This window comes from Kitasatospora sp. NPDC086801 (assembly GCF_044745805.1).
Taxonomy (GTDB): domain Bacteria; phylum Actinomycetota; class Actinomycetes; order Streptomycetales; family Streptomycetaceae; genus Kitasatospora.
The window spans coordinates 1-57,671 of the sequence record NZ_JBIVAX010000027.1 but is presented as its reverse complement, the minus strand read 5'-3'; the positions used below and the strand labels follow the sequence as shown (position 1 = coordinate 57,671).

Below are 57,671 nucleotides of genomic sequence, written 5' to 3'. Positions count from 1 at the left end.
GCGGTGAGGCGGCCGAGCGCGGCCGGCAGCGCGGTCAGCGCGTTGTCGTGCAGGTAGAGGAAGTCGCCGAGCCCGGTGAGCTCGCCCAGTTCGGCGGGCACGCCGGTGAGCCGGTTGTGTCCGAGGTCGAGGGTGCGCAGCCGCCGCAACCTGCCCACCTCGGGCGGCAGTTCGGTCAGGTCGGTCTCGGCGAGGATGAGCACGGTCAGGTCGGTCCGGTTCCACACCTCGGCTGGCACCGCGCCGAGGGGCCGGCGCCAGAGGTTCAGCGTCACGTCTGTCACGCCCGTCATCCTCTCGCCCGCACGCCCGCACGCCCGCACGCCCGCTCCCGACGGGCGGTCGGGGCGACTCCGCCGTCGGAACCGGGGCCGGGTCCGTCGGAGAACGGCGGGGCCCGCCCCGGAGGTCGGGCGGGCCCCGCCGCCATGCGGTGTGCGTCACATGTTGATCATGTGGCCGGCGAGGCCGTGGATGGCCTCCTTGACCGCCTCGCCGAGGGTGGGGTGGGCGTGCACGTTGCGGGCGACCTCGTGGACGGTGAGGTCCCACTGCTGGGCCAGGGTCAGCTCGGGCAGCAACTCGGTGACCTCGGGGCCGATCAGGTGGGCGCCGAGCAGCTCGCCGTACTCGGCGTCGCTGATGACCTTGACGAAGCCGACCGGGTGGCCGAGGCCGTGCGCCTTGCCGTTGGCGGTGAACGGGAACTTGGCGACCTTGACGTCGTGGCCCAGCTCGCGGGCCTGCGCCTCGGTGTAGCCGAAGGAGGCGATCTGCGGCTGGCAGAAGGTGGCGCGCGGGACCATGGCGAAGTCGACCTCCATGGTCTCCGCCCCGCCGATGGTCTCGGCGGCGATCACGGCCATCGTCTCGGCGGCGTGGGCGAGCATCAGTTTGGCCGTCACGTCGCCGATCGCGAAGATGTGCCCGGCGCTGGTGCGGCCGCGGCCGTCCACCGCGATGGCGCCGCGGTCGGTCAGCTTCACGCCGGTGTTCTCCAGGCCGTAGCCGTTGACGCGCGGCGCGAAGCCGATCGCCTGGAGCACCTTGTCGGCCTCCAGCACCTGCTGCCGGCCGTCCCTGGTGACGGTGACCTTGACCTTGGCGTTCGGGTCGCTGTCGTCGATCGACTCGACCCGGGTGGAGGTGAGCACCTCGATGCCGAGCTTGCGGTACTGCTTGGCCAGTTCGGTGGAGACCTCGACGTCCTCCAGCGGCACCATGCGGTCCAGGAACTCGACGATGGTGACCTTCACGCCGTAGTTGTGCAGCACGTACGCGAACTCGACGCCGATCGCGCCGGCGCCCGCGATGATGATGCTCTCCGGCAGCTGCTCGGTGAGGATCTGCTCCTCGTAGGTGACCACGCGGTCGCTCAGGCTGGTGCCGGGCAGCAGCCGGGTGGTGGCGCCGGCGGCGATGACGCAGTGGTCGAAGGTGACGACGTCGAAGCCGCCGCCGCTGAGCGCGACCTGGAGGGTGCGGTCGTCGACGAAGGTGCCCCAGCCGTCGTACTCGGTGATGCCGTTCTTCTTCATCAGGTAGTGGACGCCCTTGACCCGGCCGTCGGCCACCGAGCGGCTGCGGCGGAAGGCCTCGCCGAAGTCGAAGGTCACCTGGCCCTCGACCTTGATGCCGAAGGTCTTGGCCTCCTTGGTGAAGATGTGGGCGAGCTCGGCGTTGCGCAGCAGGGCCTTGGAGGGGATGCAGCCGACGTTCAGGCAGACGCCGCCCCAGTACTTGGCCTCGATGACGGCGGTCTTCAGGCCGAGCTGAGCGGAGCGGACGGCGGCGGTGTAGCCGCCGGGGCCGGCGCCGAGGACGACGACGTCGTAGTGCGTGCTCATCTTGCTGACTCCTCCGGGGGTGTCACGGTCTCGTGATCTCGGTCCCATGGTGTCAGGACCGGGTTCGACGCACCCACCGGGTCTCGGCGGATGCGCTCCGCGCGGCACCGTACCGGGCTCGGGGCCGGGTCCGGGGATCCGGGGTGGGGTCCGGGGATCCGGGGTGGGGTCCGCGGGTGCGACCGGGAGGGAGGCGCCGGATGGCGGACGAGCGCGGCGGAGCCGGTGGTCGGGGCGGGTGGGCCCGCCGCCCGAGGACGGCAGCGGGCCCACCCGGGCGTCAGGCCGTCACCTCGTGGGCATGGCCCCCGCTCATACCGCCGCCACCACCCGCCTGGCCGGCGGGGTGCTGCGGCGGCACGGGCCGCTTCAGCGAGGAGAGGTCCCAGGCGTAGGTGCCGACGGCATGGGCGATCACGTCGATGTTGACGTCGAAGGCGTCCATGTCGATGTTCTTCAGGCCGTCGCAGGCCTTGTGGTAGCAGGCGTCGAAGGCCACGCCCGCCGTGCCGCCGTAACGGTCCTCCTGCGCCGGTGACTTGATCACCTCGGCGCCGGTGTCGGTGCCGCCGGCCGGGATGCCCGCGTCGATGAACGGGCCGTAGTCGGAGCGGCCGTCGAAGGCCGTCGGCTCGTGCGGCAGGCCCCGGCCGTCCAGGTAGCCGGTGAGGTCCCGCTCGATCTGCGCCGAGCCCTCGGGGCCGGCGCCGCCGCCGGTGCTGCCCGAGCCGTCGTAGACGAACTGCGCGTAGTTGGGAGAGGCGATCATGTCGAAGTTGAGGTAGAGCCTGACCTTCGCCCGGTCCGCCTCGGAGAGCGACTTCACGTACGCCTCCGAGCCCTTGAGGCCGAACTCCTCGGCGGACCACCAGGCGAACCTGACCTTGTTCTTCACCGGGTGGACGCTCAGGTTGCGCGCGACCTCCAGGATGCCCGCCGCACCGGAGCCGTTGTCGTTGATGCCGGGCCCGGCCGCGACCGAGTCCAGGTGCGCCCCGACCATCACGGTGTCGGCCGGGTCGCCGCCCCGGGTCTCGGCGATGACGTTCCAGGTCTTGCGCGGCTCCATGAAGGTGCGGATGTCGAGGTTCAGCCGGACCTGGCCGGCGGCGGCCTTCGCGGCCAGCGCCTCCCCGGCGGCCCGGGTGATCCCGCCGACGGGGATCCTTCCGGCCGCAGGGTCCCCGAGGGTGCCGTTGAGGTCACCGTCGGTGTTGTTGTAGATGATCGCGCCCACCGCGCCGGCCGTCGCGGCCGCGGCCTGCTTGGCGGCGAAGCCGCAGCCGCCGCGCTGGATCAGCGCGATCCGGCCGGTGAACACACCGGCCGGGTAGTCGGTGGGCGCGCACCCGGTGGTGGCTCCGACCGGAAGGACCCCCAGGTCCGCGTCCAGGCCGGCGTCCGGGCCGCCGGGCGAGTACGTCATGGCGATCAGCGGGACGGTCTCGGCCTGCGGGGACAGCACCTGTAGCCGCGCCGAACGGGCCTCGAAGAAGGTGTACTCGAAGTCCTGCCGGGACACCTTCAGCCCGGCCCGACGGGCCTGCTCGTAGACGTAGCGCGCGGACTCGTCGTGCCCCTTCGAACCGGCCACCCGGGTACCGCCGTTGCGGTCGGCGATCCGCTGGAGCACGGCCAGGGTGTCGTGGGCGCTCTCGGCGTCGGCGGCCTCGACCAGTCTCGCGGCGAGTTTCTCGCCTCTGCGCGCCGGGTCCGGGTCGGCGGCCGCACCGCCGGCCCCGGCCAGCAGCAGCGGGGCGACCAGGGCGGCGACGGTCAGTGCGGCGCCCGCGCTCCGGACGGTGGCGGTGCGCGGACGCTGGTCCCGGTGCTGGTGCTGGTGCTGGTGCGGTATCGGGATGGAACGGTCGAGCAGGCTGGTCGGGCGGAGGGACTGGGAGATCAGGCGGCGGGCTCGTGGCTTCAAGGCGACTCCTTCCGGCGGTCCGTGAACTCCCGATTTGACATGACCGGCATCACGTTGCCAAGCCCGCCGCGCGGCCGCGGGATGCGGACGGCGGCGGAGACGGTGATCCTGGAGGGGTGGGGCCGTCTCTTCCAGGAGCGTGACCAGATGTCCATGTTGGATAAGCTCAAGGGCCTGCTGAAGGGCCACGAGGACCAGGCCGAGAAGGCCGTCGACAAGGCGGGGGACGCCGTCGACGAGCGCACCCAGGGCAAGTACAGCAGCCAGGTGGACTCCGCCCAGGAGCAGGTGAAGAACCAGTTCCGCGACCAGCCGCCGCAGCAGTAGCAGCCCGAACCCCGCCGTACGCCTGCGGCCCCGGTCCGGCCCGCCCGGCCGGACCGGGGCCCGGCTGTTCCGGGCCGGGGCCGGGCTGCTCCAGGCCGGGGCCGGGCTGCTCCAGGCCGGGGCCGCTCCGGGGCGCAGCCCAGTGGCACGCCTGGGGCAGCCTTCGGCTGATCACCGGCGGCGAGGACGTCGAACCGCTGCTGCGCGCCGCTCCGGACGCCCACCTCGGCCCGGGGCTCTCCCCCAGGGGGCCGTCACACGCCCGTGAGGCCGTCGATGCTCTCCCGGAGCAGGTCCGCGTGGCCGTTGTGGCGGGCGTACTCCTCGATCAGGTGCACCAGGATCCAGCGCAGCGAGACGGTCTCCGAACCGAACACGGCCGCCGCCCGCTCGGAGAGGCGCCCGGTGTCCTCCAGCGCCGCCGCGACGGTCAGTTCGCGCCCCTGCTCGACCTCGGCCCGCCAGTCGGCCAGCGCCTCGGGCATCCCCCGGTCCGGGGTGAGCGCGTAGCCGCCCTCGCCGTCCGCGCCGTACAGCGGCGACGCGTCCCGGCCCGCCAACACCCGCTGGTACCAGTTGCGTTCGACCTCGGCGAGGTGCTGGACCAGGCCGAGCAGCGTCATCGTCGACGGCGGGACGGCCGCCAGCCGGACCTGCCGGTCGTCGAGCCCGCTGACCTTCTGCACGAGAGTCGTCCGGTGGAACTCCAACCAGCCTTCCAGCATGGCGCGTTCGTCTGCGTGCGGGGGCGGGAGCGGCCGCCCGTCAAGTGTCGGTCCCATGGCCTCCACTGTGACACAGTCAGGCGATCGGAGTCGATCATCCGACCGGTTTCAGGGCCCGGTCGCCCCGAGCGGCCCCGACAGGGCTGCGGAGGCGGCGAGTTGGGCGCCCGGGCCGAACAGCACGGAGAGCACCAGCGGTCGGCAAGCCCGCGACCAGGGTGATCCGCGTCGGGGTGATGCGTGGGCGTGCCCCGCGGACGCGCCCGGACCGGCCCCGCGTCGAGTCCCACGGCAAGCCTCGAATAGAGATGCCTCTTATCGAGGCACCTCGACAAGAGGTAGCATGGGCGCGCCACAGGGCGCACTCCGACGAAAGGGCTTCGACCGTGTTGACCCTCGCGATCCTCGGCTTCCTGTACGACCAGCCGCTGCACGGCTACCAGCTCAAGTCCCGGATCACCGGCCTCACCGGCCACGTCCGGCCGGTCAGCGACGGCGCGCTCTACCCCGCCATCGCCCGGCTGGAGAAGGCCGGACTGCTGCGCCGCCGCGCCGAACCGGGCATCGGGGCCGCACCGCGCCAGACGCTGGAGCTCACCGAGGAGGGCCGGGCCGAGCTGCGGCGCCGGCTGGCCGACCCGGAGCAGGCCGAGATCACGGACCAGATCCGGTTCTTCGCACACGCCGCCTTCCTGCACCACCTCGCCGACCCGCCCGGACAGGCGGCCGTACTCCGACGCCGGCTGGCGTTCCTGGACGAGCCGAGCAGCTTCTTCCACGACGGCGAGGGCCGCCCGGTCACCGCCGAGCTGGAGCCGAACCCCTTCCGGCGCGGCATGCTGCTGGTCGCCCGGGCCGCCACGGCGGCCGAGCGGGCCTGGCTGGTGGAGACCATCGCCGAGCTGGACGGCTAGGTCCCGGTCGATCTCGGCGGGCCGAGATCGGGCGGACAGGACCGGGCGCGCGTCTTCCCGCAGCAGCCTCAACGCGCGCAACGGCGCCGTCCCGAACCGGCTCCCAGCCGGCTCCCGCGTCGCTATGATGATCGGCCTCACGTCCACGGCGTCCCCTCCGCGGCGTGAACCCGCCACCGCGCCCCGCCCGCCCTCCTGGAGGCCGCCGTGCCCACCGCCGAGACCGCAGCCGCCCGCCCCGCGCCACTGACCCGGGACGACATCCCCGGCTGGTTCTTCCGTCTCGACCGGGCGGCCTTCGGCCACCTGCTGGCGGCCCAGACCACGGCGGGCGACACCGGCGACATCCTCGAACTCGGCAGCTACCTCGGTCGCAGCGCCGTCCTGCTCGGCGACCACCTCCAGACCGGCGAGCGACTGACCGTCTGCGACCTGTTCGACTCCGAGGCGGGCGACGCGGACAACGCCGCCGAGATGGCGATGTCCTACCGCAAGACCCTCACCCGGAGCGCCTTCGAGGCCAACTACCTCGCCTTCCACAGTGAGTTGCCGGAGATCGTGCAGGCGCCCACCTCGGTGCTGGCCGACGGCCGGATCCCGGCCGGGAGCTGCCGGTTCGTCCACGTCGACGCCTCCCACCTGTACGAGCAGGTCGCCGGGGACATCGCGGTGACCAAGGCGGCGCTGACCGAGAACGGCGTCGTCGCGCTGGACGACTACCGCTCGGAGCACACCCCCGGCGTGTCGGCGGCGGTCTGGGAGGCGGTCTTCACCGGCGGCCTGCGGCCGGTGCTGCTCACCCCGATGAAGTTCTACGGCACCTGGGGCGACGCCGCGGCCGTCCGCCAGGTCCTGCTCGGCCGCGACTGGCGGGCCGAGGGCTACACGGCGGACGACGACACCATCGCCGGGGAGCAGGTGCTTCGGCTCAACTACCAGGTCAAGGCCCCCGTGCAGCAGTCCACCTCGCGCCGGCTGGCCCTGGACCTGCTGCCGCCGGTCGCCACCCGGGCGACCCGCCGGGTGCTCCGGACGCTGCGCGAGCGCCGCGCCGTCCGCCCGGTTCCGGCGTCCTGACACACCGACGCCCGCCCGCACTCCCCCACGGTCGGCCCCGCCCGCCTCCTCGCCACTGGGGGCCGACCTTCTTCGGTCCACCGCTCCGGAGGCCGAGCGCCGCCCGGGCAGCACGCTTCGCACCGTCGGAGCCTCGCATGACCGTCCGCCAGAACACCTTCACCGCCCCAGCCCTGGACTGGTCCGCCCCCCTCCACCCCGAGTCCCACGGCCACGACCGAGCCCACGAGGTCGCCGACACCGCGGCGGCCGCCGAACGGCTGCGCGGCGGCGCGCCACTGCTCGCCGCACCGGTGTTCGCCGTACCGGTGTTCGCCGTACCGGTGTTCGCCGTACCGGTGTTCGCCGTACCGGTGTTCGCCGTACCGGTGTTCGCCGCACCCCGCGGCCCCTCGGACCCGATCCGGGCGGCCGTGCACCTGCTGACGCCCGACGGTCCGACGGACCGGCCGGCTGCCGGGCGCGGGTGACGGTGCGCCGGGCCCGCACACCGGTCGCCGGCGGCTGAACCACTGGGCCCCGGACCCGGGACCCAGCCCTCGGGCCCGACCGGGTCGCGGCGGTGGCGTGGATTGCCCACGCCACCACCCTTTTCATATGACTGGCATATTTTCAATTCCTTGCCTCACTCGAATGAGTGAATCTCCTTTAAAGATTTGCCCACGGAACGTTAAAGGCCACATAGTGATGACACCTCAGTTAGGTCTAGGGAAGACCAAGATCAGGCAAAGTCATCGCGAGTGAGGAGAAGGCCTTGTTCCACGGAATCACGGCGTCTGGCCACGGGCAGCGGCTCCGCGAGGAGATCGCGAGCCCGGGGGCCACGCCCCTCATCGGCGTCTACGACATGTACTCGGCCTCCATCGCGGCCGAGCACTACAACGGCATGTTCGTCTCCGGATTCGGCTTCGCCGCCTCCTACTACGGCCTGCCCGACATCGGGTTCATCGCCTGGCCGGACATGGTGGGCTTCGTCGAACGGCTGCGCGGCGCCTTCCCCCAGCACCATCTCCTGGTCGACATCGACGACGGCTACGTCGATCCGGAGGTCGCCTGCCACGTCGTGCGCAGGCTCGAACGCATCGGCGCGTCCGGCGTCATCCTGGAGGACCAGAAACGGCCGCGCCGCTGCGGCCACGCCGACGGCAAGCAGGTCCTCCCGCTGGAGGAGTACCTGGAGAAGCTGGAGCTCGTCCTCGCCAACCGGACGGATCTCCTGGTGGTCGCCCGCACCGACGCCACCGAGGAGGAGGACATCCTGCGCCGCGCCCGGGCGCTCGCCGCCACCGACGCCGACGTGGTGCTGGTCGACGGGGTGCGCAGCGAGGAGTGGATCCGGCGGATCCGAGGGGTCGTCGGCGACAAGCCGCTGCTGTTCAACCAGATCGCGGGCGGCAAGTCCCCCCGGCTGTCGCTCTCCGAGCTGACCGAGCTGGGGGTGGACGTCGCGATCTACAGCACGCCCTGCCTGTTCGCGGCCCACCGGGCGATGGACGAGGCGCTGGCCGGGCTGAAGGTGGCCGACGGGCGGCTGCCGGCCGGCGCCGGGGAGAGCCGGCAGATCGGCGTGCGGGAGTCCACCGAACTGCTGGAGCGGAACATCGCACGCTCCCGCCCGCTCGCGGGGGTGACGGTGTGACGGCCGGGCTGCGCGGTCCCGCCCCGCCCTCGGCGGCGGCCGTCCTGCGGGCCACCGCGCTGGGGCTGGCCGGGGCCTGTGGCCTGCTCGCGGGCGCGGCGGCGCCCGCGGCGGCGGGCGGGGGGCTGGTCACGCTCGTCGACAACTCCAACGCCGACTCCTGGGTGGAGATCGACCGCACGGCCAACGTCCAGAACGGCAGCGGCTCGGCGGGCAGCGACCACGACGGCGCCGGGTCCCTGGTGGGCGGCCTGCTCGGGTCCGGCCCGGGCGGGGCGGCGGTCGGGGGTGGCCGATGACCGACGGCACCGCCCGCCGGGGCCGGTGGCGCGGGCTGTGGCCGCGCCGGCTCGACCCGTACCTGGCCGCGCTCGCCGGGGCGGTCGGCCTGGCCGCCCTGTTCCCGGCCTCCGGGGGCTCGGCGCGGGTGGCCTCAGTGGCCTGCAACCTGGCGGTGGCGCTGCTGTTCTTCCTCTACGGCGCCCGGCTCTCCGCCCGCGAGACGCTGGCCGGGCTGCGCCACCTGCGACTGCACGGGCTGGTGCTGGCCGCCACCTTCGGCCTCTTCCCGTTGCTCGGGGTGGCCACCGCGTTGCTCACACCCGTCCCACTCAACGGGCAGTTGCAGACCGGGGTGCTGTTCCTCTGTCTGCTCCCGTCGACGGTGCAGTCCTCGGTGGCGCTGACCGGCGCCGCCGGGGGCAACGTCCCGGCGGCGATCTGCGCCGGGACGTACTCCAGCCTGGCCGGGCTGCTGCTGACCCCACTGCTGGCGGCCTGGCTCCTGGACGTACGCACCGCGCTGTCGGCCGAGGGGCTGCTGCGGATCGGGGCCCAGTTGCTCGCGCCGTTCCTGCTCGGACAGGTGCTGCGGCCGTGGATAGGCGCCTTCCTCACCCGGCACAAACGGGTGCTGACACCGGTGGACCGGGGCTCGATCCTGCTCGTCGTCTACACCGCGTTCAGCGCGGCGATGGCCCAGGGCAGTTGGGGCCTGGTCACCCCGGGCGCCCTGCTCGGCCTGCTCGCGGTGCTGCTCGCCCTGCTGGCCGCCGCGCTCGCGGCCACCGGGATCGGCGCACGGTTGCTGGGGCTCGACCGGTCGGCCACCATCGCGGCGGTGCTGTGCGGCTCACAGAAGAGCCTGGCGAACGGCCTGCCGATGGCCACCGTGCTCTTCGGACCCCAGGCCGGGCTACTGGTCCTGCCGTTGATGGCCTATCACCAGCTCCAGCTGGTGGCCGGCACCGTGCTCGCCGGCCGCTGGGCCCGCGCACCGGCCGCCACGGCCGCCGGGCAGGCCCCGTCCGCCGACCGGGTACCGGCCGCGCTCACGGGGCCGGGCGGGCCGCCCGTTCCCGGGTGACCCAGCGCCTGGGGCCGGGCGGCGGCACCCGGCCGCGGTGTCCCGCCGGACACCGGGGCCGGCGGCCGCTACCCGTTCCCGTAGGTCCGCACCGCGGCGGCGCGGGCGTAGTAGTCGGCCGCGTCGGCGGTGAAGCCGTCCTGTTCCGCGAGCCGGCCCGCGCGATCGAAGTGGTGCCACGCCTCACCGTTGCGGTCCAGGGTCGACAGGGCCCTCCCGCAGATGTCCAGGAGCATCGCGCGGCGCGCGACGACCTGGTCCTCCGGGGCGAGGTCGAGCGCGTTCCGCGCGAGGGCGAGCGCCTCCGCCGGGCGCTCGTTCAGCAGGTGGTACCGGGCCAGGTGGTAGGTCGTCAGCATCTCGGTCTGCGGGCTGCCGGCCCTGCGGGCGAGCTGCGCGGCCCGCTCGTAGCCGAGGCCGGCCAGGTTCGTGTCGCCGAGTGCCTCCCGGGCCTGGGCCAGGTTGGCGGTGGCGATCGCCTCGCCCTCGGTGTCGTCGGCGCACCGCGCCAGCACGGGTGCACGCAGCAGGTGCGGCATGGCCTCCTCGTACCGGCCGTTCTGTCCGAGGACCCAGCCGAGCAGGTTCCTGACACGGGACTCCGCGTCGGCGTCGGCCAGTTCGACGGCGGAGCCGAGGGCGTGGCCGAGCGGAGCCTCCCAGTCGGCTCCGGGCTGCTGGACGACCAGGGGCCACAACAGCAGGGCGAGTCGCCACGCCCGGTCGTGGTGACGGCCGGCGGCGGCCACCGCGGTGGCGGCGACGAGGTTGCGCCGTTCCCTGGCGTACCAGGCCATGGCCTCCTCCCGGTCGGCGAAGGCGGGCGTCGACACCGGTGTCCGGAAGTCCTCCGGGAGCCGGCAGCAGGGTTGGCTGCCCGCCACCGCCGCGGTCGCGGCGGCCAGCGCGGCGTACAGGTAGTGGTCGAGGAGCGGGAGGAGGCGGTCGCCCCCGGGGGCGGGGCCGAGCGAGCGGGCGAACAGCCGGATGAGTCCGTGCAGGGCGTAGCGGTCGTGTCCCCGTTCCTCCACCAGGTTGGCGGCGACGAGGCGTTCCAGCACCGCGCGGCTGTCGGCGGGGCTGTCGCCCGCCAGCGCGGCGACCGCCGCCACGTCGATGTCGGGGCCGAAGTGGTGGGCCAGCAGCCGGAGGACGGCGACCGCGTCCGGCGGGAGGTGGTCGACGCTGACCCGCAGGACGGAGGCGAAGTCGATGCCGTCCACCGCGAGGAACGAGATCCGCCGCTGCCCGTCGCGGAGTTCCTCGACCGCGTCGCCGAGCGAGCGCTCGGGCCGCACCGCCAGCCGGGCCGCCGCCAGCCGCAGGGCCAGCGGCAGCCCGTCGCACAGCCGCACCAGGTGCCCGGCGGCGTCCGGCTCCGCCCCGACCCGGTCCGGGCCGAGGATGCGGGCGAACAGCGCCTCGCCCTCCCCCGGCCCGAGCCGGTCCAGCAGCAGCGGGCGGGCGCAGTCGCCGGCGATCAGGCTCTCCAGGCGGTTGCGGCTGGTGACGACCGTGGCGCAGCCGGGGGCTCCGGGCAGCAGCGGGCGCACCTGGTCGTAACTCAGCGCGTCGTCGAGGATGACCAGGAGGCGGCGGTTCCGGAGCAGCGAGCGGTAGAGCGCCTCGGCTGCGGCGGTGTTCTGCGGGATGTCGTCGGGCTGGATGCCGAGCGCGCCGAGGAAGTCCCGGATGACGAAGGCCGGGTCGGCGGCCGGGGCGGTGTCGATGAAGCCGCCGAGCCGGGCGAAGAGCACGCCGTCCGGGAAGTCGGCCGCGGTCTGTTGGGCCCAGTGAGCCACCAGCGCGCTCTTGCCGATCCCGGCGGGCCCGGTGACCAGGCAGATGGGCGAGTCGTGTGCGGTGTACCGCACGGCCGCGTGGAGGGCGGCGAGTTCGCGCGCCCGGCCGGTGAAGCCGGCCGGTCGGCGGGGCAGGAGGAGCGGTCGCCGCAGGTCGTTCGCGCCCGGCTGCCCCGCGCCGCGGTACGCGTCCGTCTGGCGGTGCGCGTCCTTCTGGCGGTGGCTACCGTCCCTGCGGTGCGCGCCCTCCTGTCCATGAGCGTCCCCGGGCCGGTGAGCGTCCCCGGGCCGGAGCGTTTCCTCCCATCGGCGTGCGGCGCGTGCGGCGCGTACGACACGCGGCGGGCTGAGGATCCGGTCGTAGGCCTCGACCATCGCGGGGCCGGGGTCGACGCCCAGTTCGTCACCGAGCAGTCGGGCCGTTCGGTGGTAGAGCTCGATGGCCTCGGCCTGCCGGTTCGTCGCCAGCAGGGCGTCGAGCAGGAGCGCCACCAGGGATTCGCGCAGCGGATGCCGGTCCGCCGGGCCGCGCAGCACCGCGACGGCCTCCTCGGCGCGCCGGCCGACGGTCAGCGCGAGGCCGAGTTCCTCCACCGCGCCGAGCCTCGTCTCCTCCAACTCCGCTGCTGCGGCGGCGACCAGGGGCGTGTCGCAGAGTCCGGCGAGCGCCGGGCCGCGCCAGAGCGCGAGGGCCTTGCGCAGCGACGGGATCCCGCTCGGTGCGCCGTCGCCGGTGCGCGCTTCGGCGACGGCGGCGCGGAACCGCTCGCCGTCGATGCGGTCGGCCGGCGCCTGGAGGAGGTAGCCGTCGCAGGCGGTGGCGATGGTGATCGGCTCCTCGGGGGGCAGCAGCCGGCGAAGTTGGGAGACGTGGCCCTGGATCACGGTCTTGGCGTGCCTGGGCGGCTGCTGGCCCCACAGGGCGTGGGTGAGGCGGTCATTCGTGACCAGCGCGTCGTTGGCGAGGAGCAGCATCGCCAGCAAGGTACGACGCTTCGGTGGCCCGATCTCGACACACTGCCCGTTGCACCGGACTTCGACGGGTCCGAGCAGCCGGAATTCCAACAAGGGTGCCTCCCCACTGCAGATCACCTGCGCAGTGAGCAAGGCTACCCTTGTCAGTGAACACTCACGCACACGCCCCCGACCGCGCCGGGGCGGTCGGGGGTACACGGAGGATGGCGCCGCCGGTTCGGTGAACCCGCCTACCCGCGCGTGGGCGTCACCGGACGTAGTAGGCGCGGTTGTGAGCGGCGACCGGCGGGGACTGGTAGGTCCAGACCCCGGCGGCCGGGGCGTCGGCGAGCAGGTGGGCGAGGTCGCGGGCGGACTCCTCGGCGGGGTTGCCGAGGTCCAGCCGGACGCGGTCGGCGGTGCGGTCGTCCAGGGCGTAGTAGCGGTACGGGTGGTAGACGTTGAGCGGGCCGGCGAGCAGCTTGCCCTCGTCGTCGGTGCCGTAGCCGGTGATCGGGGTGTTGTTGACGGATTCGGCGGTGAGGCCGATCAAGTTCACGTCGAGGGCCAGGAGCTGCTCGTCGTGGCGGCGCAGCCCGTCCGGCCCGATCGTGGCCCGGCGGCAGGAGACCGACCAGCGCTCGCGCACGGCGGGGGCGTTGAGCGAGGGCAGCGCGGTCTCGAACCAGCCGGGGTGCTTGGGCTCGGCGTACAGGCGGCGCCCGGCGTCGATGGCGAGCGGGTTGTCGCACAGGACGTGCAGACGGGCGATGCCGAGCAGCTTGGTCTGATCGTAACCCCGGGCGTACTGGCCGTAGTTGAGGACCGGCAGGCGGTCCCCGGCGAACACCGGGTGGGCGACCAGATTGATCTCCAGCTCCTCGGTGATGCCACCGCCGTTCGGGTACTGGGCGAAGTACAGCTGGTAGTTGAGGGACACGCAGGCCCCGCCGTCGAACACGGCCGCGGTCAGGCCGGGGTGGCGTTTGCCGAGCAGCTCGCGCGCCCGCTCGGGCTGGACCAGGTAGTCGACGCCGATGTTGTGCAGCGCGCCGTAGTGGAAGGGCAGGTGGTACGGCTCCGGTACGGGCGGGAGCGGCAGGCCGGTCATGGTGTCTCCGGGAGGACGGGCGAAGGGGAGGCGGACGAACTGGGGGCGGACGAACTGGGGGCGGACGAACTGGGGGCGGACGAACTGGCTTCGGGCGAAGGGGAGGCAGGCGAACGGGGGGCAGCAGGGGACGGCAGCCGGGTGCCGGCGGGCAGCGGGTGGCGCAGGTCCAGCAGGTCCTGGTGGATCCGGTCGGCGCTGCGCAGGGCGAGGGCCGCCATGGTGAGCGAGGGGTTGGAGGTGCCGAGCGAGGGCATCGAGCCGCAGCCGACGGCGTACAGGTTCGGGTGGTCCCAGCAGCGCTGCCAGTGGTCGACGACGGAGGTGGCGGGCGAGTCGCCCATGACGTGGGTACCGCCGGCGTGGCCCGCGCCCCGGTAGCCGTAGGCGACTCCCCGGTGCTCGAGGCGGCCCGGCCACTGCGGACCGGCCGGGTAGGCGGTGTGGTCCTCGGCGCCGAGCAGCACGAACAACTGGTCGGAGACGGCCCGGGCCGAGACCATGCCCGCGCGGACGTACTCGTCGAGGTCGTAGCGGATGGCCGGGCCGGGGAGGCCGAGCGGATCGCGCCGGTCCGGGTCGAGGGTGACCCGGTTGGCCGGGTCGGCGGGCTGCTCCAGTTCGAACTGGAACGAGAACTGACGGCCGAGCCGGTCGCCGAGGCGTGCCCGCAGTTCCTTGCCGCGCAGCCCGGCGGCCAGCAGTGCGGCGGTCTCCGCCTCGGGGGCGCCGCCGGCCCAGGACCAGCCCCAGTTGCCGATCTCGATCCGGAACGGGGCCCGGCGGGCGCGGGCCGGGCCGAAGCGGAAGGCCTCCAGGCCGCTGGTGGAGCCGGGCCCCCGGTAGGGGCCGACCTGGCCCGGCATGAGCCCCCAGGTGAGCAGCGCCGGGTGGTCCATCAGGTTGCGGCCCACCTGGTCGCTGCGGTTGGCCAGGCCGGACAGGAGCAGCAGCCGGGCGTTCTCGACGGCGTGCGCGGCGAGGACGACCAGGTCCGCGTCCACCCGGTGGGCCGTGCCGCCGGCCAGGTACTCCACCCCGGTGGCGCGCCCGGTCACCGGGTCGGCGAGCACCCGGGCGACCACGGCCCCGGTCCGCAGTTCGACGCAGGGCGCCCAGCGGGCCTGGGTGCGCAGCGGCGTGTACTTGGCGCCGGTCGGGCAGACCGGGACGCAACTGGCGCTGCCCGCGCAGGGCGGACCGAAGGTGTCGCCGGGCCGGGTGGGCAGGCCGTTGCGGGCGTGCGGGGTGCCGGTGACGGCGAGCCGGGCGGGGTCGGACATGGCGGGGTCGTGGACGGTCCGGCCGTCGAGGGCGTGGGCGAGCTTGCGGTCCAGGTGACTGGCCGGGATGGACCGCATGGGGAAGGCGTAGTCGTCCGGGATCGGCAGGCCGACGGCGCGGCGCTGCTCCCCGGCGTCGGCGGCGACACCGAGTTCGTGTTCGGCGGCGCGGTAGTACGGCTCCAGGTCGTGGTAGCCGATCGGCCAGTTGCGGCCGCGGCCGAGGTCGCCGGTGCGGAAGTCCTCGGGGTGCATGCGCGGGGTGAGGCCGGTCCAGAGCAGTCCGGTGCCGCCGTTGGCCCGCAGGTAGCCGCTGGCGTAGGGCAGCGGGCCGTACTGCCGGAGGTGTCCGGTGGCGGTGAAGCCGCCGCCGGGGAGCCCGGCGAGGTCGGTGACGTCGGGGGACGGGGCGTCGGGGTTGTGCGGGTAGGGCGAGGTGGGCGGGCCGCCGCCGGCCGCGCGGAAGGCGGCGGCGGTCTCGGGCCCGGTGGGTGCGGCCCGGCCGGCTTCGAGGACGAGGACCCGCCAGCCCTGCGCGCCGAGGCGGTGGGCGACCAGTGTCCCGGCGAAGCCGGCGCCGACCACGACGGCGTCCCAGCGGGCGGTCACTGGTCCTCGCCGCCTCGGGGCGCCTCGGCCCAGCTGCCGTGGCCGGGGGCGGCGGTGCCGGGCGGGTCGGCACGGAAGGTCCGCCAGGCCAGGCCCTGGTCGTAGGCGTGGGCGGAACTGGGGGTCTCGCCCGGCCAGGCGCCGACGTACCAGAGGTGGACCAGGGCGTGGTCGTCCCGGACCCGGTGGGCCAGGGTGGTGCGGTGGTGCTCGTGCGCCATGCCGGTGGCGCGCAGCTCGGATTCGTCGAAGCCGGTCAGTTCGGCGCAGACGCGCAGGAACTCGTCGAAGTCGGCGAGGTCGTCGGACGCCCCGAACTCGGCGAGGCAGTCAACGGCAGGATGGTCGTCTGGCACGGACACGCGGGCACCCCCATGGTCGTCGAAGGGTGGCCAAGACATGACAGACCGTGGGACGGATGGAGTCGGCGGCCCGTCACGGTCAGCCAGCGCGATCCTGCCGCCCGCCGTCACCACCGGGAACCCGTTGCCCGAATCTGCCCGGACTTGACTGCCTCATGCCCGATTGATCACCTACCACGTTCGATCGGCGGCCGCTTCCGGTCGGACGCGCGGCGGGACGAAAGGGCTCGGGAGGGCACGGGAGGGCACAGGAGGGCACGGGAGGGCACAGGAGGGCACAGGAGGGCACGGGAGGGCACAGGAGGGCACGGGAGGGCAGACGGCGGGGTCGGGTGACGACCGGTGAGGCCGCCACCGGTCAGCCGAGTGCGCGGACGGCCTCCAGGACGTCGAGGCCCAGCTCCGGGTCCGCCTCCTCCGGCAGGCTCACGGACAGCCGTGTGACCAGGCCCGCGTACCGGCGGGTCAGCTCGCGGGCGACGTCCTCGACCGGGCCGGACACCGCGAAGGCGTCGAACACCTCGTCGTCGATCAGCGCGGCCATCTCCGCCCAGCGGCCGCGCACCGAGTGGGTGTGCAGTTCCTCCTGGAGCCCCTCCCACCCGTGCTGGGCCAGCACCGGGCGGTAGGCCGAGGTGGAGGCGTAGAACGCCAGCCGCTCCCGCACCCCGGCCCGGTTGGCCGCCAGCTCCTCCTCGGTCCGGCCGGTGGCGGTCAGCACGCTGCCGGCGATCTCGAACGGCCGCGCCGTCCACGGGGCACCCTCGGCCTCGGCCTGCGCCCGGGCCCCGGCCAGGGCGGGCAGCACCTGCTCGGCCAGGTAGGCGGGCGACGAGAACGGGTGACTGAGGAACCCGTCGGCCACCGCCCCGGCCGTACGGGTCATCAGCGGCCCGACGCCGGCCAGCAGGATCCTCGGCACCCCGGCGGGGACGGGGTCGGGCGAGAAGACCGGCGTCATCACCGTGTGGGTGTAGAACTCGCCCCGGAAGCGCAGCCGTTCGCCGGTCTGCCAGCTGTGCCAGATCGCCCGCACCGCGTGCACGTACTCGCGCATCCGCGCGGCCGGCCGGTCCCAGGGCATCCCGAAGCGCTTCTCGATGTGCGGCTTGACCTGCGAGCCCAGCCCGATGACGGCCCGTCCGCCGGAGGCCGCGTGCAGCCCCCAGGCCTGGTAGGCGAGCGTCATCGGAGTACGGGCGAAGGCCACCGCGATGCCGGTGGCCAGCTCGATCCGCTCGGTCCGGTCGGCGGCGCGGGCCAGCTGGAGGAACGGGTCGTACGCGGTCTCGGCGACCACCAGGCGGTCCATGCCCCGGCGTTCGGCCCGCTCGGCGGCGTCGAGGATCCCCGCCGGGTGCCCGGAGGCGGTGGCGTCGAGACGGAAGGCGGGGGGTCGGTGCATGGCGGTGCTCCTGGGCGCGGGCTGCGGCGGTACCCGGGTAGCCTCCCACGCCGGCACCCGGGTCCGACCCTCCCCTCCGGGTCACGCCGGCTCGGCGCCCGGCGTGACCCGGAGGACAGGACCGACCTGCGCAGCCCGCCGGTCAGCGTTTGAAGAACTCCACCTCGGCCAGCGCGATCGAGGTTCCGGGCCCCGTCCCGGCGGCGGCGCGGACGACCAGCGTCACCTTCACGACGTCGCTGACGCCGGTCAGCACGGTCTGCGGGCCCGATTTGTCGTTCAGGGTCACCTTCTGCTCGTGCACCTTTCCGTCCGAGGTCGTCATCTGGAGGTCCAGGGCGGTGGGCCGTGCCTGCTTCAGGAACTGCTGCTGGTCGGTGGAGGCGCCGGTGTGGACGATGACGTCCACCAGCCGGAACGGGCGGGCGAAGGGGAAGCTGATCGAGTCCCCGACGTTCGGCGCCCCCCAGTAGGTGTTGCTCAGCCCGTCGACGGCCAGTTTCGCGGGATGGCCCTCGACCTCCGCACTCGCCGACGCCCCGGTGGGGGTGATCGCCGAGGCGTTGCGGAGCTTGTCCAGCACGTCCTCGTAGAGGTTCCGGCCCTCCGGGTAGAACAGCACCCCCGCGACCACCAGCGCCGCCAGCACGAGCAGCGCGATCATCCGGCGCAGGGTGTTGCCGGAGCCGCCGATGCGCACGCGGCGCCGGAACGGCCAGCGGGTGCGCCACCACGGCAGGGCCGCCACGGGTTCGGCGGGGGTCAGCGGCTCCGCGCAGCGCCGGCAGAACTTCCGGTCGGGCCGGTTGGGCGTGCCGCACCGGGGGCAGGGCGGGCCGACCTGGGCCTCGTCGGCCGCTGCCGGGCGGACGATCGGGCGGGGCGCGACGGGCTTCGCGGGCTGCACCGCCACCGGGTCCGCCACCGGCGGCCGGGCGGCCTCGGGCTGCTGCGGCGGCACCGCCCGGGGGCGGACCGGCGGCACCTCGGGGGCGGGGGCAGCTGCGGGGGTAGGCGCGGGCACCGCGGCGGGCGCGGCGGCGGACGGCCTCGCCGGCTCGGCTGGCCGTGCGGCGGGCGGCTCGGCTGGCCGTGCGGCGGGCCGTGCGGCGGGCGCCGAGGACGGCCGCGCGGGCGGTTCCGCGCGGGCAGCGGCGGCGGGCGGGGCAGCAGCAGGCTGGGCAGCGGCGGCAGGCGGGGCGGCGGCAGAGGTGGGAGCCGCGGAGGCGGGAGCCGCAGAGGTGGCGGCAGCCGTCCCCGACCAGCCGAGGTAGGCACCGCAGTTGCCGCAGAAGTCGTCCCCGTCCTCGTTGGCCACTCCGCACTCGGGACACGTACGCATCGCTCAGCTCTCTTCCGCACCGAGTGGACCGAGTGGACCAGGTGAAGCAGGTGGATCAGGTGGACCGGATGGACCAGGTGGACCGGGCAGGACCTCCACCCGGCAGGTGAGGTGGACCGGGCAGGACGCCCGGACGACCGCCAGCACCTGCTCCTCGTCCACCGTCGGGGTGCGCTCGGGCCAGACCCGCACCAGCAGTTCCCCGGAGGGCGCGGGCGGCAACTCCGCGCCCGGGGTGGTGGACCAGGCCACCCCGCCGCCGTCCACGATCTGCGCGCCGACGCCGAGGATCAGCCGCAGCCGTTCCCGGAGCCCCCGCCGGGTGCCCCGCCACCGGTGCAGTTCGACCGCGCGGCCGACCACGGCGCGGCGGACCTCCTCCGGCCAGGCCTGGTCGGCCTCGACGGCGACCCAGTCCGCCAGCCAGCCGACGAAGTCGGCCGGGGCCAGGCGTGGTTGGAAGTAGGCGGGCAGGTTGTCCAGGGTGGCGAAGACCGGGGCGAGGACGGTGTCCAGGCCGGCGGTGAACCGCTGGGCGAAGTCGTCCTCGGCGTAGAGCGCGGGCAGGAGCTCGCCGATCGGATGCGGGCTGGGCAGCCCGGGGACGGCCGCTCTGCTCATCGCGGACCGTCCGCCGGGAGCGCGGCGACCACGACCTGGTGCTGGTGGGAGAAGACCAGCGCGTCCGGGGCGACGTCGACCCGTTCGGCGGGTGCGCCCCGGCGCCCGGTGATCGGGTCCGCCGGGAAGAGCCGCAGCTCCTCGACCGCCGTGACCCCGGCCACCTGCTGGAGCACCGCGAACACCTCCCCGTACTGCACGGCCCGGCCGAACGGCCAGCCCCTTCCGTCGGCGCCGCCGCGCAGCGGGTTGAGGTGCCGGAACAGGGCCGCGAGCGCCGCCTCCCGGACCCGGTCGCCGTCCGGGGAGCGGGTCGCGAGCCGGGCGACCACCGTCACCCCCTGGTAGTCGGGGGGTTGGACGACGAGCCGGGTGCCGACGAGCCGTCGCTCGTCCAGGGCCGCCGCGATGGCCGACAGCACCTGCTCGCCGGGGATCAGCTGCTCGAACCGCAGGCGGTCGCCCTCGTCCGCGACCGCGTCGGGGACCACCAGCACCCGCACCGCGCCCGCCTCCCCGGCGACGGCCGGCGCGCAGCGCACCCGGGCCGCCGAGGGGGCGGCCTGCCGGGCGATCAGCTCGAAGTCCCCGGCGGTGACGGCCCGTTCCTGGAGGCGCAGCAGGTGGGGGGCGCGCACCTTGGCGTTCTCCACCGTCTCGCCGTCGACCCCGCCCCGGGCCGCCTCGCGGTTGTCGACCCTGGCCACGTACGGGACGGAGCTGCGCAGCACCGTGATCGTCGCCCGGGCGACGTTCCCGGCGGTGCCGCCGCCCGTGCGGTAGTGCGGTACCCGCAGGTGCGCCCCCTTGGGCGGCACCGCGCCGAAGGCGCGCAGGCCGCCGTCGGGTTCCCGGACGGCGGGCGGGAACGCGAACTCGCCCGTGGTCGCGTCGATCACCACGTGCCGGTCGGTCGGCGCCGAGTCGCCGAAGTGCTCGACGGCCGTCCACCGCTCCCAGCCCTCGCCGGCCGCGACCTCGACCACCGGGGGCCCGCCGTCGAGCAGGACGGGCGGCCTGGCGAGCCGGAAGCGCTGGCCCGCGACGCCCTCCGAGGTGCCGAGCGGTGCGTCGGTCACGGTCTGGGCGTGCACGACGGTCGCGGTGCCGCCGACCGTGAACACCTCCGCGCGGCGGATCGTCGGGGACTCCGCGTAGAACGGCTGGCCCGGCTCCGGCGCGGCCACCCGGCAGCGCAGCCAGCCCGCCCGGCGCCCGGCGACCACCGAGGCGACCTGCCCGGCGGGCACGAACACCACCACCTCGCCGGGCCGGTTGAGGCCGCCGGTGGTGTCGGAGCCGGTCTCGCAGGCGATCCACCGCGCGCCGTCCCACACCTCCCAGGCCAGCGGGGGCTGGCGCGGGTCGACGCCGACGCCCTCGACCCGGCTGTCCAGCCGGACGACGAGGATGCAGCGCGGCACGACGGCCGGCAGCGCGAACAGCATGGCGTCCCCGACCTGGGGGCGCGGCTGGAAGCACGGCACGTCCACGCCGTCGGCCAGCCGCGCCGTGGCGTCGGTCTGCTCCCCCGCGGCGGAGACGGTGACCAGCCGGTCGAGGGAGCTGGGGACGACGGGCAGGTCCTCGACGGTGGAGAACACCACCGCCTCCTCGGTCTCGGTCCGCAGCGTGGACACCTCGGTGCCCGCCCGCAGCAGAACCGTTTCGGGCTGCGGGGCCGACAGCCAGAAGTCGACCTCCGCGGTCGCCGCGGCCGGCGGGAAGAGCCGCACGCCCAGCAGGTCGAGGAAGGCGGAGTAGTTCTTCTCCGGCACCCGGTTCAGCCGGTAGAGCAGTTGGTCCACCATGTACGCGAAGGTCTCGATCAGGGTGACCCCGGGGTCGGACACGTTGTGGTCGGTCCACTCCGGGGCCCGCTGCTGGACGAACCGCTTGGCCTCGTCGACGAGTTGCTGGAACCGGCGGTCGTCCAGGTTCGGGGAGGGCAGCGCCATCAGCTCACTCCCCCGGTCACGGCGCCCAGGGCGCCCGGGGTGTCCTGGACCTCCGGGGCGTCCGGCGAGCTCGGGATGGTGTAGAAGGGGAAGACCAGGTTGCGGCGGTCGTTGGTGGACCGCACGGTGTAGTGGACGTCGATGTAGAGCGTGCCGTCGTCGACGGTGTCGAAGGCGATCACGACGTCGTCCACCTCGATGCGGGGCTCCCAGCGGTCCAGTGCGGTGCGCACCTCGCGCGCGATCCGGCCCGCGGTGCCGCCGTCGCTCGGCGCGAACACGTACTCGTGGATGCCGCAGCCGAACTCCGGGCGCATCGGCCGTTCCCCGGGGGCGGTGCCGAGGATCAGCCGGATGGCCTCCTCGATCTCCCGGTCCCGGTCCACCATGCCGATGCCGCCGGTGGCGTTCACCCGCAGCGGGAAGGCCCAACCACGGCCGATGAAGCCGCTCACGCGACCCCTCCGATCAGCACGTTGAACGCGCCGGTCACGATCTTCGCGCCGCAGGCCGTCTGGTCCCCCACCCGCGCCGCGGGCAGCCCCCCGATCAGGACCAGGCCGCCGGCCGCCGCCTTGGGGCTGGGCATGACGACGTTGCCGGGCCCGAGTTCCACGTGCGGCACGCACACGTGCAGGCTGCCGGTGACGGCGGCCGGGCGGCCTCCGATCAGCACGGTCTCCGCCGCGAGGGCGCCTGGTGGCGGGGTGGTGATGGCACCGCCGTCGCTGGTGGTGTCACCCATCCGGGCTGCGGGGGGCATCTGCGTTCTCCTATCGGGTGGTTCGAGGGGGCCGGAGGGGCAGTGTCGATGACGGCGAGTCAGTTGATGCGCACGAGGGCCGCCTTGAGCACCGCCAGCGCGCCGCCGTCCACGGTGACCTCGGTGCGGCCGGTGACGTTCACCGATCCGCCGCGCAGGTTCACCGCCCCGGCGCCGGCGTCGATGGTGATGCCGGTGGAGGACAGCCGCACCGAACTCGCCGCCGCCGCACCGGCCGCGCCGAAGACGGTCAGGACGATCTCACCGCGCTGCTCGTCCAGCCGCACCTCCAGCTTCCGGTCCCCGCTGGCCAGCCGGACGCCGGACTGGCCGCCCGGCACGTCCAGCAGCTCCAGACGGTGGCCCGAACGGGAGACCAGCGAACGGCGGTTGACCTTCCCGCCGGCCGGGTCGACCAGCGGCACCTCGTGCGGCGAGGGCTTGTCGACGCCGTTGTAGAGGCCGCCCAGCACGTACGGGCTGTCCAGGCAGCCCTGTTCGAAGCCGACCAGCACCTCATCGTTCACCTCGGGGCTGAACACTCCGCCGCCGCCCTGCCCGCCCCACTGGACGGTACGCACCCAGTCGGAGACGTAGGTGTCGTCCAGCCACGGGAACTTCAGCCGCACCCAGCCGCGTTGCGCGCCCCCGGGCTCCCGGACGTCGGTGACCACGGCGATGGCCAGACCGGGCATCCGCGGCCCGCGCGGGACCGCGTTGCCCCCGGTGACCAGCCCCGCGAGGGAGCGGTCCGGCGCCGCGCTGACCACGACGGTGGTCCGGTAGCCGCGGTAGGGCTCCAGCAGGTGGCGCACCGCGGTGGCCGTGTAGCGGCCGGAGAAGGCGGCGCCGACGTTGCCCAGGGCGACCGGAACGCCCGCCCGCAGCTTCGGGTTGCCCTCGACGACCGCCTCCAACTCGCCGAACCCGGCGGCCACCGAGGCGGCCACCGACCCGGCCGCGGCCGCCGTCTCCGCCTGCGTGCGGTACGGGGTGTCGGTGACGGTCATCCGCGCCCGTCCGGCGAAGGCGGCGGCCACCGTCGACGGGCTCATCCCGGGCCGCACCGTCTCGCTGGCCACCGACGGCTCCGTGGCGACCAGGGCCTTCTTGGTGAGAACGTTCCAGCCGCGCACCTCGACCGTGTCCGCCCCGCCGCCACCCGTCAGCACGCCGCGCAGCTCCAGCAGGTTGCGGCCGTACTCCAGGACCATCGGGTTCTGCGGAGCGGGCGTCGAGGGGGCCGGGGCCGAGGAGGCCTGCTCGGGCTTGACGAACTCCAGCAGCCCCTCGTCGTCCGCCCGCACCTGCGCGCCGCTCTCCTGCGCCAGGTACTGGAGGAACTCCCAGTCCGAGACGTTGGCCTGCGACAGCTGCTCGTGGACCACGGGGAACGCGTCGACCCGGCCGCAGCCGAGCCCGGCGCCCGCGGCGACCTGGCGGACGACGTCCGCCGTCGACATGTTGCGGAACGCCTTCACCCGGCGCCCGCGCATCAGCCGGTGGGTGATGGCGGACGCCCGCACCACGGTGAACGAGCCGGTGGTGTCCACGTCCAGCTCCAGCGCCGTCACCTCGCCGGTGAACAGCCGCACCTGCGCGTTGCCCTGCACCGTCATCACGGAGACCCGCAGCCGGGTGCCGATGGTGACCCCGGTCGCGGAGAGGAAGGTGTGGTCCGCGTCGCGGAACATCAGCACGGCGGTGTCGGGCAGGCCCACGCTCTCCTCGATGTCGCAGGAGACCAGCTGGGCCGCCCAGACCGGCGGCAGCGGGCCGGGCGCCTCGACGATCGGATCCGCGGCGAAGGAACGGCCGCCGCGCGCCTCGGGAGTGGTCATGACCGCCCGCCTCGGGTGGGCTCGTCGATCCCCGGCACGATCAGTTCCACCCCGGGGACGAGCACCATCGGATCGTCGATGTCGTTGGCCTCCGCGATGGTGCGCCACGCCGTCGCGTCGCCGTACTCGCGCCAGGCGAGCAGCGGCAGGCTGTCGCCCGCGATCACCCGGTGGGTGCTGCGCGCCTCCATCGAGCCGGAGGTCGGGTTCTGGCCCGGCGTGTCGACACTGGCCTCGTCGATGGTGAACGAGCAGGTGGCCCGCAGCGGCTTGCCGTCGACGTCGAAGAGCGAGTAGGTGACCTGAAGACCGGTCAGCACCCCGTTGAACGAGGTCGTCGACGACGTGCCCCAGTCCAGCCGGATCCACGGGCTCGCCGGCTTCTTGCGCGCCAGGCTGGCCGGAGTCGGGACACAGGCCGTCATCAGTTGCTCCACCGCCTTCTCCACGGAGTCGTCATGGGTCGCCGTCGCATCGAGGAACACCTCCATGGACAGCGAGCGGGGCCCGCTGCCGACGAACTCGGGCAACGCGGACTCGGCGGCCATCCGGGACGGGGTGCGGCGCCACTCCGAGGACTTCCGCAGCACCAGGCTCGACGGGTTGAACTGGAGCGGGAGCCGCGCGATCACCCCGCCGGGCTGCGCTCCGACCGTCGCCGGGGGCTCCATGATGGCCAGTTGGGCCCGGGTGACACTCGCGGGGACCACTGAGGACATCCCGCACCTCCTTCCGTTCGTCGTCCGATGGGTGGCCTGCGCCGGGTGCGACGCGCCGTCACGATGACGGGCGCAGACCGACGTGGGCGATCTCCAGGGACTCCATCGCCACCTGCGAGCTCGCCGGGTCGAACGACGGGCCCTGCCAGCGGACGGGCACGATACCGAGCACCTGCCACCTGACGATGGGGCTCAAATCGGGCCGCAGGGCCACGATTTCGCCGTTCTTGGGCTGGACCCGCCGTACGGTCTCGTCCAGCCAGCGCGCGATCTTGGCGGTGTCCGCGGTGACCGCGCGGGTGAGCGTGATGTTCGACCAGGTGATGCGGCCCGGCAGTTGCCAGGAGAAGCCGTTGTTGCCGCCCTCGGCGTACTGATGGATCTCGACCTCGGCACCCAGCCCCGAGCACGTCGTGAACTCCCCCAGGTCGTTGCCGCCGATCGTGAGCCTGAAGAACACGCTCGTCGCGAAGATGTTGTCGGTCATTCCTGCCTCCGTCGCCTGCCCGCCTACCGCTGCCCGTCTGCCCGCCGCGCCCTGAGCGCTCAGCGGCGGCCGTCGTACGGCCGCCCGGCGCGCTCCCTTCCCCTGCGCAGTTCGGCGCGCAGCAGCCGTCCGACGGGCTCGATCAGGCGCCGGGCCAGTTCGTCGAGGTCGGCCCCCGACGGGGACCCGGTCGACGACCCGCCGCCCGGCTGCGGGGGCGGGGCCGCGGTCGGCGGCGGGGACGAGGCGGTCTGGACGGTCACCGGGGTGCGGGCCGGTACGGCGGTCAACGGCACCCCGGACAGACCCGCCTGCTCCGCCACCCGTTGCAGCACCCGTGCCGTCTCCGCCGACGGCCGCGACGGCGTGGACGGCCCGGTCGGCCCGGTCGGCCCGGTCGGCGCGGAAGACGATCCCGCGCCGCCCAGGGACGGCGCGGTCCACGACCACGAACCGGTGCGCAGCGGCGAATCGCCGCCCGCCCCCGGCCCACCGAGGCCGCCGTCCGCGACGCCCGGCACCCGGGTGCCGCCGCTCGGCAGCGGCGGCGTCGCGGACGCGGGCACGGCGGGGCCAACGTGACCGGCGCGACCGGCGACCGGCAGCCGCTGGATCACCCCCGGGACCGCCGGGGACGCCAGGGCCCTCGGCGGCGTGAGGCGCACCAGCGGCACGCTCGGAGCACGGCCACCGGAGGAGGCCGGCACCGACGCAGGACGGCCCCCGCGACCGGCGGGGACTGTGGCAGGCGCCGACGCACCTTCGGAGGACGCCGGTCGAACGGACGGTTCGGCCGGGCCAGGGGTAGGACCAGGGCCGGCGGCAGCCACAGCGGCAGCGGCAGCGGCAGCGGCAAGGCCAGCGGCCGGGCCGGCGACAACGGGGCCGGCGGACGCCGACCGCTGCACGCTCACAGCGCGCCCGGCACGGGAGGCGCCCACAGCCGCCGGGCCGCCATCGACCACGCCGGCCGGGGGTGCTGGACGCTCCCCGCGCCGCACCCGACCAACGGGAGCCACGATCGGCACCGCAGCGCCTCGCGGCTCCGCCGACCGGACGCCCGGTTCGACGGAGCTCGGGCCGCCGGCGACGGAACGCCGCACCGCCGGACCGTGACCGCCACGCTCCACGACCACCGGCGGCACGGGAGTCTCCCCGCGCCGCACCCGCCCGGCAGGGGCGAAGGCGGGCACCACAGGTCGCCCGGCCGACGCCTCCGCACGAGGGCCCCCGGCCGTCGTCGAATGTTGCACACCCGCCCGCCCCGCAGGAGGACCGCCGTGCTCCGACGACCGCGTATCCGCCTTCACCGAGCGGCCGGTGCCAGGACCGGCGGCCACCGGACCAGAGCCATCGGATGCCGAACGCTGCACGCTCGGACGCCCCGCAGCGGCACCACCGCGCCCTGACGGCCGCAACGTCCGCGCCACCGAGCCGACCGGCTCCGACGGCCGCGCATCCGGCTCCGACGGCCCGGCGCCGCCGGTCACCGAACGCTGCACACTCGAACGCCTCACAGCAGCGGAACGCCCGACCGCACCAGAACCGGCAGACCCGGCAGACCCGCCGACCGCCGAACCCCGCGCACCCCGCACCGCCGGTCCGGTGCCGTCCGGGTCCGCCGCTGCCGCCGGGCGCGCGGCCTCGGGCCGACTCGTCTGTGCACGTCGGGGGAGCCGCAGAACGGCGGCGGCCCGGTGCCGCCAGCTCACGGGTGTCGCCGGTTCCGGGGCCGAGGGACCTTCGGCGCGCGCGGGCGGCTCCTGCGGCCAGGCGGCCCTGACGACAGGTGGGGCGGGCGCAGGCACGGGGCCGGGCCCCGGTGTGGGCACCGCCGCCGGTGCGGCGAGCGTGGACGCCAGGCGGCGCTCGCCGAGCAGGCCGAGCGTGCGGTGGCCGGGCGCGGCCACCGGACGTACGGCGGTGCCGCCGATCGGCGAGCGGGCCACGACCAGCGGGCCGTGCTCGCCCAGCGAAGCGGCCGACCGCACGTTCCGGGCGCCACCCGTGCCACTCGTGCCACTGCTACCACCGGTACTACCGGCGCCTCGGGTGCGGCGGGCCGCGTCCTGCGGTGCCGTCCCGGAGGACGGCTGCGGCCCTACGGCGGGACCAGGCGCGGTGGGGCCGACCTGTCCGCTCGTGTCAGCGCTCTGCCCGCCGGGCGCAGTCGCACGCTGGACTGCCGTGGCACCCGGCTCGGCGGCGGCAGTGGCCGCCGCCCGAGGGGCGCCTTCCCGGCTCGGGGTCACCGTACTTCGGCCGGCCGACTGCGACGGCGCGGACGGAGCGGGGGAGCCGGGAGTCGCAGGGGTGTCGGGAGTCGCGGGGGCGCCGTGGCCCGGGGTCATGACCCGCCGGACGGGGCCGCGCCGACCGTCGGCCGCGCGGGCGGCCCGTGCTCCGGGTGCCGCACCCGCCGTCGGCGGCAGCGCGGTCAGCGGCGCGCCCAGGCCCCCGTGCGTACGCGCGTTGGAGGATTCGGCGCGCGGCTGTGCGCCGCGCTGCGCGGCGGTCGGGCCGCCGCCGGTCTGAGCGGCGCGCTGCACGGGGGTGTCCCCGCGCCGACCGGTGTCGGGGCGGGCCGGGTGCACCGGGCTGCCCGGTGCGGACGGCTCCGCGCCGGCCGGCCCGCTCCCCGCCGGAGCGGCCGGGTGCGCGGGCGGGTGCGCGGGCGGGGAGACGATCGGCATCGGCCCGTGCCCGTGCCCGGGTCCGTGCCCAGGGCCGGGGCCTGCCGCGCCGTCGGCGTTGAGCCGTGGCGAGGCGCTGGCGGGCAGCGAGGTCAGCGGGGCCCCGAGGACGGGTCGGCGCGGTGCGGCGCCTCCCGTCGCGGAGCGCTGCACGGCGTTGCCGGCGCGCGGGGTCGGGGTACTGGCCGGCCGCACCGGCGCCGGCTCGGAGGTCCCGGCCGGCTGCACGCTGACACCCGGCTCCGCCACGGGCGGCACGACGGCGGCGGAACGTTCTGCCGGCTTCGCGCCCCCGGGCCGATCCACCGGCGCCGCGCCCTCGGAACGCTCCACCGGCTTCGCGCCCTCGGGCCGATCCACCGGCGCCGCGCTTTCGGAACGCTCCGCCAGCCTCGCGCCCTCGGAACGTTGCACGGGCCGGGGCGGGATCACGGCCACCGCGCGCGACGGCAGCGACCGGGGGCGCGGTGCGACGGTCAGCGGCTTTCCGATGCGGCGCGGCGGGACCGGCCGGGTCGGCCCGGCAGACGGCGTCTCGGAGCCGTGGGCGGCCTCCGGGGCAGCCGGGACGGCGCCGCCCTCGGCGGTCACCGCCCGTACGGGCAGCCGTCGCACCACGGCGCCGGACCTCTGCACCTGCCGCGCCTGCCCGGGCCCACCCGCCTCGCTCGGCCCGTCCTCCATCGAAGCCGGAGCCGAAGCCGAAACCGGAGCCGGAGCCGACGACGCCACCGCCGGTGCGGCGTACGACAGCGCGGGCCCGTCCGCCCCGGCGGAAGCCGCCGGGCCGAGGGGCCGAGCCACCGCCCGCAGGATGCCCGCCGGGGCGGACGGCAGGACCGCGTGCCCGAGCGCACCGGTCAGCGAGGGGTTCTGCCAGGAGGCGAGCCGGGACCGGAACCGCAGGCCGTCGCTGACCCCGGCCGCCGCCCCCGCGAGGGTCGGGGCCAGGGGCGCGACCGCGCGCCAGCCGCCGTCCGCAGTGGGCACGTCGGCCCGGGGCGCCGGGGCCGCGTCACGCGTGCCGCCCGAGACACCCGGGGCGCCCGAAGCACCGGGAGCGCCCACCTCGCCCGGACGGCCGGCCTTCCGGCGTCCGAACCGGTCCCGGATCCCCATCCCGTTCACCCGCCTTCGTTGACGCGGGTGTTGATCCGCGCGATCTCCCGCACCCACGCACGGCGTTCGTGGTGGGAGAGGTCGAGGATGTCCTCCCGCTGCCAGTGGAAGTGGTAGGCGATGTACGCGATCTCCTCGTACAGCCGGGTGGTCGCGTACGTCACGATTCCCCCAGGCGCCCACCAGCGAGGTCGACTTCGAAGGAGCCGTCGCAGTGCGGGCAGGTCACCGCGGCGCGGGTGTGGCCCTCGCTGTTGATCCGCTGGTAGAAGTCCTGGAGGAACGCGACGTCGGTGGCGTACATCTGCTCGACGACGCCGGCGTGCACGTCGGTGACGGTGCCGAGCCGGGTGATCACGTGGCTGAGCAGCACCACGCTCAGGTACGCCGGATTCTCCTTGACCCGCAGGTCGATCTGGGGCATCAGTTCGTCCCGCGCGGTGGCCAGGCGCATGGCGCCGTGGCGGTGCAGGGTGCCCTCGTCGTCGAGGTACCCGCGCGGGAGCTCGAACTCGAACTCCGTGTGCAGTCCGTGCCCCTGGGGGCCCCGTCCCCGCTGCGGCGCGGCGGCCTGCGGGGCCGGGGTCGCAGCGGGGGACGGTGCCGGGGCCTGCTCCAGGAGTTCGTCAAGGCTGATCCGTCGCCTCATTCGACGTGGATCTCCTCGAACACGATGGTCACCGTCTCGGACGCGGCGCTGGATTCACCGGCGGTGAGGGTGGGGCCCTCCCACCGGCTGGCCCAGGCGTTCATCAGCTGGATCCGCCGGAGGGTGGCGCCGGTGGTGTCCTTGACCTCGATGGTGAGGTTCTGCCGCGCGGTGTTGATCGCGCCGTTGTTGAGCGTCTCGTTGATCCACTTGGTGAACGCCCCGCTCTTGTCGAGCCCGCGGGTGATCGTCACCTCGCCCGGCAGCCGCGCGCCGGGCTGCTTGCGAACGATCAGCTTGCCCTGCTGGGTCACCTGCTTGTACTCGACGACGTCCTGGTCGACGGTCAGGTTGCTGACCTCCTTGACCGACTCGACGTTGTAGCCGCCGAGCTGGACGCCGAATATGTGTGTGGAGAGCGGATCGCCTTCTGCCATGACTTCCTGTCACCTTCCGGTCTGTGCTGGCCTGCTGGTCACTCGTTGACGAGGCTCGTGCTGTCGGAGAACTGGGACAGCCGGAACACCACGAACTCGGCGGGCTTCACCGGAGCGACCCCGATCTCGCACACCACCTGCCCGAGGTCGATGGACTCCTGCGGATTGTTCTCGCGGTCGCACTTGACGTAGAAGGCCTCCGCGGCCGTGGCGCCGAACAGTGCCCCGCGTCGCCACTCCTCGGTCAGGAACGCCGTGATGTTGCGGCGGATGCTGGACCACAGCCGGTCGTCGTTGGGCTCGAACACCACCCACTGGGTCCCCAGGAGGATGGACTCCTCCAGGTAGTTGAAGAGCCGCCGCACGTTGAGGTAGCGCCACGCCGGGTCCGAGGAGAGGGTCCGGGCGCCCCAGATCCGGATGCCGCGCCCGGGGAAGGCCCGCACGCAGTTGACGCCGATGGGGTTCAGCAGGTCCTGCTCGCCCTTGCTGAGGCGGATCTCCAGGTCCACCGCGCCGCGGATGACCTCGTTGGCCGGCGCCTTGTGCACGCCGCGTTCGGCGTCGCTGCGCGCCCACACCCCGGCGGCGTGACCGCTCGGGGGGACCATCGTGTTGCGGCCGGTCGCCGGGTCGAACACCTTGATCCACGGGTAGTACAGGGCCGCGTAGCGGGAGTCGAAGCCCGCCTCGTTGTTGCGCCAGTTGCGCACCTGCTGGGCGCTCAGCCCGGGCGGGGCGTCCAGGACGGCGATCCGGTCGCCCATCTGCTCGCAGTGCGACATCACCGCGAGTTGGACGGTCCGGACGCCCTCGGCGTCGATGTCCCCGCGCTGGAAGGCGCTCATCAGGTCGGGCACCGCGACCATGGTGATCTCGTCGATCGCCTCCAGGCCGGAGAACCCGGTCCTGGCCGCGGCGTCACCGACGTACTCGGCGGGGCTCAGCCGGGTGCCGGCGGGCGCGATCGGCCCGGTCGCGGGGGCGGCGAGGGCGAGCGTCTGGCGCTCCGGGCGGCTCGGCGCGGTGCCCGGCTGCTCGCTGACCGCGACGAGCTTGGACTCGCGCAGCTGGGTGACGACGTAGCCCTTGGTGTTCTTGCGGGTCGAGACCTCGTACGTCTCGACGACCTCGGCGCCCTTGCGGACCACCAGCCGGAACCGGTCGTCGGGGACGTTCTCCCCCTCGACGTCGGCGATCTCGACGGACAGGTCGCCGCCCGCGCCGGGCAGGGCCGAGAACAGGAAGCCGGCGTGGGCGGTGGGCGCGGGCACCGGTCGGACGGCCTCCGGCCTGCCGCCGGCCGCCGCACCGCCGGGCTGGCCGATCCGGACGACGTAGACGGCGCCGCCGCCGTTGGCGAAGAAGCCGTACACGGCGTGGGGCAGATAGGTGCCTTCGGAGAAGCCGCCGAACTGCTGGACGTACTGGTCCCAGTTGGTCACCAGGGTGGGCTCGTGGAAGGGGCCGGTCTCGGCGAAGCCGACCAGAGCGGCGACGGCTGTGCCGACGCCCTCGATCGGCCGGGCACCGGACTGGACCTCCTCCACGTACACGCCCGGGGTGAGGTACGACGGCATGCTCGCTCCTTCGGGGTGGCCGATCAGTCGCCACCGAGTCTGCTGCCGGGCCGCCTCCCGCGACATGTCCCCAGGTCCCGGACCAGGGGCAAAGCCGCTGCCCCGGCGGGCACCCCGGCAGGGGCCCACTGGTCGCCGGTCGGTCGCCGGTCGGTCGCCGGTCGGTCGCCGGCCGCCGTCGGCCGGTGGTCGCCGGTCCGCGGCGCAGTGGTCGCCCGCCCGCGCGCTCAGGCCCGCCCGGCGTCCCCGGCGGCGCGCGACCACGGCCCGAACTCGCTCTCCAGGACCAGCCGGCCGAGCTTGCGGTACTCCCGCTCGACCGCGAACACCAGCTCCGCCATGCCCAGCGGCCGGCCCGTCTCGGCGGCCAGGTAGGCCGCCGTCACCGCGCAGGCCCGGATGGAGCCGCCGGCGAGTTCGAAGTGCCGTGCGCAGAAGGCCAGGTCGAGGTCGTCACCGCGGGGGATCCGCGGGCCCAGGCAGCGCTCCCACAGGGCGTGCCGCTGTTCCTCGTCCGGCACCGGGAACTCCGCGATGACGTCCAGCCTTCGGGTGAACGCCTCGTCGAGGTTGGCGCGCAGGTTGGTCGTCAGCACGGCGATCCCGTCGAAGGACTCCATCCGCTGCAACAGGTACGCCGACTCCACGTTGGCGTGGCGGTCGTGGGCGTCCTTGACCTGCGACCGCTTGCCGAAGATGGCGTCGGCCTCGTCGAACAGCAGGACGCCGTTCACCTGCGAGGCCTCGGTGAAGATCCGCTCCAGGTTCTTCTCGGTCTCGCCGATGTACTTGTCCACGACGGTGGACAGGTCCACGACGTACAGCTCCATGCCTAGTTCCGCGGCGACCACCTCGGCCGACATGGTCTTGCCGGTGCCGGACTCCCCCGCGAACAGCGCGATCACCCCGCGCCCGCGCCCGCCGCCCGGCCGCATCCGCCACTGGCCGAGCACCTGGTCGCGGTGCCTGGCGCGCAGCGCGAGCTCGTGCAGCTGGCGCGCGGTGGGCTCGGGCAGCACCAGGTCGTCCCACCCGACGGCGGGCTCGATCCGGCGGGCGAGGCGGGCGAGCCCCGCCCCGTTCTGCGCCCGTACGGCGGCCCGCAGGTCGTCGGCGGTCACCGGGCGGTGTTCGGCGGCGGCCGTCCTGGTCGCGACCCCGGCGGCCCGGGTCACCTGGTCCTCGTCCAACTGGTACGGGGCGACGGCCTCGGCCAACCCGGGGCCGAGCACGCCCTCGTGCGGGCCTTCCGAAGGCTCGCCCGCAGGATCGCCCGAAGCCCCGCCCAGCGCGTGCGCCCAGCGCTCTGCGCGCTGCGCCGGGTCCAGCGGCGGGGCCACGAGCACCACCGGGCTCTCCTGCGCCCAGGTCGGATCCCACGGGCGCGACCCGTGCACGAGCAGCGGCACCTCGGCGAGTTCCGCGCACAGCTCGCGCAACAGCCCGGCCCGCTCCGGGCGTTCGGGTTCGAGCCGCTCCAGCGGGCCCAGCACCACACCGCTGCCGCTCAACCGCGCCTCCCGGGCGAGCGCCCGCACCACGGCGTCCGGGGGGCGGGCGGCGAGCACGGCGACGTCGACGACCAGGGCCCGGCGGCCGAGGCCCGCGAGGGCGTCGACCGCGAGCCGTCCGGCGTTGCCGCCCCGGTCCAGCAGGTGCACCAGTCCGCCGCCGTTGGCCACGGTGGCGCGCAGGCGGCGCGCGGCCTGCGGCGGGGTGCCGGCGCCGGCCCGGCCGACCCGGACCAGTCCGCGCAGCGCGCCGTCGGGTTCGTCCGAGCCGAGCAGATGGGCCGTCACCCGGTCGGGCAGGCGCAGGCCCCGGGAGAGCAGCGGACGCTCCGGTTCGGTGATCTCCAGGAGGCCGCCGGCGATCAGTGGGGCCTGGGTGGAGAAGCGGAACCGGCCCGCGCCCGCCCCGGACCGGCCGCACAGTTCGAGCGCGAGCCCGATCGTCGGCCGGCGCAGGGTCAGGTCGTCGTTGAGGTAGCCGTAGAGCCGTTCGAAGCGGGTGTCGAGGTCGGGGGCGAGTGCCACCAGCAGGAGTTCGAGGTCCACCGGGAGCAGTCCGAAGCCGTCGACGAGCCGTTCGGTCCTCGATCCGGGCGGTGGCGGCGGCGGTTCCCCGAGGGCGGCACCGGCCCGGCCCGAGGCGGCGGGCGCCGCGAGGATCCGCTCCGCCGCCTCCGGGGTGAGGTACTGGCCCCGGTACGGGTCGTCCGGGTCCGGGTCGTCGGCCCGGCGCTCGCGGACGGCGGACCGGATCCGCTCTTCGAGGCGGCGCAGCCGCTCCCACAGGTCGTCCAGGTCGGCGGCGGGCCCGATGGCGGCCGCCGGCTCCAGGTCGAGGGTCATCGCGGCGCGCCGCCGCGCCGACGGCGGCCGGGCGGCAGCCGGCGTTCCCGGGGCGCCGCGAAGCCGTCCGCACCGGGGTCCGTGGCGCCCTCGTAGCGCAGTCGGCGGCCCAGCTCGCCCGAGGCGCCCGTGCCATCCGGGTCGTCCGTGCCGTCCGGGTCGTCCAGGTCGTCCGGGCCGTCCAGGCCGTCCGGGTTGCCCTTGTCACCCTTGTCGACGGCCCGCAGCACGAGCCCGTCGGTGACCGGGGGCCCCGCCGGGGCGCGCTGGCCGGACAACGGGGCGAGCACCCTGAGGTCGATCGAGGGTTTCAGCTCACCGCCGAGGGCCGACCACACGTCGGACACCGACGGCATGCCCTCGCCGCGCCCGGCGGTCTCCAGGCCGACGGTGAGCCCGAGTTCGGCGAGCGTGCCGGTGAGCAGGCGGGCGGGCAGCGCGTCCGTGGCCGTCAGGCAGCGGAGCACCTCCGACAGCAGCCGGTGCTCGTCCTGGGCCCGGTTGGTCCACGCCGTCACCAGGTAGGCCAGCTCGAACCAGCGGGGTGCGCTGCGCCAGGCCACCACCACGCCGTCGGCGTCGTGCTGCTCGGCGGCGCCGGCCTGGCGGCGGGTCACGTCCTCGCGGATGCCGTAGAGGAAGACGCTGACCGTGGGGGCGTTGCGCCGGGCGGCCCAGTCCCGGGTGGGCGAGTCGAAGACCAGCTCGATCCCGCGTTCCTGCAGGCCGCTCTCGACGAGCAGCAGCCGCAGCGCCTCGTCGACCTCGTGGATCACCGGCGCTGCACCTCCCCCGGCGGGCCGACGCTGCCGACCACCACGAGGAAGGGCGTGGTCACCGGGGAGAAGCCGGGGCCGCTCGCGGTGATGGTCCGCGGGCCGGTCTCGTCCTTGGGGAGGATGAGCAACTGGCCCGCGAAGGTGCCGTCGGCCTTGGGGATGGTGGGCGCCGCGAGGGCGGTGATGCCGGGCGTCCAGGTGAAGGTCACCGGCGTGCCCGGCGGGAAGTCGACGCCGCGGACGGACGTCACGAAGCCGGGCTTGCCGATCGGCGGCACCGCGACGATCCGGGGCTGCAGGATGCGCAGCCGGGTCCGGGAGACGTGGTCGCCCGGGTTGGCGTCGGTGCCGGTGGTGGTCAGGACGGAGGTGATGGTGGTGTCCAGGGTCGCCTCGGGGGCGAGCACCACCTGGACGACGGCGCTGCCACCCGGGGGCAGGTCGGCCACGTCGCAGACGCCGCCGGTGCAGCCGGGTGGCAGCGGCCCGGTGGGGACGCCGGCGGGCAGGCCGAGCGAGACGCGCAGTCCGGTGGCGAGGGCCTGGCCGTCGTTGCGCACGGTGTAGGTGACGGTGACCCGGCCGCCGACGTAGCCGGGGTTCGGCTGGGCGCCGACCGTCACGGCCGGTCCGGCCTTCGGCGCGGGCGGCGCCGGCTGCGGCGCGGGGGCCGGGGCGGGCGGCGGTGGCGGGGCCGGCGGTGAGGAGACGGGCGGGGACGGGGACGGCGAGGGCGAGGCGGTCGGAGTCGGGGACGGCGACGCGGCCACGACGGGTACGACCGTCTGCCCGGTGTTGTCCTCGGGCTTCGGGTCGACCACCGCCCCGGTGACCCACCAGCCGAACCGCTGGTCGCCGGCCACGGTGCCGGCGACGGTGGCCGTCACCCGGACGACCGCGCCCGGGGCCAGGGTGCCGAGTTCGCACCGGAGGGCGTCGGCGGCGCAGGTGCCGACCGAGGCCTTCAGCCCGGTGAGCCGGGCGCCCGCCGGCACCGACGCGGTGAACACGGTGCCGGGCGAGGGAGCCGGGCCGTGGTTGGTGACGGTGATGTCCACGGTGGTGGAGCCCCCGACCGGCACCGGGGTCGTGCCGGCCGGCGAGCTCAGCGCCAGGTCGACGGACTGCTGGACGCTCGGCTCCTTCTGCCGCCCCGGCAGCCTGCTGTTGACGGGGGTGAGCCGGTCGGTCGCGAAGTCGTAGCTCGACATCTGCTCCGGCGAGTTCACCGGCAGGGCCCGGCGGGAGGTCAGCACCAGCTGCCCGCCGTCCGCCGTCCAGGCGACGTCGCGGGGCTGGAACGGGCCGGTGGTGGAGGTGTCCGGCAGCGGGCGGCGGCAGGCGTTCCGGTCCTGGCGCAGCCCGGCGGGCAGGACCACCGTGCAGTCGTCGCCGGTGGTCGAGGTGACGAGGACTCCGTTCTGCTGGTTGAGCCCGCCGTCGCCGCCCTTGCGGTTGAAGGCGACGCGCCGGCCGTCGGGCGAGAACGCGGGGCTGTCGTCGATGACGTCGCAGGCGCCCGGGCAGGCCGCGCGGCTGAGGTCGGTCGGCCGGTCGAGGGCGTCGGCGGGCACGGTCCACACGTGCTTGTTGCCGCCGTTGCCGTTGATGACCTCGGTCCTGGTGTAGGCGATCAGTTTGCCGTCCGGGGACCAGGAGGGTTGGGCCATGGAGGCGGCCGGCTGGTCGTTGGTCGGCTCGACGGTGCCGACGATCGCGCCGGTCGCCACGTTCGCGATCAGCACCCGCCCGGGACCGGAGGCCGCCCCGACGCCGCCGGGCGAGGTCCGGGTGAAGGCCATCAGGCGGCCGTCGGGTGAGAGGGCCGGGTCGGTGTCCCAGTCCTTCGGCCCGCGCCCGGCGAGGTTCATCGGGCGCGGGTCGGAGCCGTCGGCGCCGGTCTGCCAGATCCGTTCGATCCGGCCGGCGGGCGAGTCCTCGAAGCGGGTCACCACGATCCCCCGGCCGTCCGGCGTGTAGGTCTGCCGTTCGGCCCACGGGTCGTAGCCGGGGCGGGGGTCGAACAGCGGGTCCACCCCGGGGTCGGTGTTGGTGTCGGCGGCCGGGTCCTCCCGGAGCACGCTGACGCCCAGGTCGCGCGGGTCGGCTCCGTCGGGGCGGATGTCCGACAGGTCGGCCACGTTGGGGGTGCCGGCGCTGTTGCGGTCCACGACGGGCCCGCCGCCCTTCAGGGGGCCGAGCCAGACCGGGGTCCGGACGGCGCGGTCCTCGCTGAACTCCAGTTCGGCCCCGCCGCAGAAGCAGGTCAGGGCGCGGTACACGTTCTCGTACGGCGTCGGGTCGGCGTTGAGCCGGTTGGCGCTGAGGAAGAGCACCCCGCTGCCGTCGGGCAGCCAGCCGGCGGACCTGGTCCGCCAGTCGCCGCCGATGCCGGGGAAGAACGCCCGGTCGTTGGTGCCGGTGGGCGAGATCACCCGCAGCTGCGGGCCGGCCTGGCCGCCCTGGTCCCAGGTGTAGACGATCTGGTCGCGGAGGTCGGGTGCGTCCACCGGGTTCCACGCCGGTTCGACGGCGCTGCCGGCGGTCACCGCGGTGATCCGTTGCGCCGCACCGCCGGCCAGCGGCATGACGTAGACCTGGGTGTGCGCCGGGTCCACGTCGCAGGTGTACGCGACCCACTTGCCGTCGGGCGAGACCGTCGGGTGCGCCTCGGAGTCCGCGGTGTCGGTCAGCCTGCGCAGCCCGGTGCCGTCGGTGTTGACCACCCAGAGGTCCCGCTGGGTCCGCCCGTTGCGTCCGCCGGGCTCCACCGCGTCGAACACGACGGCCTTGCCGTCCGGGGTGAGCGTCGGCTCCGCGGTGTCCATGCCGGTGGTGAGCCGGCGCACCGCGCCCGACGCCTCTCGCAGGTAGACCTGGGGCAGCGGGCCGTCCCGGAGGCTGGTGAACACCAACTGGTCACCGCGCGCCGAGGGTTCGGTGTCGAAGTGGACGGGGCCGGGCCCGAACAGCGGGGCGCTCGACGTCGGCCCGGTCGCCCGGGCCAGGCTGCGGTGACCCGTGCCGGCGTAGACGATCCGTCCGCTCTCCGCCGAGGCTCCGGCGGCCACCGGGGCGGCGCCTCTTCCGTCGCCGTCGGAGTTCGCGGTGCCCAGTGTCACCACGGCCACGGCCAGGGACAGCAACATCGCGACGGCGGCTCGCGTCGACCGCCGGAGGGGGCGGGGAGTGCCGGTGGCGCCGATCACACTCAACCTCACAGACCGAGAAGGGTACGTCCGGCAGTCTCCCCGGCCCGGGCGCGCGGGCGACAGGCCCCGGGCACCCGAGCCGGGGGTAGCGACCGGTGCCCCTGAGGGCAATCCGGCGCCGTCCTCAGATCAGGCCGTGGCGCAGCGCGTACCCGACGGCGTGGGCGCGGTTGCGCAGTCCCAGCCGCGTGGTGATCTCGTGCAGCACGTTCTTGACCGTGCGTTCGGAGTACGAGGTCTGGGCCGCTATCTCACTGGTGTCGAGCCCGTCGGCGACCAGCCGGAGCATCTCGGCCTCCCGGGCGGTCAGGGTCGACAGGGTCAGGCCGCGCGGGTCGAGCATGGTGCGCTGGAGGCTTCCGACCCGGTCGAGCAGCTTGCCGAGGAGGTCCCCGGGCATGACGCCCTCGCCGTTGGCCAGGGCGGTGATGAGGTGGACGAGCCGGTCCTGGTCGGCGTCCGAGCGGCGCAGCACGGCGCCGACGCCGCACTCGATGATGGTCTGCAGGCCGCCGGCCTCGAAGTGGCCGACCACCAGCCCGGTCCGGCTCTGCGTGTTGAGGCGGAGCCGGCGCAGCCGGTCGGTCACGGCGTCGTTCAGCCCGTCCACCACCATCAGGGAGACCTGTGCGCGCGCGACGTCTCCGTCCGCGAGCAGTTCCACCTCCGGCCGCTGCCTCAACTGCTGGACGACGCCCGTGTGCAGGATGATGTCCTCCGCGTACACCGCCACCTGGACCCGGCCCGGCTTGACCCGCACCGCGGTGGGCTCGGCCGATCCACGCGGTCGGGTCTGGAGGGACTTGGTCGCCCCGACGGCCTCATGGGTGGTGGTCTCGATCATCGTCATCCAACTGTTCCGTTCTGCTTCGTCTGCGTCACCGGACGCATGGTGAGGACGGCCGGGCGCCATGGCATGGAGCCGGCCGCAGGTGTTGCCGGGGGCGGGGTGGGGAGCGTCGGCTCGGGCGGCGGGGTGGGGAGCGTTGGCCCGGGCGGCGGGACGGCGGCGCCGGGCAGGCCCGGGTTGTTCCCGCGGGCAAGGCGTGTGCCCGCGGCTTGCCCGCGGGGCTCTCTCCTCGGGGGGCCGTCCGGTCCTACCGTCACGGTATGACCGCACCAGCCGAACCCGGCCTTCCCGCGCTGACGGTGTCGCCCGGAGACGTGGCCACGACGACCCTGACGGTACGCAACGAGACGGATATCGTTGAGGCGTACTCGCTGGAAGTGGTCGGGGAGTGCGCCGCGTGGACGACGGTCGAGCCGGCCCGCCTCTCGCTCTTTCCGGGGACGTCCGAGACGGTGACGATACGCCTCGCGCCGGCCCGCTCCCACGAGGTGCGGGCGGGCGAGTTCCCGCTCGGCATCCGGGTGCTGCCCGCCGAGCGCCCCGAGCTGGTGACCGTGCCCGAGACCACCGTCACCGTGACGCCGTTCCGGGAGCTGCGCACCGCGCTCGCCCCCCGGCGCCGCCGGGGCTGGCTCCGCGCCCGCTACCGGACGTCGGTGCGCAACCTCGGGAACACGGCGGCCGTCGTGACGTTCGCCCCGGCCCAGCCCGGTGAGGAGCTGCGCTTCGGATTCACCCCGGAGCGGCTGCGGCTCGCACCGGGCGAGTCCGCCGAGACCCGGTTGCGGGTCCGCGCGCGCAAGTTGATCTGGTTCGGCAAGTCGGCCACCTGGCCCTTCGAGGTCACCGTCGGCCAGGAGGGCGAGGCCACCAAGCCGGACGGCCCGCAGCCGCCCGACCGGCAGCACGTACTGGAGGGCGAGTTCGTCCAGCACGCCCTGCTGCCCAAGTGGCTGCTCGCGCTGCTCGCGGCGCTGATCGCGCTGCTGCTGGCCTGGCTCACGCTGGTCCGGCCGGCGGTGCGCAGCTCCGCGAAGCAGGCCGCCGACGAGGCCGTCCAGCAGAAGGCCGCCTCGTTCACCCCGGCCCCCGCCCCGGTCCCGACCCCGCCGGCCCCCGGGGCGACCCCGAGCGGCCAGGGCCAGCCGGGGGGTGCGACGGGCGGCGGCTCCGGCGGCGGTTCGGGCGGCGGCTCCGGTCGGTCGGTGCCGGGGACGGAGCAGCAGTTCTCCACCACGGTCGACGTGACCACCAACACCGGCGGCTCCGCGGTGGGCGCCTACCGGGTGGACCACGGCAAGGTCTTCCGCATCACCGACATCGTCGCCGCCAACTTCCAGGGCGACCAGGGGCTGTTGACCATCAAGTTCGGCGAGCAGACGATCACGACCATCGCCTTGGAGACCTTCCGGAACCAGGACTATCACTGGGTGACTCCCATCGAGGTCCCCGAGGACCAGACCGTGACGGCGAGCGTGGTCTGCCAGCAGCCGGGCACGCCCGCCTCGGGGAAGCAGGCCAGCCAGTGCCACGAACTGCTGAACGTCAGTGGGCAGTTGAGCGATATCAAGCGCTGAAGCCGCACTTCTCCCCCACTTCTCGTTCACACCATGCACCTGCCAACGGAGCGCAGCCCCACCTGCGCTTTTCAGAACCCTACCGGCGAGTTTCAGAAGTCGTTTCTAACACCAACCCGGTCTCGATGGGACAGAGAGTGACGTGAGCGACACTCACCCGGAAGCCTGGCGGGCCCATCGGGCCCGCCAGGACCGGACTCTCGCCCGAACGGGCAAACGGCATGGCCCGTTCATACAGTGAAACGTGCCCCTTCGTCCATGCCTGACACCTCGTCAACCGCCCTCCGCGCAGGCCGGATCACCGACCGGGCGGTCGGTCGGAAACGGGCGAACAGCCCGTCCAGGTGCCGGTCGAGGGCCGTCAGCACGTCGGCCGGCCCGAACCCTGGGACGGCGTCCGCGAGGCGGCGCACTTCGGCCCGACCCCGCCGCAGTCCGGGCCGACGGCCGTGAGCCCGGCCGAGGGTCGCGGCCGACGCCCGCACTGAGCAGCCGGACCCCGCAGGAGATGTCGAAGCCGACCCCGCCGGGCGAGATCACACCGCCCCGCTCAGACGTCCACCGTCACCCGGCAGGTCCAGCCGTCCGGGCCGGCGCGCAGGTCCAGGTCGTGCAGCGAGACGGCCTTCGGCACGGCGCCGACCAGGGCCGCGGTGGCGGCGTCCGCCATCCGGAAGCGGACCTCGACCGTCCGGGCGCCGTCCAGGCCGCGGATCGGGCCGAGCGCCAGCCCGGCGGGGAGTTCGCCGTCGGCGTCCATCCGGTAGACGACCTCCTCCAGGACGCCCGCGAGCAGGTCCACGTCGCTCGCCGCGAGGACGGTGCAGCCGCGCTCGCCGACGATCCGCGCGCCGGAGAGGTCCGCGAAGCCGCCCACGACGGCGTGCACCAGCTCGCCGATGCAGCCCTCGGCCGTCGGCGCCCAGGCCTCCACCCGCAGGTCCGCCGTGTGCGGCACGGTCCGGTGGCCGCTGCCGGCACGCCCCGCAGGTCCGTGACCGTCCACGAGCGACGCCTCCCGCCCCCGTTGCCGTTCCCCCTCCAGCCTCGTCCCGTGGGGTGCCCGGAGGCAACCGCAGTAACCTCCGGACGCTTCAGCCGCGGACCGAGGCGAGGTAGGCGGCGGTCAGGTCGGGGGTGGCCAGCCAGGCGGCGTGGTCGCTCGGCTCCGCGTAGGTGTTGGCGAGCCGGCGGGCCACCGTCTCGTGCTCGGCGGCGGCCGCGAACACGCCCTGCACGTGATCCGGCACGGTGAGCATCGCGGCGGTGAACTCGACCGCGTGCCGCGCGTGTTGCCGCCAGAAGCACTCGGCGGTGCGGCACATCCAGTCCGCGGTGTAGGGGGCGTCGCCGTGCTCGACGATCGCCCGCAGGTACGCCTGCGCCGCCCGCGCGGCGCTGTTGGCGCCCTGGCCGGCGATCGGGTCGTTCACCACCACCGCGTCGCCGAGGCCGAGCACGTGGACGGCGTCGACGCCGGTGCCCAGCTCCGCCACCGGCCGCCGCACCACCGGGGTGACGGCGCCGGACAGGCCGGCCCCGGCGTCGGTCGGCTCGGCGTCCGCCCACAGCTCCGCCTCCCACGGCAGGTGCTCGCGCAACAGGGCGCGGATCCGGGCCAGTTGGGCGGCGGGCGGCGGGGCGTCACCGAACACGTCCAGCGGCCCGCCGGGCAGCGCCTCCCACAGCAGGATCGCGCACGGACCGGAGAGGGTCAGGGCCGGTTGCAGGTACAGCTCGCCCAGGCCGGGCAGCGCGTGCATCCGCGCCCGCGGCTCGGTGGCCGGATCCGGCGAGCCCACCCCGTGGACGTACAGGCAGGACAGCGCCCGCTGCGGCCGGTCGAACGGCGAGCGGGCGGCGTCGCGCTCGAAGACCCCGGCCAGTTCGCCGCGCCCGGCCGCGACCACCGTCAGCTCGTGCCGGCGCGCGAGCTCGCGCAGGCCGTCCCGGTCCAGCGAGCGGTACTCGACCCGGCCGCCGCGCTCCGCCAGCAGTTCCAGCCAGCGCGCCAGTTTCAGCCGCTGGTCCACCGACTGGGCGGGCTCGTCGAGCGTCATGGTGAACTCCAGTGCCCGCACCCCGGGCGGCACGGCGAGCACCGACCGGACGGCGCGGACCGTCGGCGCCTCGCCCGCCCACAGGTCCAGCCCGGCCGCCGCCTCGGTCCGCAGCGCCGGGCCGAACATCGCCTGTGTGGACAGCACCCGCCCGCCGCGCACCTGCTCGGGGGTGCGCTCGGCGACCAGCGTCACCCGGTAGCCGGCGGCCGCCAGCCCCAGCGCGAGCTGCAGGCCGGCCTGGCCCGCTCCGACGACGGCGATCCGGCGCATGGCGGCCTCCAGGGTGGACGATCTCGGCTGACGGCGCCGGCCGCGGCACGGCTGACGGCCCGTCACGCAGGCACAGTAGCCGAGCCGCCGGGGTGCGTCACCGGGGCCGGGCGGGCCCGGCCGCTCCGGCGCGGCCGGCTCAGCCGCGCAGGTGCGCGGTGAGCACCTCGACCACGGCCGCGGTCTGGTCCGCCACGTAGAAGTGCCCGCCGGGGAAGACCCGCAGGTCGAAACCGCCGGTGGTGTGCCGGTCCCACTGGGCGGCCTGGTCGACCGTGGCGTTCTGGTCGGTCTCCCCCACCAGCGCGGTGATCGGCTGCGGCACGGTCGCCTCCGGCGCGCAGCGGTACGTCTCGATGGCGGTGTAGTCGGCCCGCAGCGCCGGCAGGATCAGCTCGCGCAGCGCCGGAATGGTGAGGACACGCTCGTCCGTCCCGCCGAGGCGGGCGATCGTGTCGAGCAGCCCGTCGTCGGGCAGCCGGTAGACGGCGGTCTCCCGGGGCAGCGAGGGCGCGCGGCCCGCCGAGACGAACAGCCGCTCGGGCCCCGGGAGGCCGTCACGGGCGAAGCAGCGGGCGGTCTCGAAGGCGACGGCCGCGCCCATGCTGTGCCCGAAGAAGGTCAGCGGCCGGTCCGTCCACTCGCGCAGCTCCCGGTAGAGCTGCTCGGCGAGCTCCAGCACCGAGTCGATCGCCGGTTCGGCGAAGCGGTTCTGACGGCCCGGGTACTGGACGGTGAGCACGTCGGCGTAGGGCGCGAGCGCGTTGGCGTACTCCATGTAGTAACTGGCGGAGCCGCCCGCGTGCGGGAAGATCACGATCCGGGCTGGGGCGGAGTCGGACGGACTGAAGCGGCGGAACCACGGGTTGTCGACGGCGGCACTGCTGGACATGCGGATGCGGACCTCTCTCCGTGACGGACTCTGCTGCCCCCAGTCTCGCAGGGCTCCGACCGCTACGGGCCCGAAACCGGGCGGTTCGACGATCTTGAGGCCCCGTCGGCGAGTGGCGGCGATCTGACGGCGATCTGTCAGCGATCTGCCGGTCAGGCCTGTGATCGTGGGGCTGTCGGCGGCGCCGCGGCCCCGAATCGCGGATGGCCCGGCGGCCCCGAATACGCCAGGAGGTCACCAGCATGTCGTCCACAACCCGCAACCGGCCATGGGATGTTCACCGGCCGTCGGCCGCCGCCGGGAGGAGCGTCCTGGTCACCGGGGGCAACGCCGGCATCGGCTACTTCGTCGCCGAGCAGCTCGCCGGTGCCGGCGCCGTGGTCGTGCTCGGCAGCCGGGACGCCGGTCGGGCCGGGGCCGCCGTGGTGTCGATCCGTTCCCGCGTCCCCGGCGCCCTGGTGCGTCACCTCCCGCTGGACCTCGCCGACCTGCCGTCCCTGCGGGCCGCCGTGGACGGGCTCGCCCTCGATCACCTCGACGCGGTCGTCCACAACGCCGGGGTCGCGCTGGACGATCCGCCGCGGCGCGAGACCAGGGCCGGGCACGAGCTGATGTTCGGGACCAACCACCTCGGGCACGTCGCGCTCACCCGGTGGCTGGCCCCCCTGCTGGCGGCCGCGCCGGCGGGCCGCATCGTGACGGTCGGCAGCTTCGCGGCCCGCTCGGAGCGGCTGGACCTCGACGATCTCCAGTCGGCCGTGGACTACCGGCCCAAACGCGCCTACGGCCGCTCGAAACTGGCACAGATGACCTTCGGCTTCGAACTCGACCGACGCCTTCGCGCCGCCGGCAGCACCGTGCTCAGCCTGGTGGCGCACCCCGGCGGGGCACTCGACTCCCTCACCCCGTCCCGCCCGACGGTCCACGCGCGGACCGTCGGCGAAGGGCTGCGCGGCCTGCCGGCCGGGCTCCTCCTCCAGGGCAAGGACCACGGCGCGTGGCCGATCGTCCGGGCCGTCCTCGACCCGCAGGCGCAGGGCGGCCAGCTCTGGGGCCCCCGCGTCTTCGGCCTGCGCGGCGCCCCCCGCCTCGAACCCGCCCAGCCCCACCTGACCGACCGCGCCGTCGCCGAACACCTGTGGGACGCCAGCTGCCGACTGGCGGCCGTGGACCCCGACCTCGGGCTCCTCTGACCACCGCTCCGGCCAGGGGCCGCCCGCGCCACACAGCGCCCCTGCCGCCACCACGGCAGGGGCGACGCCGGAGGCCTCAACCCGCCGTCCCGAAGCGGACGGCTGTGGCGCGGGAGCGGGAGGCGGTGTCGAGGAGCAGGACGGAGGCCGCTTCCGGGGCCGGCGTCGGCGCGCCGGACCGGGTGTGCCGGGTGAAGGCGGCGAGCAGCCGGTCCAGGCCCCGGCGGTGGCGGGCGAAGACCCGGGCGGAGGCGTGGCGGCCCCGGGCGCGCTGGCCGTCCAGCGCGGTGGCGGCACCGACGTCGAGCAGCACCAGGTGCAGTCGGCGGCCCTGCCGGGCGGCCTCGCGGGCGAGCCAGCGGCGCATCCAGGCCCGGCTGCCGCAGTCGTGCACCAGCAGGGGCCCGCCGCGCCGCACGGCGGAGCGCAGCAGCCGGACGTGCTCCAGCCGGGCCCAGGGCCGGTAGACCGCGTACGGCAGGCGCGCGGGCATGATCGCCTCGCAGGCCTCGTGCACGGCGCGCGGGTCGACGGTCGGCACCGCCCCCGCCGCGGACCAGCGCCGCAGCAGCGTGCTCTTGCCCGCGCCCGGCAGGCCCGACACGACCACGACGGCGTCGGGCGGGTAGCCCACGGTGAACGCCGCCCCGGCCGCGCCCCGCAGGTCGAGGACGCCGTGCGGCCGCTCCTCGGCCCCCTGCCCGCCCGGCGCCTCGGCCGTGCCCGTGCTGGTGCCCACGTGTCTCCCCGTCCCTGTCCCCGTCCTTGCCCGACCGGGAACCCTAACAATTCCCGGCCGCTCCCCCGCGTCCAGCGGTCGCCGTCGCAGGTACGGCACCCTCCCGGTCCGGCCGCTGTCCGGCGCCCCCGGCCCGCTGCACGGCCACCGGCGGGCAGCCGCGGCGGCGGCCGCTGCACGCGGGATCCCCCGCATCACTCCGCCGCCGCGCCCGCCCTAAGCTGACGTCCCATCAGACAGGAGGCCGCAGCATGGCGGAGTCGGGGCCGACGTACACCGGGCTGGTGTTGGCGGGGCTGGAGCGGGATCCCGGGCGGGTGGCGATCCGCTGGGGGGAGGAGGCGCTGACCGCCCGGGAGTGCCTGGACGGGGTGTACCGGACGGCCCGGGCGCTGGCCGGTGCCGGGCTCGGGCGCGGGGACGGGGTGACGGTGCTGGCCGGGAACCGGCCGGAGGCGGTGCTGGTGCGGTTGGCCGCGAACCTGCTGGGGTGCCGGGTGGCGATGCCGCATCCGGACGGCCCGGTCGGGGAGTCGGTGGCGCTGGCCGGGTTCGCCGGGACGTCGGCGCTGGTCTTCGATCCGGCCCGCTGTCGGGCCGCCGCCGAGGGGATCGCGCGGGCGCTGCCCTCGGCGGGCCTGTTCGCGCTGGGGCCGTCGGCGCTCGGGGTGGACCTGTCGGCGGCGGCCGCGTCCTGCTCGCCGGAGCCGCTGGCCCCGCGGTTCCGCCCGGAGGACGTGATGGCGGTGCGGTTCACCGGCGGGACGACGGGACGGCCCAAGGGGGTGCTGCGCCGGTTCGCCCGGCCGCCGCGGCCGCAGCTGCTGTCCGGTGCGACGTTCCTGCTCTGTACGGAGCTGTGCCACGGCGGCGGTACGACCGCGGACCTGGCGCTGGCGGCGGGCGGCACGGTGGTGTTGCAGGAGGGCTTCGCCGCCGAGGCGGTGCTGGCGGCGATCGAGCGGTTCCGGGTGTCCCGGGTGTACCTGCCGCCGCACCTGCTCTACCGCGTGCTGGACCATCCGCTGCTGCCCTCGACCGACACCGGCAGCCTGCGCCGCGTCACGTACACCGGCTGTCCGCCGTCGCCGCGCCGGTTGGCGGAGGCGACGCGGCGGCTGGGCCGGGTGCTGCACCAGACGTACAGCCTGACGGAGTGCGGGCCGGTGACCCGGCTGGGCCCGGACGAACACCTGGACCCGCGGCTGCTGGCGACGGCCGGGCGCCCGTTCCCGGACACCGGGGTGCGGATCGTGGACGAGGACGGCACGGTGCTGCCGCCGGGCCGGACCGGGGAGATCTGCGTCCGCACCCCGACGGCGATGGTCGGCTACTGGCGCGACCCCGAGCTGACCGCCCGGGTGCTGCGGGACGGCTGGCTGCACACCGGCGATCTGGGCAGCCTGGACGCGGCCGGCTATCTGACGGTGGCCGGGCGCCGCCCGATGGCGATCGTGGACGGGCACAACGTGTTCCCCCGGGACGTCGAGGAGCCGCTGCGCGCGCACCCGGAGGTGCGGGAGGCGGTGATGTTCGCGACGGCCGGTACGGACCGGCTGGAGCGGGTGCACGCGGCGGTGGTCACCGGGCCGGGGTCGCGGGCGACGGCGGAGGAACTGCGCCGCTGGGCCCGGGAGCGCGTCGGGCCGCGGTGTGCTCCGGACTCCGTCCTGGTGCTGCCGGGGATTCCGCTGACCGGGGCGGGGAAGCCGGACCTCGACGCACTGCGGGCGTTGGCCACGTCCCCGGAGGGACGGGCCACCACCCCCACAGGGGCGCGCGAGGGAGTGTGACGCGCCCCACAGATGCTTCGAGCGCCCGCGCGGGCGACCTCTCGCGCGGCGGGCGACGGGAAGAACCGCCTGTGGACACTCGACCGTGCGGGCCGAACTGCCGATACAACCCCGGCGGCATTCCTCCGCACCGTCCCCAGGAGGCACTTCCTTGACCTGGCTACGCGTCCTGACCGCACTCGGAATCCTCGCCGTCGCGGCCAGTGCCGTGCTCGTCTTCGCCCTCTGCACCGCCACCGCCCGGGGTGAGCGCGCCGGCGAGGACGCACCCGACCCGCGCACGGACGCCGAAGGCAGCGGACTCTTCCAGCGGATGGGCGGCGACAGCTGACGAACGCGCGGGCCGGCGACGGCCGGCCCGCGCGACGGCCGACGCCCACCCGCCCCCTCAGTGCCCGGCGATGTCGTCCGGACGGACCTCGATGTGGTCGGCCGCGAGGTCGACCGCCACCCGGTGCTCCATCCCGAGCGCCTCCAGGAACTTGACCGGCAGCTGCACCCGCCCGGTGCGGTCCAGCATCACGTACTCGCGCTCGTTGACCGACTCCTCGCCGTGCTCGTCCGTGACGGTGCGGCGCAGCACCTCGCTGCTGGTTCGGCCGTCCCGGATGGCGACGGTGCGGCGGACCTCGCCCGCGACCATCGGGTCGTGGGTGACGATGACGACGGTGGCACCGAGTTCGCGGTTGACGGTGCGGAAGGATTCGAAGATCACCCCGGCGGTCTCGGAGTCCAGTTCGCCGGTGGGCTCGTCGGCGAGCAGCACCGGCGGGTTGTTGGCCATCGCCACCGCGATGGCGACCCGCTGCTGCTGGCCGCCGGAGAGCTGGTCGGGGCGGCGGTGGGCGAGTTCGCCGATCTCCAGCGCCTCCATCAGCTCGGCCACCCGGTCGGCCTGCTGCTTGGCCCGGCCGGCGCCGGACCGGCGCCCGCGCAGCTGCATCGGCAGGGCGATGTTCTCGGCGGCGGTGAGGAAGGGCAGCAGGTTGCGGGCGGTCTGCTGCCAGATGAAGCCGACCACCTCCCGCCGGTAGCGCAGCCGTTCCCGGGCGGACATCTCCAGCAGGTCGCAGCCGGCCACGGTGGCGCTTCCGGCGGTCGGCACGTCGAGCCCGGCCAGGATGGTCAGCAGGGTGGACTTGCCGCTGCCGGAGGCGCCGACCAGGCCGACCAGGTCGCCCTGCTGGATGGTCAGCTCCAGGCCCTGCAACGCCTGGACCTCGACGCCCTCGGCACTGAAGATCCGCACCAGCCGGTCGCAGACGATGGCCGCGCCCTCCCCGTACGCCTTGGGCGAGGCGGCGGCGAGTGCCCGCTGCTGGAGCTCCTGCAGGCTGGGCGCCTCGGCGACCGTCTGCCCCTGGGGGGTGCTGTTCACCGCTCGTCTCCTGTCTTGACTGTCCTAGAGGTCCTAGAGGTCCTGAAGGTGCTGACGGTCCTGAAAATCTCGACGACCTTGACGGTCTCCACCGTTCCGGCGGCCGGCGCCGGAGTCACGGCCCGTACCGCTCCTCCCGCCCTCACCGCTGGTCCCCCGCCCGCAGTTCGGTGGCGATCTGGCGCCGGCCGGCGACCAGCGTCTCCAGCACCACCCCGAGGCAGACCAGCAGGGCCAGGCCCGCGGTGGGCAGCAGCACCGGCAGCAGGACCGGGGCCAGCACGTCGCCGACGTTGGCGCCGACCAGCGCCGACAGGTCGAAGGCGGGCCCGAGCAGTCCGACCGCCGCGAGCGCGACCAGCCCGCCGCCGACGGCCGCCACCAGGGCCTGCGGCAGCGTCTCGGTGACGATCAGCGCCAGCCCCTGCCGGGGCCGCAGGCCCATGGTGCGCAGCCGGGCGAGCAGGGCCGTGCGCTCGGGGGCGGCCCGGACCAGCGTCAGCAGCACGGCGAGCAGGGCGAACCCGGCCCCGGCGGCGCCCGCGTACCAGAACAGCCGCTCGGCGGAGTGCTGCAGCGGGTCGGCGGCGAGCAGGGCGGCCGCCTCCTGGCTGCTGCGCACCGTGTACCCGGGGGGCAGCCCGTGGCTGCCCTTGCCCGCAGCCGCGGCCTCGTCCCCGATCAGCTTGGCGAGGCCCGTCGCGCCGGTCAGGCCCCGTTCCAGGAGCAGCCCCCTGACCTGCCCGGCGTCGACGTCGCCGACGGAGAGCCACTTGTTCGTCCGCTTGAGCTCCGGCAGGCGCTCGGAGGCGGGCCCGACCGGCACGACCATGAACGGCTTGCCGGGGTCCGGCAGGGCGGGGGTGCCGGCGACGATCCCGGCGACCGTGGTGCGCAGTTCGCCCCCGTTGGGTGTGCGCAGCCGGGGCGGGCCGCCGGCCAGCTCCTTGGACAGGCCGGTGCTGAACAGCGCCGGGACCGGGGTGTCCGGGCCGCCTGGGGTGCCGGCGAGCAGGGCCGGGTCGAACTCGCCCACCCCGAAGGTCCGGGCGATCTCGGCGTAGGCCTTCGGTTCGGCCACCACCAGGATGGCCGAGGTGGAGTCCTGGTCGGCGCCGATCAGGTGGGCCCCGGGCTCGACCCAGACCCCGGTCGCGGCCCGCACGCCCGGCAGTTCGGCGGCGGCCGTGGTGAACGTCTCCGGCAGGGTCGCGTAGACCGGGACGGAGACGGAGGCGTCGCCGCCGGTCGCGATCCGGGCGGCGCGCATCCGGACGCTGTCCACGGTGTCGAGCACGGTGGCCCCGAAGCCGGTCGTGGTGACGGCGATCACCAGGGCGAGCAGCGGCAGCGCGGACGGCCGCCGGCGGCCCGAGGTGTCACGGGCGGAGCGGGCCAGCCCGAGGAAGCCGATCAGCCCGCGGCCGCGCCCGGCGAGGGCGGCCAGCCAACCGACCACCACCGGCTGGATCCGGGCCAGCAGCAGGCCTCCGGTGAGGGCGAGCATCAGCGGGGCGGCCACCAGCAGCGGGTCCAGGCCGTTGCCGGGGGCGACGCCGCGCCGGCGGACCTCGGCCACGGCCGCGGCGGTGACGGCCAGGACGGCGAGCTCGCCGACGAGCCGGCGCCAGCCGGCGACGGCCTTCGGCGGGGACAGCAGCGCGGCGGCCCGGGCCGGGAAGGCCAGCACGGCGATCAGGGTCGCCGCCAGGGCGACGAGCACCGCGTTGCCCCACCGGGGGGCGGGCAGCAGGACCAGCGCGAGTGCCGTCCCGAGCAGGGCGGCGGGCAGCACGGTCGCCGCGCCTTCGCCGAGCAGGCGCAGCAGGATGCCGCCGCGCGAGCCGCCGCGGGCCTGGAGCAGCCGGAGTTCGGCGGTGCGCCGGTCCGCGGTGAGGGCCGCCGCGAGGCACAGCACCACGACGGCCACCCCCGCCGCCCCCGCCGGGCCGATCGCGGCCAGCGGCGCGGCGGCGTTGTAGCGGACGGTGGCCCGGGTGAAGACGTCGGGCAGGAGTGAGGAGACGTGCAGGTCCGGGCGGTGGGTCGCGTCCGCGAGGGCGGTGGCGCCGCGCCCGACCAGGTAGGAGCCGACGACGTCGCGGGTCCCGGCCAGTTGGTCGGCCCGCAGGGCACCGGGGTCGACGGGCAGTCGCCAGAAGTCCTGGCCGCCCTTGCCCCAGACGATCAGCTGGGGCAGGCTGCCGTCGCCGACGAAGCCGGTGGTCTTCCACCGGAGCTCCGAGCCCTGGCCGTCCATGCAGGCGCGGGCCGGGCAGCCGACGTCTTCCCACCGCGGGTCGTCGGGGTTGTTGACGCGGTAGAAGCCGACCACGGTGGACCGGGTCTGTCCGGTCATGTCGCTGCCGTTGTCGATGACGTCGCCGAGCTTGACGCCGATGGTCTCGCCGGCCTTCTGGTTGATGACGATCGGCAGCGGCGCGCCCTCGGCCGCGGGGCCCGGCCAGACGCCGTCGGTGAGGGTCACGGCGTCGCCGAGGCCGTTCAGGTACATCAGGCTGAGCACCGGCGGGTGGTCGGAGAGTCGGGCGTAGCCCTTGTTCAGCATGTCGCGCGAGGCCTTGGCCCGGCTGCCGTAGAGCTGGCCGGTCTGGGTGAGCGGCAGGTCCCGGCCGACCTCCGCGGTCAGCTTCCGCTGCACGGCGTCGAGGTCGGAGGCGGTCTCGCTCAGGCTCGGCTGCGCCGTGACCTGCAGGCTGGTCGCGTTGACGCCCAGTTGGCGCACGAAGTCCTGCAGGGCGCTGTCCGCGCCCCGGTCGACGACGCGCGGGAAGGCCGCCGCCATGAACACGGTGACGAAGGCGAGCGTCGCCGTGAGCAGGGCGGCCAGCGGCGTCGCGCGCAGCCGGGTGCGGACCCAGGGCGCGGGACGGCGCGCGGGCACGGGGGCGGGTTCGGGGGTGGGCACGGTGGTGCCGGCCTTGGTGGTCACATCTCCTCCACGTGGCGCAGCCGGGCGGCCACGTCTCGACGGCGGCGTCCGATCAGGAAGGCCGACAACAGGGGAACGACGGCGATCGCGGCCGTGAGCAGCAGGGCCTGGCCGAGCGGCAGCTCGATCAGCGCCTCGGGCGTCGGGCGGCGGGCGGCCGGCGTCAGCACGACGAACGGCACGATCAGGTGGACGAGCAGGGTGCCGAGGCCCAGCCCGACGGCCCCGCCGAGGGCGACCAGGAGGGCCTGTTCGGCGGCCATGGTGCGGGTCACCTGCTTGCGGCGGGCGCCCAGGGCGAGCAGCAGGGCGGAGTCCCGGGAGCGTTCGCGGGCGGAGGCGGCCACGGCGGCGCCGAAGCCGATCGCGGCGAGCACCCCGGTGACGACCGCGATGACCATCAGGGCGCTCTGCGGGGCGGCGCCGACCGGGTCGCTGAGGAGGTCCTCCGCGACCTCCTCATAGAGCTGGACGTCCTGGGCACCGGGAGCGGCGCGCAGGGCGGCGGCGGCCTCGGCGGGGGTCCGGTCGCCGGGGCCGGTGGCGGGCAGCCACCACTCGGCGCGGCTGGGCAGTTCGCCGCCCTGTGCCGCCACCAGGCGGGCCGTGGTGGCGAGGTCCACCATGAGGGCGGTGGGCCCGGCCGCCGGCAGGGCCTCGACCGCGGCGGTGACCTCGACCGGCAGGACGGTCCCGGCCAGCGGCACCTGGATGGTGTCGCCGACCGAGGCGCTGACGGCCTTCAGGTAGTCGCGGGTGGCGACGCCGGGCACGGTGGCGGGCGCCTTCGTCCCGGCCGGGCTGAGGACGGCGCGGAGCATGTCCCCCATGCCGTTGGCGAAGCGGTAGCGGATGCTGAACAGGCGGTCGGCACCGATCGGTTCGGATCCGAGGGCGGCGGCCGGCCCGGGTACGACGTCCCCGGTCGCCCGGACGGCGGGCGCCGTCGCCGTCCAGCCGAAGCCGGCCGGCACCTGGACGGCGGTCGCGGGGCCGTCGGCGCTGTCGGAGGCGGACAGCCGGTGGACGGTCAGCTCACCGTCGGACCGGTCGCCGAAGGAGGCGATCACGCCGACCACGGTCAGCGGCGCGGCGGCCGAGCCGAGCGGGGCGTCGACCAGCGTGGTCAGCGAGGCCGAGACCTTGGCGTCGCCGTTCAGCGGGAGCGTGCCGAACGAGACCTTGTGGACCATGCCGAAGCGGTCGCGCAGCAGCAGCCGGGCCTCCGGGTGGCGCGACGGCACCGTCGTGCCGTTGGGCAGCGCGGCCCCCTGGTCCGGCTGGTGGACGGTGACCTCGGCGTCGATCCGCAGCGGGTGGCCGGGCAGTTCCAGGCCGGCCTGCGGCCCGGTGGGGGCGGGCTCGGCGAGCGACCCGAACAGGTCCTCGCGGCTGCGCCCGGCGAGCAGGTCGGAGCGGACCGGGACGCGCTCGGCGAAGGCGGCGGTGTCCACGGCGAGCAGTTGACCCCTGCCGTTGGGCAGGGCCTGGTCCTCGCGCACGAGCGGGACCAGACGGTCGCCGCCGGGCAGCGCGCCGTAGCGGCCGCCCTGGCCCATCAGGGAGTTGTGCGAGGCGGAGATGCGCAGGCCGCCGAGCGTACTGAAGGCGGCCTGGTCCCGCTGGGAGGTGGTCCAGGTGGCGTGCTGGCCGAGCGCCAGCACGCCGGTGGCCACGGCCATCACGAGCAGCAGCACGGGGCCGGTGGCGCGGGCGGGCCGACGGGCCAGCTGCCAGCCGACCAGGGCCGGGCCGAGGCCGCGACCGCGGGCGGCCACCCGGGCGCCGAGCCGGGCGGCGAGCGGCAGCACGCGCAGCACCACCAGGGTGCCGGCGCAGAGCGCCAGGGTCGGGGTGGCGACCAGCAGCAGGTCCACGCCGAGCCGGCCGGAGGAGTCGGTGGACAGCCCGCCGCCGTACTGGCTGAGCTGCTGGTAGGCGAGGGCGGCCACGGCGAGCACGGCGAGGTCGCCGCCGTTGCGCGCGATGCCGGAGACCAGGGCCTGGCGGCGGCCGGAGCGGCTGCGCAGGGCGGCTCCGGCGCCGCGCACCAGGCTGGGCAGGCTGGCGAGCAGGACGCAGGCGAAGGCGCAGAGCACGGCGATCGGCCAGAGCGACCAGCTGACGCCGGTGTTCAGGGGCACCGGGTGGTCGCTCCCGAGTCCCGCCAGGGCGCGGACCAGGAACGGGGTCAGCAGGGGCGCCAGCAGCGCGGCGGGCAGTGCGAGCAGCAGCGACTCCAGCGCGGTGAAGGAGCCGAGCCGGGCGCCGGAGGCGCCGCGGGCGGCGAGCAGTTCGTTCTCGGCCGTCTGCCGGGTCGCGATCAGGTTGACCACCAGCAACAGGGCCGCGACGGCGAGCACGGTCAGTTGCAGGGCGCCGATCAGCAGGGTGGACCGGGCGACCATCATGCTGGAGGACAACTCGCGTATGACGTCGGGCAGTTCGGTCCGTGCGCTGAGACTGGCGCGGGACTGCAGGTCGTCGGTGAGGCCCTGGGCGCGGTTGCCCATGGCCTCCGCCTCGGACTGTCCGACGCCCGCGAAGTCGGCGTCGAGCAGCCAGCTGCGGCTGCTCTGCACCAGCCCGGCGGTGGTGAACGCGCTCTGGTCGACCAGCATCGGGCCGTAGGTGGTGAAGCCGCCGACCTCGACCTCGTGGCCGCCGACCGGGTCGATGCGCCAGTACGCGTCGGTCGGGTCGACGGCCCGGTAGACGCCGGTGACGCGGACGGTCAGCGGCTTGCCGTCCAGGCGGTCCGCCACCTGCACGTCGGCGGGCAGGGCCTGGTCGGTGAGGCCGAGCCGGGCCAGCATGGTCTGCGGGACGGCGACCTGCGGGGCCGCGGCCTGGACCGGGCCGGAGGCCGCGGCGGGCCACGCCCCGGCGAGCAGGCGGGTCCGGTCGTGGTCGAGGTCGGCGAGGACCGTCAGGTCGGGCTGGGCCCCGGGCCCGCGGCCCGCGGCCGCGGGGGCGCCGGCGCTGCCACTGGTGCCGCTGGTGCCGGTGCCGCCCGGCAGGCCGTAGGAGCGGCTGCGCAGCAGGCTGTCGGTGTGCACGGGCAGGTCACCGAAGAGCCTGCCGCGGTAGGCGGCGAGCTCCGCCTCGTCCTTCGCACGCTGGTCGAGCCCGTGTTCGGCGGTCACGACGACCGTGGTCCGGGCATGTCCTGGCCCCTGGAGCGCCTGCCGCAGGCCGGCCTCGCCGACACTGCGGTTGAACGCCACCAGCGCGGTCAGCACGGCCGTGGTGATCAGTACTGCGAGCAGCACGGCGGCAGCCAGCGGCAGTCGCCCGCGCAGTCGGCGCACGACGAAGCCGAGCATCAAGTTCCTCCCCGGTCTTTACGTCCCCAGGTCGCGTCCCAGCCCTGTTCACAGATCCAATTCCGACACAACTCGGTCACGAATGGACACACTTAGGGCACATCAACGCAATGATCACCGGCATTTGATCACCGGATAGCGGACGACTCTGTCAGATCAGGTCCAGGAACGGAAGGGACTTGCGCTAACAAGTAAGTAATGAGCAAATTCCTTGCATTGGCAGCACCCGCACTCCGGGCGCCCGCCAGAATGCCATGAACATTTCATAAGTCAGGCTCCACAGCACGTCTTTGGGAACGCGGACCCGCACCTCGGAAAATGCCGCCCGAAACCGTGAACCCGTGGCGCCACCCGTCCGTAGACACTGGGTAGACACACACAGGGGGAAGCCTCAATGACGCAGCCTCAGGCCACCGCCACCGCCACCATCACCGGCGCCCCGATGGTGGCCGTGACCGACCTCCGGCGCAGCTTCGGCACCGGCGAGCGGGCCGTGCACGCACTGCGCGGCGTCTCCTTCTCGATCGAGCGCGGCGAACTCACCGCGCTCAAGGGCCGGTCCGGCTCCGGCAAGACCACCCTGCTCAACCTGGTCGGCGGCCTGGACGCCCCGACCGGCGGCAGCATCGCCCTGGACGGCACCGACCTCGCCGAGCTGGACGAGGACGGCCGGCTCGCCCTGCGGCGGGAACGGATCGGCTTCATCTTCCAGTCGTTCGGGCTGATCCCGATGCTCACCGCCGCCGAGAACGTCGGCGTGCCGATGCGGCTGCGCAAGGTCTCGGCCGCCGAACGCGAGGAACGCGCGCACACCCTGCTGGCCCTGGTCGGCCTCGCGGACCACGCCAACCAGCGGCCCGGCGAGCTCTCCGGCGGCCAGCAGCAGCGCGTCGCCATCGCCCGCGCGCTCGCCAACGAGCCCGGCCTGATCATCGCCGACGAGCCCACCGGCCAGCTGGACTCGGAGACCGGCCGCTCGATCATGCAGCTGCTGCGCGCCGTCGTCCGCAGCGAGGGCGTCACCGTGCTGGTCGCCACCCACGACCCGACGCTGATGGGACTCGCCGACCGGGTGATCGAGCTGCGTGACGGGCGGATCGTCGAGGAGGAGGCGGCCGGACAGACCGCGTAGGGGCGTGCCCGGGTGCTCCGCCCGACCGGGTGGGAGCACCCGGGCACGGACGGCGGACCGGGAGCCGTCCCGCGAAGCCCGTCCCGCGAAGCCTTCCCGCCAGCCCGTTCAGAACGCCTTGAGGGCCGCCTCGCAGGCTCGGCACCGCCGGGTGCGCTGGGACGGCGGGTACCACGGCTCGCCGGGCCCGGCCGGGCGGTAGGGCTCCCGTTCGAGGCCCGCGGTGTCAAGGCCGCAGAAGGTCACCGGCCCCGGATCCTCCGGCACGTCCGGATCCGCCGCCGCCGCGTGCACCCAGCGCACCCGCGCGCTCACGTCGACCTCGCCGGCGTCCAGCACTTCCGTGGACGGCTCCAGTTCGACCAACACGACCACTCCGCTCATACCTCGACCCTGCGCCCCTGCGGCGGCTCGCGCATCCGGTGGCGGGCTCCCTCCTGCTGGTCAGGCCTCGGGGAGGGTGATCGACTGGGCGTGGTGGAAGACCTCCACCCCGTCCCAGTACGCCTTGGTGCGCTGCAACCGCGGGTAGTTCCCCTTGTAGTAGAGCCGCTGGTAGGCCGGGTCCGGCTGGTCGGCCGTGCCCAGGTCGACAACGCTGTGCTCGGCCATGAAGGCGCCGAAGTTGCGCACCAGGGTCTCGAAGTCGTCGGGCCGCTCCACCAGTTCGGCCCAGGGCCAGGCGACGCTGCTGAGCCAGACCCGGGGCGGCGGCTCCGGCACGCCCGCCGCGAAGTGGTAGCGCAGCACCACCCCGAAGTTCCCGCCGCCGCCCCCGGTGTGGGCCCAGAAGAGGTCCGCCTCCGGGGAACCCTCGTCGTCGTCGCGGTGCGCCTCGGTCACCACGGCGGTGCCGCCCCGCACGGTGACCACGTCGACCTGGACCAGGTGGTCCACGGTGAGCCCGTGCCGCCGGGAGAGCAGGCCGAACCCGCCGCCGCAGATGTGCCCGCCCGCGCCGACCGAGTAGCAGGACCCGGCCGGCAGCGTCACCGCGTACATGCGGAAGAGCGTGGTGTAGACGTCCCAGTTGGTGGCCCCGCCCTCCACGCAGTACGTCGGGTGGCCGAACTTGTCCGTGGCGGCGGCGACACCGCGCATCGTGCTGAGGTCGAGGATGACGCCCCGGTCGTTGTCGACGAAGCCCTCGTAGCAGTGCCCGCCGCCACGGACGGTCGGCCGCAGCCCGCGGTCCAGCGCCCGGTTCAACTCGCCGACGGCGTCGGCCTCGTTGCCCACCAGACGGATGTGGGCGGGGCTGCTGCGCCAGCGCTGGTTGAAGCCCTGGCTGAGCGTCCGGTAGCGGGGATCGCCCGGCAGGACCGACCGCCCCTCCGGCGGCTCCCGGCGCGCCCCGGCCGCCGCCGCCGTGCCCGCCGTGCCCGTCGAGCCGGCGGAGACCCCGGCCGCCGCCGCACCGGCGGTGCCCAGGAATCCCCGCCGGGAGAATGCGCCCCGCATGCCCCGACCTCACTTTCTCGGCGATGGGAGAAGCCGGCGGCGGCACGCTAATACTCCAGCTGTAGATCACGATCATGCTTGGGTCGCGGCTTGGCGTCTGTAGTGACTGGCCTGGGAACGGGCTTGATGACGACGTCTCCAG

46 protein-coding genes and 1 pseudogene (1 of these 47 running past the window's edge) are annotated in these 57,671 nt (G+C 74.9%); 11 read left to right on the top strand and 36 right to left on the bottom strand.

Annotated features, from left to right (window positions below; genetic code table 11):
* The 3 genes from ACIPLC_RS25270 to ACIPLC_RS25260 all read right to left on the bottom strand — a co-directional run.
* Positions 1–293 carry the start of a leucine-rich repeat domain-containing protein gene (locus tag ACIPLC_RS25270; RefSeq protein WP_400475291.1) on the bottom strand. It extends 439 nt beyond the left edge of the window, so the window shows 293 of its 732 coding nt (coding positions 1–293); the start codon lies at positions 291–293; its stop codon lies beyond the left edge, outside the window.
* 147 nt (positions 294–440) lie between these two features.
* Positions 441–1,847, bottom strand: a complete 1,407-nt coding sequence (gene lpdA, locus ACIPLC_RS25265; protein ID WP_400475290.1) for a dihydrolipoyl dehydrogenase — start codon at positions 1,845–1,847, stop codon at positions 441–443.
* Between the two features lie 280 nt (positions 1,848–2,127).
* Entirely contained in the window at positions 2,128–3,627 is a 1,500-nt protein-coding gene (locus ACIPLC_RS25260) for a M28 family peptidase (RefSeq protein WP_400475338.1), read from the bottom strand.
* Between the two features lie 294 nt (positions 3,628–3,921).
* Here ACIPLC_RS25260 and ACIPLC_RS25255 point away from each other — a divergent pair, with 294 nt between their 5' ends.
* A complete protein-coding gene (locus tag ACIPLC_RS25255; RefSeq protein ID WP_400475289.1) occupies positions 3,922–4,101 on the top strand; it encodes an antitoxin in 180 nt (59 codons plus the stop codon).
* Between the two features lie 254 nt (positions 4,102–4,355).
* On the opposite strand, the gene ACIPLC_RS25250 is transcribed toward ACIPLC_RS25255, so the two are convergent.
* A complete protein-coding gene (locus ACIPLC_RS25250; protein ID WP_400475288.1) occupies positions 4,356–4,883 on the bottom strand; it encodes a DinB family protein in 528 nt (175 codons plus the stop codon).
* 329 nt (positions 4,884–5,212) lie between these two features.
* On the opposite strand from ACIPLC_RS25250, the gene ACIPLC_RS25245 reads away from it, so the two are divergent.
* Both ACIPLC_RS25245 and ACIPLC_RS25240 read left to right on the top strand, forming a co-directional pair.
* The gene (locus tag ACIPLC_RS25245) at positions 5,213–5,740 is read left to right on the top strand and encodes a PadR family transcriptional regulator (RefSeq protein ID WP_400475287.1); all 528 of its coding nucleotides are present in this window, start codon (positions 5,213–5,215) and stop codon (positions 5,738–5,740) included.
* Between the two features lie 207 nt (positions 5,741–5,947).
* The gene (locus ACIPLC_RS25240) at positions 5,948–6,817 is read left to right on the top strand and encodes a class I SAM-dependent methyltransferase (protein WP_400475286.1); all 870 of its coding nucleotides are present in this window, start codon (positions 5,948–5,950) and stop codon (positions 6,815–6,817) included.
* 325 nt (positions 6,818–7,142) lie between these two features.
* Here ACIPLC_RS25240 and ACIPLC_RS25235 read toward each other — a convergent pair.
* A pseudogene (locus ACIPLC_RS25235) lies at positions 7,143–7,397 on the bottom strand (hypothetical protein); the annotation flags it as partial.
* A 174-nt stretch (positions 7,398–7,571) separates the two neighbouring features.
* Between ACIPLC_RS25235 and ACIPLC_RS25230 the strand changes: the two are divergent.
* The 3 genes from ACIPLC_RS25230 to ACIPLC_RS25220 are packed head-to-tail and all read left to right on the top strand — an operon-like array spanning position 7,572 to position 9,822.
* Positions 7,572–8,456 (top strand): oxaloacetate decarboxylase, encoded by an 885-nt coding sequence (locus ACIPLC_RS25230; RefSeq protein WP_400475285.1) that lies wholly within the window; start codon positions 7,572–7,574, stop codon positions 8,454–8,456.
* Positions 8,453–8,755 carry a hypothetical protein gene (locus tag ACIPLC_RS25225; protein WP_400475284.1) on the top strand — a complete coding sequence of 101 codons (303 nt, stop codon included), beginning with the start codon at positions 8,453–8,455 and terminating at the stop codon, positions 8,753–8,755. Before ACIPLC_RS25230 ends, ACIPLC_RS25225 begins: the two co-directional genes overlap by 4 nt.
* The gene (locus ACIPLC_RS25220; protein WP_400475283.1) at positions 8,752–9,822 is read left to right on the top strand and encodes a bile acid:sodium symporter family protein; all 1,071 of its coding nucleotides are present in this window, start codon (positions 8,752–8,754) and stop codon (positions 9,820–9,822) included. The genes ACIPLC_RS25225 and ACIPLC_RS25220 overlap by 4 nt, the downstream gene beginning before the upstream one ends.
* A 68-nt stretch (positions 9,823–9,890) precedes the next feature.
* On the opposite strand, the gene ACIPLC_RS25215 is transcribed toward ACIPLC_RS25220, so the two are convergent.
* The 22 genes from ACIPLC_RS25215 to ACIPLC_RS25110 form a co-directional block, all read right to left on the bottom strand.
* Positions 9,891–12,716 (bottom strand): BTAD domain-containing putative transcriptional regulator, encoded by a 2,826-nt coding sequence (locus ACIPLC_RS25215; RefSeq protein ID WP_400475337.1) that lies wholly within the window; start codon positions 12,714–12,716, stop codon positions 9,891–9,893.
* A 130-nt stretch (positions 12,717–12,846) separates the two neighbouring features.
* Positions 12,847–13,689, bottom strand: coding sequence for a hypothetical protein (locus ACIPLC_RS25210; RefSeq protein ID WP_400475282.1), 843 nt, complete (start codon positions 13,687–13,689; stop codon positions 12,847–12,849).
* A complete protein-coding gene (locus ACIPLC_RS25205) occupies positions 13,686–15,581 on the bottom strand; it encodes a GMC family oxidoreductase (RefSeq protein WP_400475281.1) in 1,896 nt (631 codons plus the stop codon). Before ACIPLC_RS25205 ends, ACIPLC_RS25210 begins: the two co-directional genes overlap by 4 nt.
* Complete coding sequence (locus ACIPLC_RS25200; protein ID WP_400475280.1) at positions 15,578–15,943, bottom strand: hypothetical protein; 366 nt, start codon at positions 15,941–15,943, stop codon at positions 15,578–15,580. The genes ACIPLC_RS25205 and ACIPLC_RS25200 overlap by 4 nt, the downstream gene beginning before the upstream one ends.
* Before the next feature lie 358 nt (positions 15,944–16,301).
* Positions 16,302–17,348, bottom strand: a complete 1,047-nt coding sequence (locus tag ACIPLC_RS25195; protein ID WP_400475279.1) for a TIGR03617 family F420-dependent LLM class oxidoreductase — start codon at positions 17,346–17,348, stop codon at positions 16,302–16,304.
* Positions 17,349–17,490: 142 nt separating this feature from the next.
* Complete coding sequence (locus tag ACIPLC_RS25190) at positions 17,491–18,690, bottom strand: NADase-type glycan-binding domain-containing protein (protein WP_400475278.1); 1,200 nt, start codon at positions 18,688–18,690, stop codon at positions 17,491–17,493.
* 3 nt (positions 18,691–18,693) lie between these two features.
* The gene (locus tag ACIPLC_RS25185; protein WP_400475277.1) at positions 18,694–19,311 is read right to left on the bottom strand and encodes a phage tail protein I; all 618 of its coding nucleotides are present in this window, start codon (positions 19,309–19,311) and stop codon (positions 18,694–18,696) included.
* Positions 19,308–21,269 carry a putative baseplate assembly protein gene (locus ACIPLC_RS25180; RefSeq protein WP_400475276.1) on the bottom strand — a complete coding sequence of 654 codons (1,962 nt, stop codon included), beginning with the start codon at positions 21,267–21,269 and terminating at the stop codon, positions 19,308–19,310. Before ACIPLC_RS25180 ends, ACIPLC_RS25185 begins: the two co-directional genes overlap by 4 nt.
* The gene (locus tag ACIPLC_RS25175) at positions 21,269–21,724 is read right to left on the bottom strand and encodes a GPW/gp25 family protein (RefSeq protein ID WP_400475275.1); all 456 of its coding nucleotides are present in this window, start codon (positions 21,722–21,724) and stop codon (positions 21,269–21,271) included. Before ACIPLC_RS25175 ends, ACIPLC_RS25180 begins: the two co-directional genes overlap by 1 nt.
* The gene (locus tag ACIPLC_RS25170; RefSeq protein WP_400475274.1) at positions 21,721–22,032 is read right to left on the bottom strand and encodes a PAAR domain-containing protein; all 312 of its coding nucleotides are present in this window, start codon (positions 22,030–22,032) and stop codon (positions 21,721–21,723) included. Before ACIPLC_RS25170 ends, ACIPLC_RS25175 begins: the two co-directional genes overlap by 4 nt.
* A 59-nt stretch (positions 22,033–22,091) precedes the next feature.
* Positions 22,092–23,873, bottom strand: a complete 1,782-nt coding sequence (locus ACIPLC_RS25165) for a VgrG-related protein (RefSeq protein ID WP_400475273.1) — start codon at positions 23,871–23,873, stop codon at positions 22,092–22,094.
* Positions 23,870–24,592, bottom strand: a complete 723-nt coding sequence (locus tag ACIPLC_RS25160) for a peptidase M23 (RefSeq protein ID WP_400475272.1) — start codon at positions 24,590–24,592, stop codon at positions 23,870–23,872. Before ACIPLC_RS25160 ends, ACIPLC_RS25165 begins: the two co-directional genes overlap by 4 nt.
* 58 nt (positions 24,593–24,650) lie before the next feature.
* Positions 24,651–25,079 (bottom strand): phage tail protein, encoded by a 429-nt coding sequence (locus ACIPLC_RS25155; protein ID WP_400475271.1) that lies wholly within the window; start codon positions 25,077–25,079, stop codon positions 24,651–24,653.
* 59 nt (positions 25,080–25,138) lie between these two features.
* A complete protein-coding gene (locus tag ACIPLC_RS25150; RefSeq protein ID WP_400475270.1) occupies positions 25,139–25,645 on the bottom strand; it encodes a hypothetical protein in 507 nt (168 codons plus the stop codon).
* Positions 25,646–28,896: 3,251 nt separating this feature from the next.
* Positions 28,897–29,055, bottom strand: a complete 159-nt coding sequence (locus ACIPLC_RS25145; protein WP_400475269.1) for a DUF6760 family protein — start codon at positions 29,053–29,055, stop codon at positions 28,897–28,899.
* The gene (locus ACIPLC_RS25140) at positions 29,052–29,540 is read right to left on the bottom strand and encodes a hypothetical protein (RefSeq protein ID WP_400475268.1); all 489 of its coding nucleotides are present in this window, start codon (positions 29,538–29,540) and stop codon (positions 29,052–29,054) included. The genes ACIPLC_RS25145 and ACIPLC_RS25140 overlap by 4 nt, the downstream gene beginning before the upstream one ends.
* Complete coding sequence (locus ACIPLC_RS25135; protein ID WP_400475267.1) at positions 29,537–29,977, bottom strand: phage tail protein; 441 nt, start codon at positions 29,975–29,977, stop codon at positions 29,537–29,539. The genes ACIPLC_RS25140 and ACIPLC_RS25135 overlap by 4 nt, the downstream gene beginning before the upstream one ends.
* Before the next feature lie 38 nt (positions 29,978–30,015).
* Entirely contained in the window at positions 30,016–31,557 is a 1,542-nt protein-coding gene (locus ACIPLC_RS25130; protein WP_400475266.1) for a phage tail sheath family protein, read from the bottom strand.
* Positions 31,558–31,784: 227 nt separating this feature from the next.
* Entirely contained in the window at positions 31,785–33,911 is a 2,127-nt protein-coding gene (locus tag ACIPLC_RS25125) for an AAA family ATPase (RefSeq protein WP_400475265.1), read from the bottom strand.
* On the bottom strand, positions 33,908–34,687 hold the full coding sequence (locus ACIPLC_RS25120; RefSeq protein WP_400475264.1) for a DUF4255 domain-containing protein: 780 nt from the start codon (positions 34,685–34,687) through the stop codon (positions 33,908–33,910). Before ACIPLC_RS25120 ends, ACIPLC_RS25125 begins: the two co-directional genes overlap by 4 nt.
* On the bottom strand, positions 34,684–37,839 hold the full coding sequence (locus ACIPLC_RS25115; protein ID WP_400475263.1) for a hypothetical protein: 3,156 nt from the start codon (positions 37,837–37,839) through the stop codon (positions 34,684–34,686). The genes ACIPLC_RS25120 and ACIPLC_RS25115 overlap by 4 nt, the downstream gene beginning before the upstream one ends.
* Before the next feature lie 187 nt (positions 37,840–38,026).
* A complete protein-coding gene (locus tag ACIPLC_RS25110; RefSeq protein WP_400475336.1) occupies positions 38,027–38,743 on the bottom strand; it encodes a LuxR C-terminal-related transcriptional regulator in 717 nt (238 codons plus the stop codon).
* 269 nt (positions 38,744–39,012) lie between these two features.
* On the opposite strand from ACIPLC_RS25110, the gene ACIPLC_RS25105 reads away from it, so the two are divergent.
* Positions 39,013–40,329 (top strand): hydrolytic protein, encoded by a 1,317-nt coding sequence (locus tag ACIPLC_RS25105; protein ID WP_400475262.1) that lies wholly within the window; start codon positions 39,013–39,015, stop codon positions 40,327–40,329.
* 550 nt (positions 40,330–40,879) lie between these two features.
* Here the strand turns inward: ACIPLC_RS25105 and ACIPLC_RS25100 are convergent.
* The 3 genes from ACIPLC_RS25100 to ACIPLC_RS25090 form a co-directional block, all read right to left on the bottom strand.
* Entirely contained in the window at positions 40,880–41,335 is a 456-nt protein-coding gene (locus ACIPLC_RS25100; RefSeq protein ID WP_400475261.1) for an archease, read from the bottom strand.
* A gap of 88 nt (positions 41,336–41,423) precedes the next feature.
* A complete protein-coding gene (locus ACIPLC_RS25095; RefSeq protein WP_400475260.1) occupies positions 41,424–42,662 on the bottom strand; it encodes a styrene monooxygenase/indole monooxygenase family protein in 1,239 nt (412 codons plus the stop codon).
* Positions 42,663–42,801: 139 nt separating this feature from the next.
* A complete protein-coding gene (locus tag ACIPLC_RS25090; protein WP_400475259.1) occupies positions 42,802–43,554 on the bottom strand; it encodes a thioesterase II family protein in 753 nt (250 codons plus the stop codon).
* A 242-nt stretch (positions 43,555–43,796) separates the two neighbouring features.
* On the opposite strand from ACIPLC_RS25090, the gene ACIPLC_RS25085 reads away from it, so the two are divergent.
* Complete coding sequence (locus ACIPLC_RS25085; protein WP_400475258.1) at positions 43,797–44,747, top strand: SDR family NAD(P)-dependent oxidoreductase; 951 nt, start codon at positions 43,797–43,799, stop codon at positions 44,745–44,747.
* A 76-nt stretch (positions 44,748–44,823) separates the two neighbouring features.
* Here the strand turns inward: ACIPLC_RS25085 and ACIPLC_RS25080 are convergent, their stop codons facing one another.
* Positions 44,824–45,486 (bottom strand): AAA family ATPase, encoded by a 663-nt coding sequence (locus ACIPLC_RS25080; RefSeq protein WP_400475257.1) that lies wholly within the window; start codon positions 45,484–45,486, stop codon positions 44,824–44,826.
* Between the two features lie 251 nt (positions 45,487–45,737).
* Here ACIPLC_RS25080 and ACIPLC_RS25075 point away from each other — a divergent pair, with 251 nt between their 5' ends.
* Both ACIPLC_RS25075 and ACIPLC_RS25070 read left to right on the top strand, forming a co-directional pair.
* Positions 45,738–47,279, top strand: coding sequence for an AMP-binding protein (locus tag ACIPLC_RS25075; RefSeq protein WP_400475256.1), 1,542 nt, complete (start codon positions 45,738–45,740; stop codon positions 47,277–47,279).
* A 151-nt stretch (positions 47,280–47,430) separates the two neighbouring features.
* Positions 47,431–47,610 carry a hypothetical protein gene (locus tag ACIPLC_RS25070; protein WP_400475255.1) on the top strand — a complete coding sequence of 60 codons (180 nt, stop codon included), beginning with the start codon at positions 47,431–47,433 and terminating at the stop codon, positions 47,608–47,610.
* 57 nt (positions 47,611–47,667) lie between these two features.
* Here the strand turns inward: ACIPLC_RS25070 and ACIPLC_RS25065 are convergent, their stop codons facing one another.
* From ACIPLC_RS25065 to ACIPLC_RS25055, 3 genes are all read right to left on the bottom strand, one after another.
* The gene (locus tag ACIPLC_RS25065; RefSeq protein WP_400475254.1) at positions 47,668–48,657 is read right to left on the bottom strand and encodes an ABC transporter ATP-binding protein; all 990 of its coding nucleotides are present in this window, start codon (positions 48,655–48,657) and stop codon (positions 47,668–47,670) included.
* Between the two features lie 142 nt (positions 48,658–48,799).
* Positions 48,800–51,610: a hypothetical protein gene (locus tag ACIPLC_RS25060; protein ID WP_400475253.1), complete on the bottom strand. Its 2,811-nt coding sequence runs from the start codon at positions 51,608–51,610 to the stop codon at positions 48,800–48,802.
* A complete protein-coding gene (locus ACIPLC_RS25055; RefSeq protein WP_400475252.1) occupies positions 51,607–54,936 on the bottom strand; it encodes an FtsX-like permease family protein in 3,330 nt (1,109 codons plus the stop codon). The genes ACIPLC_RS25060 and ACIPLC_RS25055 overlap by 4 nt, the downstream gene beginning before the upstream one ends.
* Positions 54,937–55,330: 394 nt before the next feature.
* Between ACIPLC_RS25055 and ACIPLC_RS25050 the strand changes: the two genes are divergently transcribed.
* On the top strand, positions 55,331–56,068 hold the full coding sequence (locus ACIPLC_RS25050; RefSeq protein WP_400475251.1) for an ABC transporter ATP-binding protein: 738 nt from the start codon (positions 55,331–55,333) through the stop codon (positions 56,066–56,068).
* Between the two features lie 108 nt (positions 56,069–56,176).
* Here ACIPLC_RS25050 and ACIPLC_RS25045 read toward each other — a convergent pair whose 3' ends face one another.
* Together ACIPLC_RS25045 and ACIPLC_RS25040 are read right to left on the bottom strand one after the other, a co-directional pair.
* Positions 56,177–56,452 carry a hypothetical protein gene (locus tag ACIPLC_RS25045; protein WP_400475250.1) on the bottom strand — a complete coding sequence of 92 codons (276 nt, stop codon included), beginning with the start codon at positions 56,450–56,452 and terminating at the stop codon, positions 56,177–56,179.
* A 60-nt stretch (positions 56,453–56,512) separates the two neighbouring features.
* Positions 56,513–57,529 carry an FAD-binding protein gene (locus ACIPLC_RS25040; RefSeq protein ID WP_400475249.1) on the bottom strand — a complete coding sequence of 339 codons (1,017 nt, stop codon included), beginning with the start codon at positions 57,527–57,529 and terminating at the stop codon, positions 56,513–56,515.
* Between the last annotated feature and the right edge of the window lie 142 nt (positions 57,530–57,671).

Coding starts and splice junctions, on each gene's coding strand:
- lpdA (WP_400475290.1), bottom strand. CDS start 1,847: ATGAGCACGCACTACGACGTCGTCGTCCTCGGCGCCGGCCCCGGCGGC.
- ACIPLC_RS25255 (WP_400475289.1), top strand. CDS start 3,922: ATGTCCATGTTGGATAAGCTCAAGGGCCTGCTGAAGGGCCACGAGGAC.
- ACIPLC_RS25250 (WP_400475288.1), bottom strand. CDS start 4,883: ATGGGACCGACACTTGACGGGCGGCCGCTCCCGCCCCCGCACGCAGAC.
- ACIPLC_RS25220 (WP_400475283.1), top strand. CDS start 8,752: ATGACCGACGGCACCGCCCGCCGGGGCCGGTGGCGCGGGCTGTGGCCG.
- ACIPLC_RS25210 (WP_400475282.1), bottom strand. CDS start 13,689: ATGACCGGCCTGCCGCTCCCGCCCGTACCGGAGCCGTACCACCTGCCC.
- ACIPLC_RS25195 (WP_400475279.1), bottom strand. CDS start 17,348: ATGCACCGACCCCCCGCCTTCCGTCTCGACGCCACCGCCTCCGGGCAC.
- ACIPLC_RS25190 (WP_400475278.1), bottom strand. CDS start 18,690: ATGCGTACGTGTCCCGAGTGCGGAGTGGCCAACGAGGACGGGGACGAC.
- ACIPLC_RS25185 (WP_400475277.1), bottom strand. CDS start 19,311: ATGAGCAGAGCGGCCGTCCCCGGGCTGCCCAGCCCGCATCCGATCGGC.
- ACIPLC_RS25180 (WP_400475276.1), bottom strand. CDS start 21,269: ATGGCGCTGCCCTCCCCGAACCTGGACGACCGCCGGTTCCAGCAACTC.
- ACIPLC_RS25170 (WP_400475274.1), bottom strand. CDS start 22,032: ATGCCCCCCGCAGCCCGGATGGGTGACACCACCAGCGACGGCGGTGCC.
- ACIPLC_RS25165 (WP_400475273.1), bottom strand. CDS start 23,873: ATGACCACTCCCGAGGCGCGCGGCGGCCGTTCCTTCGCCGCGGATCCG.
- ACIPLC_RS25160 (WP_400475272.1), bottom strand. CDS start 24,592: ATGTCCTCAGTGGTCCCCGCGAGTGTCACCCGGGCCCAACTGGCCATC.
- ACIPLC_RS25155 (WP_400475271.1), bottom strand. CDS start 25,079: ATGACCGACAACATCTTCGCGACGAGCGTGTTCTTCAGGCTCACGATC.
- ACIPLC_RS25140 (WP_400475268.1), bottom strand. CDS start 29,540: ATGAGGCGACGGATCAGCCTTGACGAACTCCTGGAGCAGGCCCCGGCA.
- ACIPLC_RS25135 (WP_400475267.1), bottom strand. CDS start 29,977: ATGGCAGAAGGCGATCCGCTCTCCACACACATATTCGGCGTCCAGCTC.
- ACIPLC_RS25130 (WP_400475266.1), bottom strand. CDS start 31,557: ATGCCGTCGTACCTCACCCCGGGCGTGTACGTGGAGGAGGTCCAGTCC.
- ACIPLC_RS25125 (WP_400475265.1), bottom strand. CDS start 33,911: ATGACCCTCGACCTGGAGCCGGCGGCCGCCATCGGGCCCGCCGCCGAC.
- ACIPLC_RS25115 (WP_400475263.1), bottom strand. CDS start 37,839: ATGTTGCTGTCCCTGGCCGTGGCCGTGGTGACACTGGGCACCGCGAAC.
- ACIPLC_RS25105 (WP_400475262.1), top strand. CDS start 39,013: ATGACCGCACCAGCCGAACCCGGCCTTCCCGCGCTGACGGTGTCGCCC.
- ACIPLC_RS25095 (WP_400475260.1), bottom strand. CDS start 42,662: ATGCGCCGGATCGCCGTCGTCGGAGCGGGCCAGGCCGGCCTGCAGCTC.
- ACIPLC_RS25090 (WP_400475259.1), bottom strand. CDS start 43,554: ATGTCCAGCAGTGCCGCCGTCGACAACCCGTGGTTCCGCCGCTTCAGT.
- ACIPLC_RS25085 (WP_400475258.1), top strand. CDS start 43,797: ATGTCGTCCACAACCCGCAACCGGCCATGGGATGTTCACCGGCCGTCG.
- ACIPLC_RS25075 (WP_400475256.1), top strand. CDS start 45,738: ATGGCGGAGTCGGGGCCGACGTACACCGGGCTGGTGTTGGCGGGGCTG.
- ACIPLC_RS25055 (WP_400475252.1), bottom strand. CDS start 54,936: ATGCTCGGCTTCGTCGTGCGCCGACTGCGCGGGCGACTGCCGCTGGCT.
- ACIPLC_RS25050 (WP_400475251.1), top strand. CDS start 55,331: ATGACGCAGCCTCAGGCCACCGCCACCGCCACCATCACCGGCGCCCCG.
- ACIPLC_RS25045 (WP_400475250.1), bottom strand. CDS start 56,452: ATGAGCGGAGTGGTCGTGTTGGTCGAACTGGAGCCGTCCACGGAAGTG.
- ACIPLC_RS25040 (WP_400475249.1), bottom strand. CDS start 57,529: ATGCGGGGCGCATTCTCCCGGCGGGGATTCCTGGGCACCGCCGGTGCG.